48 protein-coding genes and 1 tRNA gene (2 of these 49 cut by a window edge) are annotated in these 45,758 nt (G+C 64.4%); 26 read left to right on the forward strand and 23 right to left on the reverse strand.

Annotated elements, in window-relative coordinates; all coding sequences use genetic code 11:
• A protein-coding gene (locus AC1RUK_RS32615) for a PAS domain S-box protein (protein ID WP_481839330.1) crosses the window boundary here: on the forward strand, window positions 1-1,326 show its 3' portion. The gene continues 666 nt to the left of window position 1, outside the view; only the last 1,326 of its 1,992 coding nucleotides appear in the window; its start codon lies off the left edge, out of view; it ends in the stop codon at window positions 1,324-1,326.
• 47 nt (window positions 1,327-1,373) lie between these two features.
• On the opposite strand, the gene AC1RUK_RS32620 is transcribed toward AC1RUK_RS32615, so the two are convergent.
• From AC1RUK_RS32620 to AC1RUK_RS32650, 7 genes are all read right to left on the reverse strand, one after another.
• Window positions 1,374-2,252, reverse strand: coding sequence for a 3-hydroxybutyryl-CoA dehydrogenase (locus tag AC1RUK_RS32620; protein WP_120016339.1), 879 nt, complete (start codon window positions 2,250-2,252; stop codon window positions 1,374-1,376).
• Window positions 2,253-2,372: 120 nt separating this feature from the next.
• On the reverse strand, window positions 2,373-3,302 hold the full coding sequence (locus AC1RUK_RS32625) for an electron transfer flavoprotein subunit alpha/FixB family protein (protein WP_481837342.1): 930 nt from the start codon (window positions 3,300-3,302) through the stop codon (window positions 2,373-2,375).
• Window positions 3,303-3,321: 19 nt separating this feature from the next.
• Window positions 3,322-4,071, reverse strand: a complete 750-nt coding sequence (locus AC1RUK_RS32630) for an electron transfer flavoprotein subunit beta/FixA family protein (RefSeq protein ID WP_436173812.1) — start codon at window positions 4,069-4,071, stop codon at window positions 3,322-3,324.
• A 172-nt stretch (window positions 4,072-4,243) separates the two neighbouring features.
• Window positions 4,244-5,044 (reverse strand): rhomboid family intramembrane serine protease, encoded by an 801-nt coding sequence (locus AC1RUK_RS32635; RefSeq protein WP_481837341.1) that lies wholly within the window; start codon window positions 5,042-5,044, stop codon window positions 4,244-4,246.
• Window positions 5,045-5,078: 34 nt separating this feature from the next.
• Complete coding sequence (locus AC1RUK_RS32640; protein WP_436173810.1) at window positions 5,079-5,660, reverse strand: cob(I)yrinic acid a,c-diamide adenosyltransferase; 582 nt, start codon at window positions 5,658-5,660, stop codon at window positions 5,079-5,081.
• Window positions 5,661-5,679: 19 nt separating this feature from the next.
• Window positions 5,680-5,871 carry a twin transmembrane helix small protein gene (locus AC1RUK_RS32645; RefSeq protein ID WP_436173809.1) on the reverse strand — a complete coding sequence of 64 codons (192 nt, stop codon included), beginning with the start codon at window positions 5,869-5,871 and terminating at the stop codon, window positions 5,680-5,682.
• Between the two features lie 22 nt (window positions 5,872-5,893).
• On the reverse strand, window positions 5,894-6,757 hold the full coding sequence (locus AC1RUK_RS32650) for an SDR family oxidoreductase (protein WP_481837340.1): 864 nt from the start codon (window positions 6,755-6,757) through the stop codon (window positions 5,894-5,896).
• Window positions 6,758-6,814: 57 nt separating this feature from the next.
• Between AC1RUK_RS32650 and AC1RUK_RS32655 the strand changes: the two genes are divergently transcribed.
• Window positions 6,815-7,666 (forward strand): YihY/virulence factor BrkB family protein, encoded by an 852-nt coding sequence (locus tag AC1RUK_RS32655; protein WP_481837339.1) that lies wholly within the window; start codon window positions 6,815-6,817, stop codon window positions 7,664-7,666.
• Here the strand turns inward: AC1RUK_RS32655 and AC1RUK_RS32660 are convergent.
• Entirely contained in the window at window positions 7,636-8,538 is a 903-nt protein-coding gene (locus AC1RUK_RS32660) for a DMT family transporter (protein WP_481837338.1), read from the reverse strand. The two genes, AC1RUK_RS32655 and AC1RUK_RS32660, sit on opposite strands and share 31 nt — an antisense overlap.
• Window positions 8,539-8,574: 36 nt before the next feature.
• Between AC1RUK_RS32660 and AC1RUK_RS32665 the strand changes: the two genes are divergently transcribed.
• Window positions 8,575-9,027, forward strand: coding sequence for a hypothetical protein (locus AC1RUK_RS32665; protein WP_436173805.1), 453 nt, complete (start codon window positions 8,575-8,577; stop codon window positions 9,025-9,027).
• Between the two features lie 178 nt (window positions 9,028-9,205).
• On the opposite strand, the gene gluQRS is transcribed toward AC1RUK_RS32665, so the two are convergent.
• Window positions 9,206-10,081 carry a tRNA glutamyl-Q(34) synthetase GluQRS gene (gene gluQRS, locus AC1RUK_RS32670; protein ID WP_481837337.1) on the reverse strand — a complete coding sequence of 292 codons (876 nt, stop codon included), beginning with the start codon at window positions 10,079-10,081 and terminating at the stop codon, window positions 9,206-9,208.
• 74 nt (window positions 10,082-10,155) lie between these two features.
• Here gluQRS and AC1RUK_RS32675 point away from each other — a divergent pair, with 74 nt between their 5' ends.
• On the forward strand, window positions 10,156-10,797 hold the full coding sequence (locus tag AC1RUK_RS32675) for a DNA-3-methyladenine glycosylase family protein (RefSeq protein ID WP_481837336.1): 642 nt from the start codon (window positions 10,156-10,158) through the stop codon (window positions 10,795-10,797).
• A 128-nt stretch (window positions 10,798-10,925) separates the two neighbouring features.
• Window positions 10,926-11,483: an HNH endonuclease gene (locus tag AC1RUK_RS32680; RefSeq protein WP_006199900.1), complete on the forward strand. Its 558-nt coding sequence runs from the start codon at window positions 10,926-10,928 to the stop codon at window positions 11,481-11,483.
• A 140-nt stretch (window positions 11,484-11,623) separates the two neighbouring features.
• On the opposite strand, the gene AC1RUK_RS32685 is transcribed toward AC1RUK_RS32680, so the two are convergent.
• Together AC1RUK_RS32685 and AC1RUK_RS32690 are read right to left on the reverse strand one after the other, a co-directional pair.
• Window positions 11,624-12,142: a disulfide bond formation protein B gene (locus AC1RUK_RS32685; protein ID WP_481837335.1), complete on the reverse strand. Its 519-nt coding sequence runs from the start codon at window positions 12,140-12,142 to the stop codon at window positions 11,624-11,626.
• A 27-nt stretch (window positions 12,143-12,169) separates the two neighbouring features.
• The gene (locus tag AC1RUK_RS32690; RefSeq protein WP_436173801.1) at window positions 12,170-12,757 is read right to left on the reverse strand and encodes a YqaA family protein; all 588 of its coding nucleotides are present in this window, start codon (window positions 12,755-12,757) and stop codon (window positions 12,170-12,172) included.
• A gap of 278 nt (window positions 12,758-13,035) precedes the next feature.
• Between AC1RUK_RS32690 and AC1RUK_RS32695 the strand changes: the two genes are divergently transcribed.
• Window positions 13,036-13,120 (forward strand) — tRNA-Leu (locus tag AC1RUK_RS32695).
• 167 nt (window positions 13,121-13,287) lie between these two features.
• Here the strand turns inward: AC1RUK_RS32695 and AC1RUK_RS32700 are convergent.
• The 5 genes from AC1RUK_RS32700 to AC1RUK_RS32720 form a co-directional block, all read right to left on the reverse strand.
• Entirely contained in the window at window positions 13,288-13,896 is a 609-nt protein-coding gene (locus tag AC1RUK_RS32700; RefSeq protein WP_481837334.1) for a hypothetical protein, read from the reverse strand.
• Between the two features lie 288 nt (window positions 13,897-14,184).
• A complete protein-coding gene (locus AC1RUK_RS32705) occupies window positions 14,185-15,465 on the reverse strand; it encodes a GNAT family N-acetyltransferase (protein WP_481837333.1) in 1,281 nt (426 codons plus the stop codon).
• On the reverse strand, window positions 15,465-16,865 hold the full coding sequence (locus AC1RUK_RS32710; RefSeq protein WP_481839329.1) for a lipopolysaccharide biosynthesis protein: 1,401 nt from the start codon (window positions 16,863-16,865) through the stop codon (window positions 15,465-15,467). The genes AC1RUK_RS32705 and AC1RUK_RS32710 overlap by 1 nt, the downstream gene beginning before the upstream one ends.
• 420 nt (window positions 16,866-17,285) lie before the next feature.
• Window positions 17,286-20,018 carry a preprotein translocase subunit SecA gene (gene secA / locus AC1RUK_RS32715; protein ID WP_481837332.1) on the reverse strand — a complete coding sequence of 911 codons (2,733 nt, stop codon included), beginning with the start codon at window positions 20,016-20,018 and terminating at the stop codon, window positions 17,286-17,288.
• A gap of 24 nt (window positions 20,019-20,042) precedes the next feature.
• A complete protein-coding gene (locus tag AC1RUK_RS32720) occupies window positions 20,043-20,255 on the reverse strand; it encodes a hypothetical protein (protein ID WP_481837331.1) in 213 nt (70 codons plus the stop codon).
• 26 nt (window positions 20,256-20,281) lie between these two features.
• Here AC1RUK_RS32720 and AC1RUK_RS32725 point away from each other — a divergent pair, with 26 nt between their 5' ends.
• A complete protein-coding gene (locus AC1RUK_RS32725) occupies window positions 20,282-21,199 on the forward strand; it encodes a peptidylprolyl isomerase (protein WP_481837330.1) in 918 nt (305 codons plus the stop codon).
• 162 nt (window positions 21,200-21,361) lie between these two features.
• On the opposite strand, the gene AC1RUK_RS32730 is transcribed toward AC1RUK_RS32725, so the two are convergent.
• Complete coding sequence (locus AC1RUK_RS32730) at window positions 21,362-21,979, reverse strand: TetR/AcrR family transcriptional regulator (protein ID WP_481837329.1); 618 nt, start codon at window positions 21,977-21,979, stop codon at window positions 21,362-21,364.
• A 353-nt stretch (window positions 21,980-22,332) separates the two neighbouring features.
• Here AC1RUK_RS32730 and argJ point away from each other — a divergent pair, with 353 nt between their 5' ends.
• From argJ to AC1RUK_RS32755, 5 genes are all read left to right on the forward strand, one after another.
• A complete protein-coding gene (argJ, locus tag AC1RUK_RS32735) occupies window positions 22,333-23,574 on the forward strand; it encodes a bifunctional glutamate N-acetyltransferase/amino-acid acetyltransferase ArgJ (protein ID WP_481837328.1) in 1,242 nt (413 codons plus the stop codon).
• Between the two features lie 5 nt (window positions 23,575-23,579).
• Window positions 23,580-24,353, forward strand: a complete 774-nt coding sequence (locus tag AC1RUK_RS32740) for a GNAT family N-acetyltransferase (protein ID WP_481837327.1) — start codon at window positions 23,580-23,582, stop codon at window positions 24,351-24,353.
• Window positions 24,350-24,772 (forward strand): 8-oxo-dGTP diphosphatase MutT, encoded by a 423-nt coding sequence (gene mutT / locus AC1RUK_RS32745; RefSeq protein ID WP_481837326.1) that lies wholly within the window; start codon window positions 24,350-24,352, stop codon window positions 24,770-24,772. Before AC1RUK_RS32740 ends, mutT begins: the two co-directional genes overlap by 4 nt.
• A gap of 95 nt (window positions 24,773-24,867) precedes the next feature.
• Entirely contained in the window at window positions 24,868-25,182 is a 315-nt protein-coding gene (locus tag AC1RUK_RS32750) for a hypothetical protein (protein WP_481837325.1), read from the forward strand.
• A 111-nt stretch (window positions 25,183-25,293) separates the two neighbouring features.
• Entirely contained in the window at window positions 25,294-25,476 is a 183-nt protein-coding gene (locus AC1RUK_RS32755; RefSeq protein WP_436173790.1) for a Flp family type IVb pilin, read from the forward strand.
• 16 nt (window positions 25,477-25,492) lie between these two features.
• Here AC1RUK_RS32755 and AC1RUK_RS32760 read toward each other — a convergent pair whose 3' ends face one another.
• Window positions 25,493-26,386 (reverse strand): methyltransferase domain-containing protein, encoded by an 894-nt coding sequence (locus tag AC1RUK_RS32760; protein ID WP_481837324.1) that lies wholly within the window; start codon window positions 26,384-26,386, stop codon window positions 25,493-25,495.
• A 63-nt stretch (window positions 26,387-26,449) separates the two neighbouring features.
• Between AC1RUK_RS32760 and AC1RUK_RS32765 the strand changes: the two genes are divergently transcribed.
• The 4 genes from AC1RUK_RS32765 to AC1RUK_RS32780 all read left to right on the forward strand — a co-directional run bounded on the left by AC1RUK_RS32765 (window position 26,450) and on the right by AC1RUK_RS32780 (window position 28,904).
• Complete coding sequence (locus tag AC1RUK_RS32765; protein WP_481837323.1) at window positions 26,450-27,250, forward strand: ComF family protein; 801 nt, start codon at window positions 26,450-26,452, stop codon at window positions 27,248-27,250.
• 85 nt (window positions 27,251-27,335) lie between these two features.
• Window positions 27,336-27,605 (forward strand): glutaredoxin 3, encoded by a 270-nt coding sequence (gene grxC / locus AC1RUK_RS32770; protein WP_481837322.1) that lies wholly within the window; start codon window positions 27,336-27,338, stop codon window positions 27,603-27,605.
• A 10-nt stretch (window positions 27,606-27,615) separates the two neighbouring features.
• Entirely contained in the window at window positions 27,616-28,482 is an 867-nt protein-coding gene (locus AC1RUK_RS32775; RefSeq protein WP_481837321.1) for a carbon-nitrogen hydrolase family protein, read from the forward strand.
• Entirely contained in the window at window positions 28,479-28,904 is a 426-nt protein-coding gene (locus tag AC1RUK_RS32780) for a DUF1178 family protein (RefSeq protein ID WP_481837320.1), read from the forward strand. The genes AC1RUK_RS32775 and AC1RUK_RS32780 overlap by 4 nt, the downstream gene beginning before the upstream one ends.
• A 4-nt stretch (window positions 28,905-28,908) precedes the next feature.
• Here AC1RUK_RS32780 and AC1RUK_RS32785 read toward each other — a convergent pair whose 3' ends face one another.
• Window positions 28,909-29,394: a MarR family winged helix-turn-helix transcriptional regulator gene (locus tag AC1RUK_RS32785; RefSeq protein WP_436173784.1), complete on the reverse strand. Its 486-nt coding sequence runs from the start codon at window positions 29,392-29,394 to the stop codon at window positions 28,909-28,911.
• Between the two features lie 102 nt (window positions 29,395-29,496).
• Here AC1RUK_RS32785 and AC1RUK_RS32790 point away from each other — a divergent pair, with 102 nt between their 5' ends.
• Complete coding sequence (locus tag AC1RUK_RS32790; RefSeq protein ID WP_481837319.1) at window positions 29,497-30,411, forward strand: DMT family transporter; 915 nt, start codon at window positions 29,497-29,499, stop codon at window positions 30,409-30,411.
• Window positions 30,412-30,417: 6 nt separating this feature from the next.
• Here AC1RUK_RS32790 and ubiG read toward each other — a convergent pair whose 3' ends face one another.
• The gene (gene ubiG / locus AC1RUK_RS32795; protein ID WP_481837318.1) at window positions 30,418-31,167 is read right to left on the reverse strand and encodes a bifunctional 2-polyprenyl-6-hydroxyphenol methylase/3-demethylubiquinol 3-O-methyltransferase UbiG; all 750 of its coding nucleotides are present in this window, start codon (window positions 31,165-31,167) and stop codon (window positions 30,418-30,420) included.
• A gap of 85 nt (window positions 31,168-31,252) precedes the next feature.
• Window positions 31,253-31,552, reverse strand: a complete 300-nt coding sequence (locus tag AC1RUK_RS32800) for an antibiotic biosynthesis monooxygenase family protein (protein ID WP_481837317.1) — start codon at window positions 31,550-31,552, stop codon at window positions 31,253-31,255.
• A gap of 224 nt (window positions 31,553-31,776) precedes the next feature.
• On the opposite strand from AC1RUK_RS32800, the gene AC1RUK_RS32805 reads away from it, so the two are divergent.
• The 8 genes from AC1RUK_RS32805 (at window position 31,777) to AC1RUK_RS32840 (ending at window position 43,590) form a co-directional block, all read left to right on the forward strand.
• A complete protein-coding gene (locus AC1RUK_RS32805) occupies window positions 31,777-33,030 on the forward strand; it encodes an aspartate kinase (protein ID WP_481837316.1) in 1,254 nt (417 codons plus the stop codon).
• An 81-nt stretch (window positions 33,031-33,111) separates the two neighbouring features.
• Window positions 33,112-35,382 carry a phosphoenolpyruvate--protein phosphotransferase gene (gene ptsP / locus AC1RUK_RS32810; protein ID WP_481837315.1) on the forward strand — a complete coding sequence of 757 codons (2,271 nt, stop codon included), beginning with the start codon at window positions 33,112-33,114 and terminating at the stop codon, window positions 35,380-35,382.
• 8 nt (window positions 35,383-35,390) lie between these two features.
• Window positions 35,391-36,470 (forward strand): peptide chain release factor 1, encoded by a 1,080-nt coding sequence (gene prfA / locus AC1RUK_RS32815; RefSeq protein ID WP_481837314.1) that lies wholly within the window; start codon window positions 35,391-35,393, stop codon window positions 36,468-36,470.
• Entirely contained in the window at window positions 36,463-37,341 is an 879-nt protein-coding gene (gene prmC / locus AC1RUK_RS32820) for a peptide chain release factor N(5)-glutamine methyltransferase (protein WP_481837313.1), read from the forward strand. Before prfA ends, prmC begins: the two co-directional genes overlap by 8 nt.
• A 328-nt stretch (window positions 37,342-37,669) precedes the next feature.
• The gene (locus AC1RUK_RS32825) at window positions 37,670-38,647 is read left to right on the forward strand and encodes a DUF4167 domain-containing protein (protein ID WP_481837312.1); all 978 of its coding nucleotides are present in this window, start codon (window positions 37,670-37,672) and stop codon (window positions 38,645-38,647) included.
• A gap of 233 nt (window positions 38,648-38,880) precedes the next feature.
• The gene (clpB, locus tag AC1RUK_RS32830; protein ID WP_481837311.1) at window positions 38,881-41,487 is read left to right on the forward strand and encodes an ATP-dependent chaperone ClpB; all 2,607 of its coding nucleotides are present in this window, start codon (window positions 38,881-38,883) and stop codon (window positions 41,485-41,487) included.
• 107 nt (window positions 41,488-41,594) lie between these two features.
• Window positions 41,595-41,951, forward strand: coding sequence for an MmcQ/YjbR family DNA-binding protein (locus AC1RUK_RS32835; RefSeq protein ID WP_436173775.1), 357 nt, complete (start codon window positions 41,595-41,597; stop codon window positions 41,949-41,951).
• 136 nt (window positions 41,952-42,087) lie between these two features.
• Complete coding sequence (locus AC1RUK_RS32840) at window positions 42,088-43,590, forward strand: L,D-transpeptidase family protein (RefSeq protein ID WP_481837310.1); 1,503 nt, start codon at window positions 42,088-42,090, stop codon at window positions 43,588-43,590.
• Here AC1RUK_RS32840 and AC1RUK_RS32845 read toward each other — a convergent pair.
• On the reverse strand, window positions 43,564-43,800 hold the full coding sequence (locus AC1RUK_RS32845; protein ID WP_481837309.1) for a hypothetical protein: 237 nt from the start codon (window positions 43,798-43,800) through the stop codon (window positions 43,564-43,566). The two genes, AC1RUK_RS32840 and AC1RUK_RS32845, sit on opposite strands and share 27 nt — an antisense overlap.
• Before the next feature lie 152 nt (window positions 43,801-43,952).
• Between AC1RUK_RS32845 and AC1RUK_RS32850 the strand changes: the two genes are divergently transcribed.
• On the forward strand, window positions 43,953-45,512 hold the full coding sequence (locus AC1RUK_RS32850; RefSeq protein WP_481837308.1) for an MFS transporter: 1,560 nt from the start codon (window positions 43,953-43,955) through the stop codon (window positions 45,510-45,512).
• 30 nt (window positions 45,513-45,542) lie between these two features.
• Here AC1RUK_RS32850 and AC1RUK_RS32855 read toward each other — a convergent pair whose 3' ends face one another.
• On the reverse strand, window positions 45,543-45,758 hold the end of the coding sequence (locus AC1RUK_RS32855; protein WP_481837307.1) for a M23 family metallopeptidase. Its footprint extends 1,752 nt past the window's final position; the window shows 216 of its 1,968 coding nt (coding positions 1,753-1,968); the start codon falls outside the window, past its right edge — the gene reads right to left on this strand; its stop codon occupies window positions 45,543-45,545.

A 45,758-nucleotide genomic window follows, 5' to 3' on the forward strand; every position in this document is an offset into this window, starting at 1 on the left:
GGCTATGCCGATGGCGAACTGGATGGCGACCCCGACCGCTGGCTGACGATGATCCATCCCGACGACCGCGAGCTAGTCGCCGAAGCCGATCGCGCCCATCTCTCCGGCGAGACGCCGTTTTTCGAAGCCGAGTTCAGGATGCGCCACAAGGACGGGCACTGGGTCTGGATCCTCGACCGCGGCAAGGCCATCGAGCGCGACGCCGTAGGGCGGCTGATCAGGGCCATCGGCAGCCTGACCGACATCACCCAGCGCAAGGAGGCCGAGGCGCGCCTCATCGTGTCGGCGGCGATGCTGGCCGACGAGAAGGAACGGCTGCGCGTCACGCTGCAGTCGATCGGCGATGCCGTGATCTGCACCGATGCCGCAAACCGCGTCACCTTCATGAATCCGGTGGCCGAAAAGCTGACTGGCGTCACCAGCGGCGAGGCACTCGGCAAGACGCTCGGTCATGTCTACTGGGCAGTCGACGAAGAAACCGGGCAGAGGATCGGCGTGGCGCGGGCTTCGACCGGCGGCGCAGGTCCCGCCGAGCAGAACAGCCGTGCCGTGCTGGTCCGCCGCGACGACACGCGCTGCAGCATCCGCCAGGTCGTGTCGCCGATCATGAACGAGCGAGCTGAGTTCTGCGGGCTGGTTATCGTCTTCCAGGATTTCACGGATGCGCGCGCCCTGCAGCGCCAGCTCGCCTATGCCGCCGCCCATGACGCGCTCACCGGTCTCGCCAACCGCTCCAGCTTCATCCGCACCATGGAGGAACTGGTCGATCGGAGCGGCAAGGCCGGCGCGGCCGACACGACAGGGCCGATCGACACGGCAGGGCCGGTCGCCGGCACGACGAACTCGGCAGGCGATACGACAGGGTCGATCGGGGAGCATCAGTTCATGTTTGTCGACCTCGACCATTTCAAGCTGGTCAACGACACCGGCGGCCATGCGGCGGGCGATGCCCTGCTGAGGCGGGTCGCCGAGGCGATCGGCGGCGTGCTTGGTCCTGAAGACATTGTCGCCCGCCTTGGAGGCGACGAGTTCGCCGTCGTCCTGAAGTCGGGCTCGGCCGCCAGCGGCATGATTGCGGCACGATCCATCATCAATGCAATCCGCGGCCTGAATTTCACCTGGGACGGACTGGCGCATTCGATCGGCGCCAGCATCGGCCTGGCCCCGATCCGAGCCGGCTGCGGCGAAGTCGACGAGATCATCGCGCGGGCCGACGCCGCCTGCTATGCGGCCAAGGCCGCTGGAAGGGGCTGCGTTTCGACGGTGGACGAGGACGTCAAGGCCGACGAGACGGCGCCGCCCAAGCCGCTTGCCGCGGCCTCTTGAAGGGCGCTTGCTGAGTTTGTGGACTTGCCGGCGCCGAAGGCTTCAGATTAGCGCGTCGGAACCGGATGCTCGCCGCGGTAATCGTAGAAGCCGCGCCCGGTCTTGCGGCCGAGCCAGCCGGCTTCGACATATTTCACCAGCAGCGGGCAGGGGCGGTATTTCGAATCCGACAGTCCGTCATGCAGCACCTGCATGATCGACAGGCAGGTGTCCAGGCCGATGAAATCGGCAAGCTGAAGCGGCCCCATCGGGTGGTTGGCGCCGAGCTTCATGGCGGTGTCGATGGCGTCGACCGAGCCGACGCCCTCGTAGAGCGTGTAGATCGCCTCGTTGATCATCGGCAGCAGGATGCGGTTGACGATGAAGGCCGGAAAGTCCTCCGACACCGTGATCGTCTTGTCGAGCTGCTTCACATAGGCCTTGGCCGCCTCGAAGGTCTGGTCCTCGGTGGCGATGCCGCGCACCAGCTCGACCAGCTTCATCACCGGCACCGGGTTCATGAAATGTATGCCGATGAAGCGCTCGGGACGGTCGGTCTGCGCGGCAAGCCGGGTGATTGAGATCGACGAGGTGTTGGTCGCCAGGATCGCCTCGGGATTGAGCTGCGGGCAGAGCTGGGCATAGATCTTGCGCTTGACCGTCTCGTCCTCGGTCGCCGCCTCGATCACCAGATCGGCACCGGCAAGATCGGCCATGACCGGTGCGGCGGAAATGCGCGCCATCGCTTCGTTGCGCAGCTTTTCCTCAAGCTTGCCCGAACCGACCTGGCGGGCCATGTTGCCGCTGACGGTGGCGATGCCCTTCTCGATGCGGTCGGGCGAGATGTCGTAGATCAGCACCTTGTAGCCGGAAAGCGCGGAGACATGGGCGATACCGCCGCCCATCTGGCCCGCGCCGATGATGCCGATCGTCTCGATCTTGCTCATTACACCGATCCCGTCGAAGAAAGGCCTTTGCGGCCTGCTTTTTGTGCGGTGCAAACTAAAAGGGCGGGGCAGCTTCGTCTACCCCACCCTTCACAATTTAATACGCTAAGGCAGATAGCGTCAAAGCGCCTTTTGCAGTTCCGGCAGAATGACGAAGAGATCGCCGACGAGGCCGTAGTCGGCGACCTGGAAGATCGGCGCCTCCTCGTCCTTGTTGATGGCGACGATGACCTTCGAATCCTTCATGCCGGCAAGGTGCTGGATGGCACCCGAGATGCCGACGGCAATGTAGAGATCGGGGGCCACGACCTTGCCGGTCTGGCCGACCTGCCAGTCGTTCGGCGCGTAGCCGGCGTCGACGGCGGCTCGGCTTGCGCCGACGGCGGCGCCCAGCTTGTCGGCGACGGGCAGAATGACTTCCTGGAACTTTTCCGAAGAGCCCAGCGCGCGGCCGCCCGAGATGATGATCTTGGCCGAGGTCAATTCCGGACGGTCGGTCTCGGACAGCTTGTTCTCGACAAAGGAGGAGAGGCCGGGATTGGCGGCCGCCTTTGCGGTCTCGACAGCGGCCGAGCCGCCTTCGGGCGCCGCCTGGAAGGAGGCGGTGCGCACGGTGATCACCTTCTTGGCGTCGGTCGATTGCACCGTCTGGATGGCGTTGCCGGCATAGATCGGTCGCTTGAAGGTGTCGGGCGATACGACTTCGATGATCTCGGACACCTGCGCGACATCGAGCAGGGCCGCCACGCGCGGCGCGACATTCTTGCCGGACGAAGTCGCCGGCGCGACGATCGTGTCATAGGAACCGGCCAGCGACACGATGAGTGCTGCGGTAGGTTCGGCGAGGCGCTCGGCCAGTTCATCGGCTTCGGCAAGCAGCACCTTGCTCACGCCCTTGAGCTTGGCGGCGGCGTCGGCTGCGCCCTTGGCGCCCTTGCCGGCGACCAGCACATGCACGTCCGAACCGATCTGCAATGCCGCCGACAGCGCCTTGGCCGTCTGGTCGGAAAGGGTTGCGTTGTCGTGTTCGGCGATGAGGAGAATGGTCATTTGTCTATTCCTTCCGATCTCAGAGCACGCCGGCTTCGTTCTTGAGCTTGTCGACCAGTTCCGCGACGCTCTTGACCTTGACGCCCGCCTTGCGGCCGCCCGGTTCCTCGGTCTTGAGCACCTTGAGGCGCGGCTTGACGTCGGCGCCGTAGTCGGCCGGGCTCTTCTCGTCGAGCGGCTTCTTCTTGGCCTTCATGATGTTGGGCAGCGAGGCATAGCGCGGCTGGTTGAGGCGAAGGTCGGCGGTGACGATCGCCGGCATCTTCAGCTCCACCGTCTGCAGGCCGCCGTCGACTTCGCGCGTCACCTTGGCCTTGTCGCCGTCGACAACGACCTTGGAAGCAAAAGTGCCCTGTGCCCAGCCGAGCAGTGCGGCCAGCATCTGGCCGGTCTGGTTGCTATCATCGTCGATCGCCTGCTTGCCGAGGATGACGAGGCCGGGCTGTTCCGCTTCGACCACGCCCTTCAGCACCTTGGCGACGCCGAGCGGCTCGGTCTGTTCGTCGGTCTTGACCAGGATGGCGCGGTCGGCGCCCATGGCGAGCGCGGTGCGCAGCGTTTCCTGCGCCTGCTGCGGCCCGATCGAGACGACGATGATCTCTTCGGCCTTGCCGGCTTCCTTCAGACGAATCGCCTCTTCGACCGCGATCTCGTCGAACGGGTTCATCGCCATCTTGACGTTGGCAAGCTCAACCGCCGAACCGTCAGCCTTGACGCGCACCTTGACGTTCGCATCCACAACCCGCTTCACGGGCACAAGGATCTTCATTTCCTGTCACCTCTTTCAAGAATATTTGGGCGCGCTATAGCAGCGTGTGCCTCTTCTGAGTTGTCGAAAGCCGACATTCCGGACGGAATTCTGCTCTTCAAACGCCTAACGGTCGCGCTTCCGTAGTTGCGACAACCCGGCGCGTCAATATCCGTTGCGCAGTCAAATCGGTTCAGTCCGAACCGGAAGCGCCGCCACGGCCCCATTGAGGCGCCGGCTGGGCCGGGGCCGGCTCGATGGCCGCGGGCTCGGTAGCCGGCGCCAGGACGGTATCCACCGCTGGCTCGCCGTCCGCGCCGGCAAGCAGCGGCACGCCGCGGCTGCGCAGGACGAGCACCAGCATGGCGCCGGCGATGATGCCGCCGATATGGCAGGCCCAGGAAACCTGGTCTTCGCCGCCGGCCGCGAACATCGCGATCTGGAAGACGATCCACAGGATCAGCGGGATAAAGGCCGGGATGCGCAGCGGGATGCGGGCGAAGGCGAGAACCCACACTTTCACCCGGGGATAGAGGATCAGATAGGCAGCGACGACGCCGGCGATGGCGCCGGATGCTCCGATCAGCGGCACCTGCGAATCCCACGCCACCAGGCCCTGGAAGAAGGCGCCGGCAATGGCGCAAAGCATGTAGAAGGTGAGATAGCGGATATGGCCGAGCGCGTCCTCGACATTGTCGCCGAACACCCACAGGAACAGCATGTTGCCGCCGAGGTGGAAGATGTCGGCATGCAGGAAGGAATAGGTCAGGTAGCTCAGGCTCTCGGGGATGACGACGAATTCGGGCGACAGCTCGACCCTGTCGTGGACGACGGAGGGGATGAAGCCGAGCCCGAGCACCGCGGCGTTGGAGAAGCTCTCGCCGCCAAGCGCGGTGGCGAAGTAGATGAGCGCGTTGACCGCGATCAGGCCGATCGTCACATATTGCAGCCGGATGTGCCGCAGCCTGTTGGTGTCGTAGAGCGGGATGAACATGAGGTTTGACTTGCCCCTTCCGCTTCGGCCGATTTCAGCGGTTCTTGCCGGGCACCCATAACACGTCGGCGTTTCCGTTGTCATTGACCGCGCGAGCGGCGACGAACAGAAAGTCCGAAACGCGATTGATGTACCTGATCGCCTCGCGGTTGACGTGCTCGCGCGGATCCTGCGCCAGCGCCACCATGATGCGCTCGGCCCGCCGCGCCACGGTGCGGGCGAGATGAAGGGCCGCCGCAGCCGGCGTGCCGCCGTTCAGCACAAAGGATTTGAGCGGCTGAAGGTCCTTGTTGAGAAGGTCGATATCCTTTTCGACGCGGTCGGTCTGCGAGGCGATGATACGCAGCGGCTCGTAGCCGAGCGGCTTGCCGTCGTCCGGCACGGAGAGATCGGCGCCGAGGTCGAAAAGGTCGTTCTGGATGCGGGACAGCATCGCGTCGATCGCCGGATGGCCGGCAGCGGTGTGGATGCGGGCCATGCCGATGCAGGCATTGGCTTCATCGACCGTGCCGTAGGCGTCGACGCGCAGGTCGGACTTCAGCCGCCGCTCGCCCGTGCCAAGGCCGGTGGTGCCGTCGTCGCCGGTGCGGGTGTAGATCTTGTTGAGCTTGACCACGCTCTGCCCCCCTGAATGCTCACTTGCGGGTGAAATACACCGCCAACAGGATCAGCACCAAGGCCACGAACTGCAACAGCACGCGCGCCTGCATCAGCTTGTTCGAGGTCATGCCGGAACCGCCACGCATCATGTTGATGAGGCCGCGGACCAGCACGATCACGACGGCGACCATGACGAGGACGGCGAGGACGTTGAAGACGGTTGCCATGTCTGTTCCAGTTCGTTTTCGTTCAGGCGCGCCTGGCAAGCAGGCGGTAGAGCACCGATGCGGGCAGAATGCGTTTGAGCGTCGCGCCGATCCTGGCCGGCACCGTTACCACATAGTGCGGTCGCGGGCGCCGCGACAGAAGCGCATGGCGCAAGGCCGTATGGACCACCTCCGGCCCGGGCTTCAGCTTGGAGATGCTGCCGCCGGCCCTGAGCCGTGCCAGTTGCGCCTGATAGTCGGCACGGTGGACCGAGTTCTCGTGGTCGATATTTTTGAGGAACCAATACAGCCCGTTGCTGGCGATCTTCGACGTCACCGGTCCAGGCTCGATCAGCGAGACATGGATGCCGCTGCCCGCGAGCTCCTGATGCAGGCACAGCATCAGACCTTCCAGCGCGTGCTTGGAGGCGGAATAGGCGCCGCGAAACCGCACCGGCGTCAGCCCGAGGATCGAGGAGCAGTGCACGATGCGGCCATGGCCCTGGCCGCGCATCACCGGCACGATGCGGCGCGTCAAATCATGCCAGCCGAAAAGATTGGCCTCGAACTGTTCTCTCAGCGCCGCGACCGGCAGATCCTCGACGGCGCCCGGCTGGGCATAGGCGCCGTTGTTGAACAGCGCGTCGAGCCGCCCGCCGGTGCGGTCCAGTACCGAGGCGACCAGCGACTCGATGGAGCCGGGCTCGCGATAGTCGAGATAGAAGGTCTCGATGCCGTCGGCCTCGAGCGCGGCGATGTCGGCGGGCTTGCGCGCCGTGGCGAACACCCGCCAGCCTTCCGCCTTGAGCGCCCGGGCGCAATAGGCGCCTATTCCGGAAGAGGCACCGGTGACGATGATGGTGCGCAATTCTCTCGCCGCGGGATCGGTTTGACCAAGGGTTGCCATTTGCCGCATTCCCTTCCCATATTCGCGGCGTCGAGACAATCGAAGGGAACGCGGGACTTGTTGCGGAAAATCGTCGTCCTGCGCCGCGTGCTGTATGACGCGATCGGTCACTTCAACACCGACGACGGCTGGGCGATGGCCAGCCATCTGGCGATCACCTCGCTGATGGCGCTGTTCCCGTTCCTGATCTTCGCTACGACGCTGGCGAGCTTTCTTGGCGCGCAGGCCTTTTCCGACACCGCCGTGCACCTCGTCTTCGACACCTGGCCGGAGCAGATCGCCAAGCCGATCGCGCGCGAGGTGCAGAACGTGCTCACCGTCCGGCGCACCGACCTCTTGACCTACGGTGTGCTGCTTGCCGCCTACTTTGCCTCTAACGGCATCGAGGCGCTGCGCACCTCGCTCAACCGCGCCTATCGTGTGTCGGAGACGCGTGGCATCATCTACCGCCGGGTGCAGAGCGTCATCTTCGTGCTGATCGCCACGGCGTGCTTCCTGGCGATCAGCCTGCTCCTGGTGTTCGCGCCGCTGCTGGCGCGGCTGGCCGAAGCGCAGTTCGAATGGATCAGGCCCTATATGGGCACTATCACCCTATGGCGCTACATCATCGCCTCGGCGGTCATTGTCTGCGGGCTGTTCGCGGTGCATTTCTGGCTGCCGGCGGGCAAGCGCCGTTTCGTCTCGATCGTACCGGGCATCATCTTCACGCTGACGGCATGGCTTGCCGGCTCGACCATCTTCGCCACCTATCTCGATCATTTCTCGTCCTATGTGACGACCTATGCCGGCCTCGCCTCGATCATGATCGCGGTCGTCTTTCTCTACATGCTCTCGGCGATCTTCATCCTCGGCGGTGAGCTCAATGCCGCGATCAGCCGCTATCTCGAGGCGCGCGCCCGCGTTGGCTGATTCCTGGTTGGCTGGGCGGTGGCTAGCCCGACACCCAGCGTGGCGATCGCCATGCCGATCATCTGCACAAGACTGAGCTGTTCGCCGAACAGCGCCCAGGCGATGACCGCGGTGACGGCCGGGACAAGGTAGAACAGCGAAGCGACCTTCGACATCTCGCCGTCGCGGATCATCACCATCAGCAGGAAGATGGCGCCGATCGACAGCACCAGCACCAGCCACGCCATGGCGAAGATCAGCTCGCCATTGATGGTGACGGTGCGCGTCTCGAAGGCGAGCGAGGCGAGCGCCACCAGCGCGGCGCCACCGAAATATTGCCACATCGTCGCCGCCACGAGGTCGCCACCGGAGGCGAAGCGCTTTTGCCAGATCGTGCCGGCGCTCATGCCGAGCACCGAGACAAGCGAGGCGGTCAGCGTCGCTGCCGTTACGCCGCCGCCGAGGGCACCGAGCTTCGGCCACAATACGATGACGACACCTAAAAGCCCGACGGCGAGGCCGGCCCAATGGCGCGGCAGGATCGCCTCGCCCAGGAACCGGCCGGCAAGCACTGCCGTGATCAGCGGCTGCAGGCCGACGATCAGCGCCGAAAATCCGGCCGGCATGCCCCTGTGGATCGCCCAGAACACGGCGCCGAGATAGACGCCGTGCATCAGGACGCCGGCACCCGCCGCGTGAAGCGCCTCCGTGCGGGTGGCTCCTTTGGAGCCGAGCACGACCGTCAAGCCGCCCAGCAGGATGGCGGCCAGAACGAAGCGCACGGCCAGGAAGGTGAACGGTTCGGCCCAGGGCATGGCATAGCGCGCACCGATGAAGCCGGTGGCCCACAGGACGACGAAGGAGGCGGGGATGAACCGCTTGACGCTGTGCATTTTTCGGGGGCCGTCCGTGAACCGGGTGGAGACGTGTTGGATGAAGAACTGACTACGGCGATTGCTCTAATGCCGTTCAATCCGGCAAGCAAAATGAAACGATTGATCCATAAGCTCATTCGAATTCAACAAACGGCGTCGGGACAATCGGCCAATCGATTGATCCCCAGGGGCATGGCGGCTCGGTCGCCATGGATAGTCATGCTTTTGCATCTCGACACAAGTTGGCTGCTGATGACGGTCGCGACGGTGGCCGTCTTCGGTTTCTTCTTCGGCACAGCGCTCGACGCCATCATGAAGGATGACGGCTTCGGTTCGACCGGCAACACGCTGCTGTTCACGCTCGGCTTTTTCGTCGCGGTGATGGTCGCCAACGAGCATGGCATCAGCCTGCGGGATCTCAAACTCGCGATCGCCTGGGGCCTGGGCGGCGCCTTCACCTTCCTCAGCACGATGGCGTTTATCAAGGCCGGGATGGCCCGCTGGTAGCTGGGAATGCTGATATTCAGGCCGGCCTGCAAACGGCGGTTCCCTGCGCTTCCGGTGCTCACGTACTTTGAGTGCGCTCCGCTCCGGTTCTCAGGAACCACCTAGTTTGGTCGCTTCGCGCCGTCTTCGACTCCGGCTCGGCCTGACCTGAATATCAGCATTCCCAGATCGAAAACTTCTAGAGACCGACCAGCCGCCCGACGTCGTTCGGGGAGGCGCCCGCCTGCCTGAGTTCCGCGAGACCAGTATCGCCAAAACTCTTCGACAGCTTGCGCCCGTCCGGGCCCGGGATCAGCCGGTGGTGGAAGTAACCCGGCTGCGGCAGGCCAAGCAGGTCCTGAAGCAGGCGCTGCACGCCGGTCGCGGAAAACAGGTCCTGGCCGCGCACGACATGGCTGATGCCCTGCAGCGCGTCGTCGACGACGACGGCCAGGTGATAGCTGGTCGGGATGTCGCGGCGCGCCAAGATCACGTCACCCCAGTCCTGTGGGCGTGCTTCGACCTGCCTGGTGCCGGAAAGCGTCTCGTCGGTGAATTCGGTCCATGACAGGTCGGCCGAGGCGCGCGCCATCGCCGCGTCGACATCCAGCCGCCAGGCAAAGGGCATGTTCCCGGCGATCCGCCGCTGGCGTTCCCTGACCGGCAATGCCTTGTCGGCGGCGGGATAGAGCGGCACGCCGTCCGGGTCGCGCGGCCAGTCGCGGCCGCGCTTTTCGCTGCCGGCGATGAAGGCGCGGATCTCATTTCTGCTCATGAAGGCCGGATAGACAAGCTCTTCGGCAATCAGCCGGTCGAGCACCGTCCGGTATTCGGCGAAATGCCCGGACTGGCGGCGCACCGGTTCCTCCCAGTCGAGCCCGAGCCATTTCAGGTCGTAAAGGACGCCGGCCTCGAATTCCGGCGTGCAGCGCGTTGTGTCGATGTCCTCGATGCGCAGCAGCAGGTGGCCGCCGGCCGCAGCCGCCAGTCTCTGGTTGAGCAGCGCCGAATAGGCGTGACCGAGATGCAACTGCCCGTTCGGACTCGGCGCAAAGCGGAATGTCAGGAGCGTCATCTCTCAGGCGGCTTGTCGGTTGTCAGGCGCTTTCGCCGATTGCTACCTTGCGCTCGCTCCAGGCGGAAGGGAACATGCAACGCATCGCCGATCTCAACGACATTGCGCAAGGGCTCGATGCGCTCTGCCTCATCGACCCGCGGCTTGAAAAGGTGCGCGGCATGGCCGGCGAGGTGCCGCTCAGGCTTTCGGAGCCGGGCTTCAGGAGCCTCGCCTCGATCATCGTCTCGCAGCAAGTGTCCCGCGCCAGCGCCGATGCGATTTTTGGGCGGCTGACGACGCTCCTCGATCCGCTGACGCCGCAGGCGATCCTTGCCGCCGGCGAAGACGTCTTTCGCGAGGCCGGCCTGTCGCGGCCGAAGCAGCGCGGCCTGATTGCCGTGGCAACAGCCGTGGCCGATGGGCTCGACCTCAACCATCTCTGCTCGCTCGACGCCCCTGAGGCGATCGCGGCGATGACGGCAGTGCCGGGCATCGGTCCGTGGACGGCGGAAGTCTATCTGCTGTTCGCCGCCGGCCATCCCGACATCTTCCCGGCGCGGGACGTTGCGCTGCAGAGCGCCGTCGGCCACGCGCTCGGCATCGACCCGCGTCCGCCGGAGAAAACACTGATCCGGCTCGCCGAATCATGGAGCCCGTGGCGAGGTGTCGCGTCGCGTCTTTTCTGGGCCTATTACCGTGAATTGAAGGGCAAGGAGGCGGCACCGCCCACCTGAATCCGCAAAAAAGCCTGAAAATCAGGCGTTTTTGACGTTTCTGGCGAGCGACAATCCGCTTCACATCCCTGTCATGTCGGGCTTACAGTATCCGCGCCGATCGGTTCGCGAGACAAGGAGGTCAACGCGTGACGATTGCCGTATCTCCGGATGGGCTTCCAGCGCTGGTGCTGAATGCGGATTACCGTCCGCTCAGCTATTACCCGCTGTCGCTCTGGTCATGGCAGGACGCCATCAAGGCGGTGTTCCTCGACAGGGTGAACATCGTCGCCGAGTACGAGCACGCCGTGTCCTCGCCGACCTTCTCGATGAAGCTGCCCAGCGTCGTCAGTCTGAAAGCCTATGTGAAGCCGTCAAGGCATCCGGCCTTCACCCGCTTCAACGTCTTCCTGCGCGATCGATTCCAGTGCCAGTATTGCGGCACGCCGGAGGATCTGACCTTCGATCACGTCATCCCGCGCCATCGCGGCGGGGCGACGACCTGGGAGAATGTCGTCGCCGCCTGTTCGCCCTGCAATCTCAGGAAGGGCGGCATGATGCCGGCGCACGCCAAGATGTGGCCGCTGCAGAAACCCTTTCAGCCGACGGTGCATGACCTGCACAACAATGGCCGCCTGTTTCCGCCCAACCATCTGCATGAAAGCTGGATGGATTATCTCTACTGGGATGTCGAACTCGAACCATAGAGTTCGGCACAAATCCGCCATGCTGGCCGCCTGACGCAGCTTTCTGCGCTTCCGGTGCTCACGTACTTAAGTACGCTCCGCTCCGGTTCTCGAAAGCCGCGCCATGCCGAATTTTTGCGCGAACTCTGCGTCGCGTTAATTCAGTCGCGGGCGAAGGCGCTGCGGAAGGCGACTGCGGCCAGGATGAAGCTGGCGATGGCGTTCCAGCCGGCCAGCGACAGGCCGAGGATGCGCAGCGCCGCCTTGTCGCAGGACGGCGGCACGAATTTGTCGAGCGCGTCGAGCACGCCCTTGCCGCCGGTGTCGACCGGGCCGGCACCGGCGGTGCAATCGGCCGGGCCCTGCCACCATGCCCATTCGACGCCGGAGTGATAGACGCCGAGATAGAGGCCGTAGAGCATCAGCAGGCCACCGATGGCGAGCAGGCCGCGCGTCACCCAGGCGGGCGCGCCCAGCATCGAGGAAAGCGCCGCCAGCAGCATCAGCGGCGCGCCGATGTAATAGGGCGTGCGCTGCTCCAGGCAGAGATGACAGGGGATGTAGCCGCCTATGTACTGGAAGGCGAGTGCCGAGCCGACCGTGGCCGCCATGACGACGGCAAGAAAAAGCGCGGCCCGCGTGCGCTGGCGTCCGGTATCGGCATTCATGGTCGCTGTCATCGGTGGTGGTCCGTCTGCTTCGTCGCCTCAGTGGGCGTATCTGACCGCGATATAGAGCAAAATCAGGGCAGCGGCGGCGGCGCTGGCGATCAGGCCGAGACGCTTCTCGATGAATTCGCGGATCGTTTCGCCGTAGCGGCGCAACAGCCAGGCCAGCAGCAGGAAGCGGGCGCCGCGCGCGACGATCGCCAGTGCGATGAACAACAGCAGATTGACGCCGATGACGCCGGAGAGAATCGTCACCACCTTGATCGGCGGCAGATGGGCGGCGCCCGAGGTGATCAGCATCAGGATGATGAAGCCGATACCGGACGAGGTGCGCAGCGCCTCGAACTCGTCGTACTTGCCGTAGAATTCGAGAATCGGCTTGGCCACCGCTTCATAGGCATAATGGCCGATGAACCAGCCGGCGATGCCGCCAAGGACCGAAGCGGCCGTGGCGATCAGCGCGTAGCGGTAGGCGCGGTCGGGCCGCGACAAGGCCATCGGCAGATAGAGCACGTCGGCCGGCACCAGGAACACCGAGCTTTCGACGAAAGCGATGAAGGCCAGCCACCATTCGGCGGATTTCCGTGCCGCCAGCGACAAGGTCCAGTCGTAAAGTCCGCGAAGCATAGGCTCTCCTGATGCATGTCGCCCAAAAGTGCGCAGCGGTTTTGGGAAAACGACATGCATGAAAACAAAGACCAGAAGCACGCCGCATCCATCTCCCGGACGCGAGGCGCTTCAACGCGCCGTCTGTCTAGAAAGATTTTCTGCGCTGCACAATGGCTGAAGCTTCACGAAACAGAAAGGTGAGGTTTGGTCGCGGCCGCGGGACAGTCGAGAATTGGCCAGTTGACGAACAGGCCTCCAACCGTATAGTCCGCGCCCATCCAGGCCGCCCGGCCTGAGCCCCTATGGCGGAATTGGTAGACGCGCTCGACTCAAAATCGAGTTCCGCAAGGAGTGCTGGTTCGATCCCGGCTAGGGGCACCAATTTTCACGCAAAAGCCGCGAAAGCGAAGGATGCACCTGTGCCCTCGGGATACAACTGGTCCCGGGGTTGAGTCGAGTTCGCAGAGCCTGAAAGACCCGCGCCAGGATAAACCCGCAGAGGCGGGGCTCACCCCGGCTCTGCGGTCAGTTCGACCGCCGGGGCTACATCACATCGGCCCGGGCACCATCTTGGTCGGCTTCTCCGGCATCGGGAATGCGTAGTTATCGCATTTCACCTCCGGGTTCGTCGGGCTGAACATTCCGTCTGGGTTGTCCTTGAACAGCCAGGCGTGGAGGTCGTAGTGGTGGAACTCCTTCGGAATGAGCGGATAGTGCCCTTCCATCGGGCCCATGAATTTCTGGCCGAAGAGTTCCGGCGGCGCCTTGGTGTCGGGCGTCAGGGGCACGAGCCATTCCACGCCGACCAGGCGCAACTCGTTACCGACCGGTTCGTAGATCAACACATTGGGGCGCATCGGATCGACTGTCGGGCCGATGCTGGGAACATTGACGAAATGAATGCCCATGGCGCCCTTCGGGTAGTCCATCGTTCCGGGGATCTTTTCTCCGGTGTAGGAGACGCACCCGACCGTCGACAGATAGAGGTCGCGAATGGCGGCCGTGTAGTCTTCATACTTGGCCAGCGACTGCTTCAGGGCGTCGATCTCGGCCTTGTTGGGTTCTGCGGCCTGAGCTGCTGCCGCGCCTAGGAATGCGCCAATGAGACCTACCGAAATGAGGATCCCGCGACGCCCAAGACTAGCTATTTTCGTCATGCACTCCTCCCAGATTTCTGATTCTGGCCGTGCAAGACCGAGGCGCAAATGATGCTAACCGCGCGGCCAACTCTACCGCCTCGTCCGCCTTGGAACTGTATCGATGCTAATCCTTCCCACTGCGTGGGAACAGCAACCCTTATGACCTAAGCCAAAAGGCTCCTTGGTCGGAGAAGGCACCCGACAAAGTCGGAAAGCCGCTACGCACTTTTCCTGGAATTGCTCCAAGTATCTGCTTTTTGCGCAATTCCGGACGGAAAACCGCTGCGCATTTTTCCTGGAATTGCTCTAGCGCCGGCCCAGCAGGCTCTTCATGCGGTTGCGCAGCAGGCGCGCCATATTGCGGGTCTCGCGGTAGAGATGCAGCTGCGACGCCGCCTGGCGCACCTGGCGGTCGGCGTCCGGCGAGAGCCCGATCACCAGCGTGCCCATCGGCTTGCGCTCGCTCCACAGCCGGCTCATCACCGGATGATCGGGCGCGGCGCAGGAATCGGTCATCACGATGTTGGGGTCGTCGAGATGCTGCCTGGTGACTTCGATCATCAGCAGCGTGCCCGGCGAATAGGCCGACAGCGTCTCGTCATAGGCGGTCTTCCAGGTATAGGCGACGCCGGCCTCGACGAAGACGATCAGGCAGGCGACGGTGCGGCCGTCGAGCGTCAGCGAGTGGATGCGGCAGAGATCCTGCTCGGCCAGCCGGTGCACGGCCTCGCGGGCGAAGGCGGCGCGGAAGCGGTCGATCGCCATGGCCGTGCGCTCGCGGCCCTTCCAGCCGGCCGCCTCCAGCGTCAGGAAGCTTTCGATGGCATGGCGGATCTCGTCGGGTCCGCGCGCCACGACGTGCTCGAGCTTGCCGAGGTCGGCAAGGCGCCGCTTCAGGCGGCGGAATTCGCGATGGTGGTGCGCGCGTAGCGAGGCCTTGAGATACTCCTCGCCTTCGGCCTCGCTTTCGAGCACCGGGCGCTCCGCCTTGCCCGTGGTGACCATGGTCAGGCCGCGCGTCTCGGCGACGGAGGCAAGCAGGCTCTCCACCGGGCCGTCGAGCCGGATGTCGGGCAGCACAAACACCTTCGGCAGCTTGAGATGCGGCCGCGAAAGCATCGAGAAGAAATCCTCGATGACGCCGACCGGATCGTCGCGATCGACCAGCGGCGTGCCGATCGGGCCGAACGGGCTCGACCAGGTGCGCATCACGGGGACGCCGAGCGGGATCGCCGGCCGCTCGACCGAGAACGGCACCAGGAGGCGCAGCCGGTTGCGGTATTCGTCGCCGTCGCGGATCACAGCGAGGCGCACTTCCCGGTCTTCAAGCCTTGGCATCGCCGGGGCGAGGAAGCGCGGGTTGAAGAAGACGTTGGGCTCGATCGTGCGGGTGCAGAGATAGTCCAGTTCCTCGACCAGGTCGAAGCCGGCAGAAGCCGGGTAGATGGCGAGCTTGCGCTCGGGCCGGTTGTTGGCGAGGATCTCGATATGGGCGGGATCGGCCTCGCGCGCCAGGCCGGCAAGGCCTGACACCATGGCGCCGGCAGGACCGCCGCTGGTTTCCTCGAGCAGCGGGACGGCGGCCATCAGGCGTCTCTCCTGGCCGGCACGAAGATGGCCATGACGATGCCGAGCTTGCGCCATACTGTGAAGGACAGCGCGCTGGCCTCGAAGATCATGGCGAAACTGGTGGCGATCGCCGCGCCCCACAGGCCGAAATGCGGGATCAGCAGCACATTGAGTCCGATGTTGAAGGCCAGCGTCATGGCATAGACGGCGGCGCAGATGTTCTGGTTGCCGCTCATGGTCAAAAGGCTCTCGCAGGGGCCGACCGCGGCCCGCGCCACGACGCCGAAGACCAGCAGGAACAGCAGCGGATAGCCGGCGGTGAATTCGGGGCCGAACAGCACCAGCATCGGCTGCCCCAGCGCCAGCACCAAAAGCGCCATCACCAGCGAGGGCCAGAAGGTCCACGACACCGTCTCGCGGGCGAAGGCGGCAAGCTTCTCCGGCTCGCCATGGGTGAACTGGGCATAGCGCTGGGCAACGCCGGCCTTGACGGCGAAATAGACGAAATGCACCAGCGCCAGCGTCTTGACGGTGGCGAAATAGACGGCGACGTCATTGGGGTCGAGATAGGCGCCAACCATCAGCACGTCGGCATTGGTGAGCAGGAAGAAGAAGCTCTCGACCAGGAAGATCGGAAGCGAGACGACGAACCACTGCCCAAAATGCACCTTCATCGGCCCGGTCGGGATAATCCGTTCCATGCGCGAGGTGACGCCGATCAGCTGGCCGAGCGTGGTGGCATAGGTTGCGGCGATCGAGGCGAAGATGGCGGTCCTGGCGTCGGGTGCGTAGCCCATCGCCAGCATCAGCGCCATGAACGCCAGGATCAGCACTGGCCGCACCAGATAGGTCGGCGAGAGCGCAAACAGCGCCCATGAGTTGGCGCGCGACAGCCCTTGCAGCAAGTCGCCCATCGCGATCATCGGCAGGCAGAAGACGCCGAGGATGAAGGGCACGACATAGTAGTTCTCCAGCCAGGCCGAGCCCAGCCAGACGCCGAAGGCGCCGAGCCCGGCGATCACCGTCGAAGCGATCAGCACGAACAGGCGGCTCGCCACGACGATGCCGCGCAATTCGGCCAGCATACCGCGCTCGCGATATTCGGGGATGAAGCGGATGACCGAGGTGTGGAAGCCAAGGCAGGCGAGGTTGCCGACGATGACCATCGTCACCCAGACAAGCACGAAGATGCCGTATTCGAACGAGCCCATCCAGCGCGCCATCAGCACTTGGCTGACGAAGGCGATGACGGCGCTGATGATGCGGATGGAAAAGGCGATGACCGACATGCGACCGGCCTCGCCGCGCTCGTCGGCGGTGAACAGCACGGCGTCGATCCGGTCAAGCAGCGGCACCATGCGCAGCGCCAAACGCTGCGGCAAAAACCGCTCGGCTGTCGTGGCCGCGGAAAAGCGCACCCCGATCACACTCCGTTTTCCGCCTCTTTTTCAGCGTTTGGGTCTATCCGAAACACCTTAAGAAACGGTTGGGTGAGGAGCGGTCCGCAGGGCGGACGAAAAGCCAACGATTTGGCTTTTCGAGCGACGAACGGTGAAGACCCGGTGCGCCTCCGGGCGGATCAGAAAGTCCAGTGGACGTTGTGAAGGGACTGAACGCCCCAAGGACAAGGAGCCATAGCGGAGGGCCGGGAGGAATTGCGTGCGGCGTCCCGTGAACTCGCTACGTGGCGGCGGCTTTTGTTGCCTGAAAGCGATTCCCGGGGGGCACCACCGGCATGATCCCCACAGGTTGCTGCTCAATCGCTAACACCTGTGCCGCCCCTCATCCGGCCCTGCGGGCCACCTTCCCCCGTGAACGGGGAGAAGGAAGAAGGGTCGTCAGGCGAATGCGCCGTGGCAGTGCTTGTATTTCTTACCGGAGCCGCAGGGGCAGGCTTCGTTGCGGCCGACCTTGCCCCAGCTCGCCTGGTTGTTCGGATCGCGGTCCTCGGGAGCGACGATGGCGTGGCTTTCCTGGCGGACCAGAAGTGCTGTCTCGCCGCCCTGGAAATCGTCCTCGCCGGTGGTGCCGTCGATATGGCTGCCGAACATGTCGGGCGCCTCCGGAGGTGGCGCTTCCGCCGCCTGGCGCACCAGCTCGACGCGCATCAGCTGCGCGGTGACCGCCTGGCGCAGATTGCCCAGCATCGCCTGGAACAGCTCGAAGGCTTCGCCCTTGTACTCCTGCAGCGGGTCGCGCTGGGCATAGCCGCGGAAGCCGACGACCGAGCGCAGATGGTCGAGATTGACGATGTGCTCGCGCCACAGATGGTCGAGCGTCTGCAGCACGACCGAACGCTCGACATAGCTCATCACGTCGGGGCCGAAACGCTCGGCGCGCTCCTTGGCGGCGGCGTCGGCGGCGGCGGTGATGCGCTCGCGGATGTCGTCCTCGGCGATGCCTTCTTCCTTGACCCATTCCTCGACCGGCAGGTCGAGGTTGAGGAATTCGGCCACCTCGGCCTTGAGGCCGGCGACGTTCCACTGCTCGGCATAGGCGTTTTCAGGAATGTTCTTGGCGACGACCTCCTCGATGACGCCTTCGCGCATCTCGACGATCGTTTCGGACAGGCCTTCGCCGTCCATCAGTTCGATACGCTGCTCGAACACCACCTTGCGCTGGTCGTTCGACACGTCGTCATATTTCAGGAGGTTCTTGCGGATGTCGAAGTTGCGAGCCTCGACCTTCTTCTGCGCCTTTTCCAGCGCCTTGTTGATCCAGGGATGGATGATCGCCTCGTCTTCCTTGAGGCCAAGCTTCTGCAGCATGCCGTCCATGCGCTCGGAACCGAAGATGCGCATCAGATCGTCCTGCAGCGACAGGAAGAATTTCGAGCGGCCGGGGTCGCCCTGGCGGCCGGAACGGCCACGCAGCTGGTTGTCGATGCGGCGCGATTCATGGCGTTCGGTGGCCAGCACGTAAAGGCCGCCGGCGGCGAGCGCCTTTTCCTTCAGCCTGGCGATATCGTCGCGGATTGCCTGTTCCTTCGCCTCGCGCTCGGGCCCTTCAGGCAGGTCGCCGAGTTCCTCGGCGATGCGCATGTCCGCATTGCCGCCGAGCTGGATGTCGGTGCCGCGGCCGGCCATGTTGGTGGCGATGGTGATGGCGCCCGGCTTGCCGGCCTGGGCGACGATGGCCGCTTCGCGCTCGTGGTGGCGGGCATTCAGCACCTCGAAGTTCTTGAAGCCTTCCTTGCGCAGGCGCTCGGCCAGCTGCTCGGATTTTTCAATCGAGGTGGTGCCGACCAGCGTCGGCTGGCCATTGGCGCTCGCCTCGCGGATCTCCTTGACGATCGCCTTGTACTTCTCTTCGACCGTCCGGTAGACCTCGTCGTCCTCGTCCCTGCGGATGACCGGCAAATTGGTCGGAATCTCGGTGACGTCGAGATTGTAGATGTTGCCGAATTCTTCGGCCTCGGTCAGCGCCGTGCCGGTCATGCCGGCAAGCTTCTTGTAGAGGCGGAAATAGTTCTGGAAGGTGACGGAGGCCAGCGTCTGGTTCTCCGGCTGGATCGTCACATGCTCCTTGGCCTCGAGCGCCTGGTGCAGGCCTTCCGAATAGCGGCGGCCCGGCATCATGCGGCCGGTGAACTCGTCGATGATGACGATCTCGTCGTTGCGTACGATATAGTCCTTGTCCTTCTGGAACAGCCGGTGCGCCTTCAGGGCATTGTTCACATGATGGACGATGGCGACGTTCTCGACGTCGTAGAGCGACTCGCCCTTGAGCAGGCCTGCATCGCGCAGCAGGTTCTCCAGCTTCTCGGTGCCGTCCTCGGTGAAGATCGAGGTCTTCTGCTTCTCGTCGATCTCATAGTCGGCCGGGCCGAGCTGCAGCATGAAAGCGTCGATGGTGTTGTACATTTCTGAACGGTCCTCGAGCGGACCGGAAATGATCAGCGGCGTGCGCGCCTCGTCGACCAGGATTGAATCGACCTCGTCGACAATCGCGTAGCTGTGGCCGCGCTGCACCATCTGGGCGCGCTCGTACTTCATGTTGTCGCGCAGATAGTCGAAGCCGAGTTCGTTGTTGGTGGCGTAGGTGACGTCGGCGGCGTAGGCGACGCGGCGCTCCTCGTCGGAGAGGCCATGGACGATGACGCCGACCGTCAGGCCTAGGAATTTGTAGACCCGGCCCATCCATTCGGAGTCGCGCGTGGCGAGATAGTCGTTGACGGTGACGACGTGGACGCCGTTGCCGGCGAGCGCATTGAGATAGACCGGCAGCGTGGCGACCAGCGTCTTGCCCTCGCCGGTGCGCATCTCGGCGATGCCGCCATTGTGCAGCACCATGCCGCCGATCAGCTGCACGTCGAACGGGCGCATGCCGAGCACGCGGCGCGCAGCTTCGCGCACCGTGGCGAAGGCAGGGATCAAGAGATCATCGAGCGAAGCGCCGTTGGCGATGTCCTGGCGGAATTTTTCCGTGCGGCCCCTGAGATCGGCATCGGAGAGCGCCCGCATCTCGTTTTCCATGGCGTTGATCGCCTCGACGCGCGGCCGGGTCGCCTTGACGCGGCGATCGTTGGAGGAGCCGAAAACCTTACGGGCGAGACCGCCGAGACTGACCATCCAATGGCCCTTTCGATAGCATTCTTAATCGTTGCGACGGGCGCCGGCCGGCCCCATCAATTCCGCGTGAAACGCGGACAAACGCAAAAAGCGCCCGGAAAACGGTTCTGGACGCAAAGTCGTTGGACAGATAAGAGGGGGCTCAACTGATGTCAACGCCGCGCTCGCCCTGCGGGCCGCGCCAAATTCCGCCACAATCTGGCTGATCTGCAAGCCATTTTGCTCAAGCAACCCCATCGGCAATCCCCATCGGAGTTAACTTAATGTCCTTATCGTTTAGCCGTGCGTCGCTCGCCAGCCTTGGCCTGGCTTTCGGGCTGTCGGCTCTGTCGCTGTCGCCCCTGATGGCGCAGGAAGCCGCCCCCGCCCAGCCGGCGGCACCGGCCCCGGCGGCCGCGCCGGTCGACCCCAACGCGGTGGTCGCCACTGTCAACGGCCAGACGCTGACCGAGGCAGACCTTGGGCTTGCCGAAGGCGAGCTGTCGCAGCAGTTCGCTCAGTTGCCACCCGAACAGCGCCGTGCGGCGGCCCTTTCGGCAGCCATCGAGATCCGCATCATGGCCGCCCAGGCGGTCACCACCGGCCTCGATAAGGATCCCGATTTCCAGCGCCGCATGGCCTTCTTGCAGCAGCGCGCGCTGCATGGCGAAATGGTCGAGAAGGGCGTCGTCGACAAGGTCACGGACGCCGAGGTGCGAGCCCGCTATGACCAGGAAATCGCCAACACGCCCCCGGTCAATGAGGTGCACGCCCGTCACATCCTCGTGAAGACGAAGGAAGAGGCCGTGGCGATCATCAAGCAGCTCGACGGCGGCGCCGACTTCCAGAAGCTCGCCAACGAGCACACCAGCGACCCGAGCGGCAAGTCCAATGGCGGCGATCTCGGCTGGTTCGGACCTGGCCAGATGGTGCCGGAATTCGACAAGGCAGCGTTCGCGCTCGAAGTCGGCAAATACACCAAGGAGCCGGTGCAGTCGCAGTTCGGCTGGCACGTCATCAAGCTCGAGGACAAGCGCACCAAGCAGCCGCCGGCCTTCGAAGAGGTCAAGGACCAGGCCAAGCAGGCGGTCATCCGCGACAAGTACTTTGCGCTGGTCAAGTCGCTGCGCGCCGCCGCCAAGGTCGAGATTCCCGACGCGAACCTGAAGAAGGCCGTCGACACGATGGAAAGCGCCAAGTAAGGCTGAAGGAACTTCGAAAAGGGGCGCGGCAACTGGGTTGTCGCGCCCCTTTTTCAATCGGCCGGCTCGGCCGCGATTTTACCTAGAGCGGTTCTCCGTTTCACGGAAACGGAGAACCGCTCTATCTCTTTGTTTTGTCGCAATTCCGGACGGAAAACCGTTTCACACTTTTCCTGGAATTGCTCTAACGGGCGCTGCTATGCCTTGCGTCAAATAACGGACCGCCTTGCGAATCGTCGCTTCAGACTCGTCGAGCCGGTTGGTCAGGAGATGCTTCCAGGCATAGGAGGCCACAATGTCGGCGACCAGCGCCGAATCGATATCGGCCGCGATCTCGCCCCTTGTCTTCGCGCGCTCGATGATCTGGCCGGTGTGGGCTCGGCGTCCACCGGCATACAAGGCAAGGGCTAGGGCCGCGGTTTCATCCGACTGCGCCTCGGCGATCAGCGATCTGAACACATTGCCCGAGGACGTCTCGCGCCAATGCGAGAACAGGTTGTTCAGGAAGCCGACAAGGTCTTCCTCAAGATTGCCGGTGTCGGGAACGGCGACGCGCTTGCCGCGCTGATAGACCTCGAGCAACAGGGCTGCTTTGCTCGGCCACCAGCGGTAGATCGTCGGCTTTCCGGCCCGCGCCCGCCGCGCCACCGCCTCGATCGAGAAGCCGGAATAGCCGGCCTCGGCCAGTACGGCCTCGGCGGCCGCGAGAATGGCATCGGCGCTGTCGGGATTGCGCCTGGCGCCAATCGATCTGCGCCCCGGATGCGCTTGCTCACTCATCTGCTTTTCCTTGCCGGCAATTTTCGCCGGGATCATAGCCGGGGATCATACAAGACTCGCGGCGAAACGAAACGGGCCGTTCTAACGGGTTGTTTCTCGACTGGGACAAGGGATAAACGCTACGGTCACTCCGCGGGACCGCATGGACGCCTATTTCATGGCTTCCGATGTTTCCGAATCGATGCGCCATTGACCGTCGCGCATATCAGCCGCGGCGACGCCAACGGATTTGAGGTGCAAGCTTGATCCGGAGTGCGTCCGCGCGGGCCGCACAGCGACGAAAACGCCCTTGCACCGGCGCCGCGTATCGGGCAAACCGGCGTTCCCTTGCGATTTTCCCGCCCGAGGTTCCCATGTCCGCAACGATTTCGCCGCTCGCGCCGAAGAAATATCCGAAAATGCCCGCGATCGAGGGCGTGCGCATCGCCACTGCCGAGGCCGGAATAAAGTACAAGAACCGTACCGATCTGCTGGCCATGGTCTTCGATGCCGAGACTGCGGTCGCCGGCGTGTTCACCAAGTCGAAATGCCCGTCGGCGCCGGTCGATTTCTGCCGGCAGAACCTTGGCGCCGGCAAGGCGCGCGTGCTGGTCGTCAACTCCGGCAATGCAAATGCCTTCACCGGCCAGAAGGGCCGGGCCTCTACCGCATTGACCGGCGAAGCGGCGGCCAAGGCGGCTGGATGCAGCTCCGGCGAGGTGTTCCTCGCCTCCACCGGCGTCATCGGCGAGCCTCTCGACACAACCAAGTTCAGCCATCTGCTCGCCGGTCTGGTCAAGGACGGCAAGCCGGATCTGTGGAGTGAGGCGGCCAAGGCCATCATGACCACGGATACCTATCCGAAAGTCGCAACGGCGATGGTGAAGCTCGGCGATGCCGATGTCACCATCAACGGCATCGCCAAGGGCGCCGGCATGATCGCACCCGATATGGCGACGATGCTGTCCTTCATCGCCACCGATGCGCCGATCGCGGCGCCCGTGCTGCAGGACCTGTTGTCGCGCGGCACGGCCAAGACCTTCAATGCGGTCACCGTCGACAGCGATACCTCGACCAGCGACACGCTGCTGATCTTCGCCACAGGTGCTGCCGCCAAGCGTGGTGCACCCACGATCAGCGACGCCAGGGATGCGCGCCTCGGCGCGTTCCGCCGGGCGCTTGGCAAGGTTCTGAAATCGCTGGCGCTGCAGGTGGTGCGCGACGGCGAGGGCGCGCGCAAGCAGGTCGAGGTCACCGTCACCGGCGCGAAATCGGCGCGCTCGGCCAAGCGCATCGCGCTGTCGATCGCCAATTCGCCGCTCGTCAAGACGGCGGTCGCCGGCGAGGACGCCAATTGGGGCCGCGTCGTCATGGCCGTCGGCAAGGCCGGCGAACCCGCCGACCGCGACCTCCTGTCGATCTGGTTCGGCGACAACAGGCTGGCGCATGAGGGCGAGCGCGATCCCGGCTATTCCGAGGAAGCGACCTCGGCCTACATGAAGCGCGACGACATCCGCATCCGCGCCGATATCGGCATCGGCCGTGGCAAGGCAACGGTGTGGACCTGCGACCTCACCAAGGAATATGTCGCCATAAACGGCGACTATAGGAGCTGACGGCCTTGGTTTCCAGACATCCGGCAAGCGTGCTCGCCATCGTGCGCCGCTACGAGGCTGCGGGCTTTCGCGCCTGGCCGGCGGCGGCCGTCCACTATGACGGCACCTGGGTGGTGCGGCTGACGGCCGGCCATCCGGCCAAGCGGCTGAACTCGGTCAATCCGCTCGACCCCGGCGACATCCAGCACATTGCCGATCGCATCGGCCGCGCCAGCCGTCGTTTCGACGCCTATGGCAGGCCGCTGACCTTCCGCATATCGCCGCTGTCGGGTCCGGACCTGTCCAAACACCTCGACAGCGAGGGCTGGAACAGCTTCGACGAATCGCTGGTGATGCGCCTGCCGCTGGCGGACGCGCAACTCGCCCCGGCGATGGACCAGATCCCGCTGAAGGACATCAGCCGCTTCATCGGCGCATCACTCAAGGTGAGCGGCTCGGACGTGTCGCTGCGGCCCGGCCTGTCGGAGATCATCGGCGCCATCCAGCCCGAGGCCGGGCTGTTCGCGCTCGAAGAGGGAAACGAGCCGCTGGCGACGCTGATCTGCGTCCATGACGGCGATCTCGCCGGTTTGTTCGAGATCGCCACGGACAAGGCGGCGCGCAACAAGGGCCACGGCCGCAACCTTATCCTGTCGGCGCTGAAATGGGCGCGGCTGCGTGGCGCGCGGGAGGCTTGGTTGCAGGTCGAAGCCGGCAATGCGCCGGCCGTGGCGCTCTACCGTTCGCTGGGCTTCGAGGAAGTCTACCGCTATCACTATCGCCGGCCGCCCGGCGCATGAGCGACGTCAAACCAGCCGGAAAGCCTCTGCTTCTCGTCGCGGCCTGCGCCCTGGTCGATACCGATGGGCGCGTGCTTCTGGCGCAGCGCCCCGAAGGCAAGCAGCTTGCCGGCTTGTGGGAGTTCCCGGGCGGCAAGGTCGAGCCCGGTGAGACGCCGGAGGAGTGCCTGATTCGCGAACTGCATGAGGAGATCGGCATCGAGACCGACATCCCATGCCTGGCGCCGCTTACCTTCGCCAGCCATTCCTATGATGATTTTCACCTCTTGATGCCGCTGTTCGTCTGCCGCCGCTTTCGCGGTATCGCGCAGCCGAAGGAAGGCCAGACGCTGAAATGGGTGCGGCCGCGGCAGATGCGCGACTATCCAATGCCGCCCGCCGATGCACCGCTGATCCATTTCCTCATCGATCTGTTGTGATCGCCATCGTTTAGTCAGCGTTAATAGAAGATTTATCCCGGTGTGAAAAATTGGGGCAAGGCCGGACTTCGGCCAACATGCTTGGGAGCGACAGCATGAGCCTCGAGAAAGACTGGGACTCGATCCGGCCCGATCGCGGCTTCCGCGCCGCCGATGCCGGCATGGGTATATTGCGCATCACGCTATTGTTCGGTTCGGCCGCGGTGGCGCTGGCCTTGATCGCTACACCATTTCTCGACAGCCAGGCCCGGTCGCAATCGGCCCGGGACAGTTTCGGCAGCCTCGACGCAATGAGCACGGGTTCGATCGGCCATCGCGACACCTATACGCTGCGCCGCAGCGTGCTGCAGCCAATGCCGAGTTCAGTCTGCGTGATCCGCAACGACGGCACGCGCAGCGGCGAATGCTGACTTGGTTAATACTTTTCGCCGAACCGGCCTGTTTCACCGCCTGTTAAGCCTTTGCCGTTAACCTTTCTTAACGGGTCGGCGCTAAGGTCCTGGCAAGAGGGATCGACGATCATGAAAAATCTGCTGCAACGGTTCATCAGAGACGAGACAGGCGCGACGGCCATCGAATACGGCCTGATCGTAGCTGTGCTGTCGCTCGCCATCGTCGGCGGCGTCGGCCAGGCAGCCAATGCAATCCAGTGGCTGTTCAGCGACACCAACAGCCAGCTTGCGAACGCCTTCGCCCAGCACTGATTGCATCGCCCGGCGATCAACGCCGGCCGGGATTTTCCAGTATCGTCTTCAACGAGACCTTGGCCGAGCCTGGCTTCAACGGCTTCTGTTGCGAGGCATCGGGCGCCCAGCCGGACATCCAGACAATCGAAAAACTCGCCCTGACGCGGCCGTCGGCATCGGAGAACCGTTCCGCGTAGATCTCGGCGGCACGGGCAAAGAGCCTTCGCGTGCCGGGCCGCCTGCTGCGATCTGCGAGCGCGCTGGTCTCGCCCATGGCCCTGAGATCGGCGACGAGGTCGAACAGGGTGTCGTAGCGCACCGTCACCGTCTCGACATCGGCGACCGGCAGCGCCAGGCCGGCGCGTTGCAGGAGCGCGCCGGCATCGCGGACATCGGTGAACGGAATGACCCGCGGGCTGGCACCGCCGTAGAGTTCGGTCTCGGCGGCAAGCAGGCTCTCGCGCAACTCGGAAAGCGTGCCGGCGCCAGCAAGGGCGCCGAGAAAGAGGCCGTCGGGCCGCAGCGAACGGCGGATCTGCACCAGCATGCCGGGAATGTCGTTCGTTGCCTGCAGCGACAGGAGAGACACGACGAGGTCGAGACTCTCCGGCTCGAACGGCACGGCATCCGGTGGCGCCACCAATCCCTGCCGGCCAGCGCGGAAGGCCGGTTCGGCTTCCAGGAAGGCCGGGTCGGCTTCCACCCGCACGATTTCCGTCACCTTTCCGCTTTCGGCGAGCACGTCCGCTGCCGCCGGCGTCTGGCAAAACAGCGCCGCCGCCTTGGCGAATTTGCGCTCGACGGCGTCGAGCCGGTCGGCAAGGTCCTCAGCCGCACGCCGCATCAGGAAATCGGCGCCGCCAACGGGGCGGGCCAAGGCGCGGCGCTTGTGCGCCAGCCACAAAGGCGTATCGATCAGGGGCTGCAACGGACGGGTTCCTGTTTTCCGCGCTCCGAAAGAGTGGTTCTATGGTGGCGGACAACCAACCACGTGGCCGATCCGATGCCGAAGATCAAGACCGTTGCGATCAAGAGCGCTGCGCTAAAGGCCTTGGCCTTGCCGGCGCGCATCTTGTTTCCGCCGGTCTGCGCTGGCTGCCGCCGCCATGTCTCGCAGCCCGGCGTGCTCTGCGGCACCTGCTGGCCCAAGCTCCGGCTGCTGGAACGACCGTGGTGCGCCGTCATGGGCACGCCGTTTACCCATGACATGGGCGAAGGGTTCCTTTCCGCCGAGGCGATCGCCGATCCGCCGCCTTTCGATCGTGCTCGGGCGGCGGTCGCCTATTCGGGTGTCGCCCGCCAGATGGTGCAGGGGCTGAAATACCAGGACCGCACCGACCTGGCGCCGTGGATGGCGCGCTGGATGCTGCGCGCCGGGGCCGAGCTGATCGCCGAGGCTGACGTGGTCGTGCCCGTGCCGTTGCACTGGCGGCGCTTCTTTCGGCGGCAATTCAACCAGTCGGCGGAACTGGCAAGGGCCGTAGCGCATCTCAGCGGCCTGCCGTTCTCACCCTCCGCGATCCGGCGCGTGAAACTCACCCGCCAGCAGGTCGGGCTGGAACGGCAGGAGCGCGAGGAGAATGTGCGTGCGGCCTTCCGCGTGCCCACCGAGGCGCAAATCGAGATCGCCGGTCGCCGGGTGCTGCTGATCGACGATGTCTATACCACCGGCGCTACGGTTCGCGCGGTAGCCAAGGCGCTGAAGCGGGGCGGTGCCGGAGCGGTCGACGTGCTGACCTTTGCGCGTGTGCTGCCGGGGGACTTTCGGACCGACGAGTCCGCGACTATATAGATTGAAATTGTTGTTTTTGTGCATGCCGTTGTCCCAGAAGCGTTGCGCGCTTCCAGGTGACATGCATAGGCAGGATTTCTGACCGATGGTCGATGTGACGATCTATACGCGCATGATGTGCGGCTATTGCACGGCGGCCAAGCGGCTGCTCGAGCGCAAGGGCGTCGTCTACAAGGAGCATGACGCCTCCTTCTCGCCGGAACTGCGCCAGGAAATGATTTCCCGGGCGCGGGGCCGATCGACCTTTCCGCAGATTTTCATCGGCGATACGCATGTCGGCGGTTCCGACGAACTCCACGAGCTGGAGGCCGAGGGCCGGCTGGACAGGCTGCTTGCCAACGGCTCGACCACGTAAGGACATGACCATGGGTGTTTTCAAGGCAGCGGCGATCCAGATGCGTTCAGGCGAGAGCCCGGAGCGCAACGCGGTCGATATGGAGCGGCTGGTGCGCGAGGCGGCAGGCCAGGGCGCGACCTACATCCAGACCCCGGAAATGACCGGTGCGCTGATCCGCGACAAAGATGCGCGCGCTGCGTCCTTCACCACCGAGGACAAGGACGTCGTCGTCTCGACCGCGCGCAGACTGGCGAGCGAACTCGGTGTTTTCCTGCATATCGGCTCGACCGCCATCCTGCGCGCCGACGGCAAGCTCGCCAACCGGGCGCTGCTGTTTGGGCCGGATGGCGCCACGCTTGCCACCTACGACAAGATCCACATGTTCGACGTCGACCTCGACAATGGCGAGAGCTGGCGCGAATCCGCCGCTTACGAGCCCGGCACCGAGGCCGTCGTGGCCGAGATCGACGGCACGAAGCTGGGCTTTGCCGTTTGCTATGATTTGCGCTTTCCGCAGCTGTTCCGCGCCGAGGCGTTGGCCGGCGCCGACCTGCTGTCGGTGCCCGCCGCCTTCACGCGGCAGACCGGTGAGGCGCACTGGCATGTCCTGCTCAGGGCCCGCGCCATTGAGAACGGCGCCTATGTGGTGGCCGCGGCCCAGGGCGGATTGCACGAGGACGGCCGCGAGACCTATGGCCATTCGCTGATCGTCGATCCGTGGGGCCGCATTGTTGCGGAAGCCGCGCATGACGAACCGGCGGTCATCGTCGCCGAGATCGATCCGGCGCAATCACTTGCGGCGCGCAGGAAGATCCCCAACCTGAAAAACGCGCGGGAGTTTGCCGTCAATGCCGGCTCGGCGGAAGCGCCGCGTCTGAGGGGTGCGGCTTCTTGATCCGATTTTCCCTTATCTGCGAGCATGAACACGAATTCGAGGCGTGGTTCCGCAGCAACGACGATTTCGATACGCAGAAGAAGCGTGGCTTCGTCGATTGCCCGAGTTGCGGTTCGCACAAGGTCGAGAAGGCGTTGATGGCGCCGGCCGTCTCGACCGGGCGCAAGCAGGAAAAGATCGCGCTGGCCATGGGCGAGGCGCAGAAGCAGGCGCTGGCGCAGCTGAAGGCCATGGCTGAGAAGGTGCGCGAGAATGCCGACTATGTCGGCGACAAGTTCGCCGAGGAAGCGCGCAAGATCCATTTCGGCGAAACCGATGCGCGCGGCATTTATGGCGAGGCGACGGTTGACGAAGCCAAGAGCCTGGCCGAGGACGGCGTAGAGTTCATGCCAATCCCGGTCTTTCCGGATGACCGGAACTGAACGCCTAGCTCAGGCTCCCAATCAATTTTCCGAGCAGGTGGGCGAGCGTCTCCCGCTCCGGCCCAGACAGGCCGGCAAGGATTTCGTGCTCATTGGCGACATGGGCTGCGACCGCTTCGTCGATCAGGGCGAGCCCCTTCTCCGTCAGTTGCACGACAATGCCGCGCCGATCGCTGGGGTGTGGGCCGCGCAGGGTCAATCCGGCCTTTTCCAGCCGATCGAGCCGATTGGTCATGGCGCCGGACGTGACCATCGTCGCCTCATAGAGCTCGGTCGGCGTCAGCGCGTAAGGCTGGCCGGATCGGCGCAGCGTCGCTAGCACGTCGAATTCGCCCGATTGCAGTCCGAAGCGGGCGAACAGCGGCGCGAGGCGCTCGCGCGCGATCAGCGAAGAGGCTTCGTTCAAGCGTCCGAGCACGGCCATCGGCGAGACGTCCAGATCCGGCCGCTCCCTCAGCCACTGCTCGATCGCCTTTGCGGCGCGGTCCATCTATCTCACCGTTAAATATCTTGACGTTAAGAATCTTTGTATTATCTTATCTCAAGATATGATGCCGGCCAAGCGCCGCGACTGGAACGACGGGATCATCCGATGAAAATTCTCTGGGATTCGGCGCTCGGCCTGCTGGTCGTCACCGGCGGCCTGCTCGGCCTGACGCTGCCGTTCGGCAAGCTGGCGACTGCGGCCGGCGTGCCGGCCATGGTCTGGGCCTTCGTCATTTCGCTCGGCGCGGGCGGCGTGCTCCTCCTGGCCTTGCTGCTGCGCGGGCAGGGGGTGAGGCTGACGCCGCACAGGTTGCGCTATTTCTTCATCACCGCGGCGGTGTCCTATGCCTTCCCCAATCTGTTGATGTTTTCGGCCATCCCGCATCTCGGCGCCGGCTACACCGGCATCATGTTCACGCTGTCGCCGGTCGTCACGCTGGTGTTTTCGATCCTGCTCGGTGTCAGGCGACCCAACATGCTTGGCGTCGCCGGCATTGCCGTCGGCTTCGTCGGCGCGGTGATGGTCGCCGTGACGCGCGGCGAGGCCGGCCAGCCGGCTGAATTTATCTGGGTGGCGGTCGGGCTGCTCATCCCAGTCAGCCTTGCCGCCGGCAACATCTACCGTACCGTCGACTGGCCCGAAGGCACCGGCCCGATTGAGCTCGCCGTCGGCAGCCATCTGGCGTCAGCCACGCTGCTGCTTGCTGGCATTCTCGCGCTGTTCGGCGTCAAAGCCTTTGCCCCGCTTGGCGGCGTGCCGCTTGTGGCCGTCGGGCAAATGGCGTCGGCCTCGGCGATGTTTGTCTTCTTCTTCCGGCTGCAGGCGGTCGGCGGCCCGGTCTATCTCAGCCAGATCGGCTATGTGGCGGCCGCTGTCGGCCTGTTTGCCGGCACGATCTTCCTTGGCGAGCACTACCAGCTGCTGACCTGGGCTGGTGCGGTCATCATCACTGCCGGTGTGTTCATCACCACCAAGGCGCAGAGCCAGACCAGCGCGAAGGCGCAGAGTCAGGCGGCGTGAGCAGGTTCAGACCGAGCCCTTTTCCGCCAGCACCATGTAGTTGACGTCCATATCCTTCGACCGCTGCCAGCGGTCGGCAAGTGGGTGGTAGACGACTCCGGTGCGGTCGATGATGCTCATGCCGGCGGCACCAAGTGCCTTTTCCAGCTCTTCCGGGCGCACCAGCTTGCCGAACTGGTGGGTGCCGCGCGGCAGCCAGCGCAGCACGTATTCGGCGCCTATGATGGCAAGGCCGAGCGCCTTCAGCGTGCGGTTGATGGTGGCCACGAACATGATGCCGCCCGGCTTGACCATCTCCGCGCATTTGGCCACGAACAGGTCGATGTCGGCGACGTGCTCGACTACTTCCATGTTGAGGATGACGTCGAATGTCTCGCCGGCGTCGGCCAGGTCCTCGGCGGTCGTGGCGCGGTAGTCGACATTCACGCCAACTTCGGCCGCATGCAATTTGGCGACTTCGATGTTGGTGGCGGAAGCATCGGCGCCGACCACTTCGGCGCCGAGCCGGGCCATCGGCTCGCAAAGAAGTCCGCCGCCGCAGCCTATGTCGAGGAAGCGCAGGCCTTCGAACGGCCTCGCCGCACGCGGATCGCGGCCGAAGCGCGCCGCCACCTGGTCGCGGATATAGGCAAGCCGGACCGGGTTGAACTTGTGCAGCGGACGGAACTTGCCGTTCGGATTCCACCATTCGGCGGCAAGTGCCGAGAAGCGTTCCACTTCTCCGGCATCGATCGTCGATCGTCGGGGCTCTGGCATAGGGCGGGTCTCCTCGGACGCTAGGAAGTCGGGTGCCGGGCAGAGAAAGTCAAGGCAGCATTTTTCGCCTGCTGCCAACATGACCTCACGAGGTCGAGAGCACGACCGCGGCATGGCCCATGTCGACGCTCGCGGGGTCGATCGCCTGCATGGCTTCGCAATCGCCGATCTCTGCCATGATCCGTTGGGCCGCCGCACGGGCCTGTTCCAGGCTCTGCCAGCGCACGACATCGACCCAGCTCTGATCCTCGCGCTCGGCCAGGTGGCGGCTGAGAAAGCCCGGCTGTTGCGCAAGCCACTCCGTGACCACGCCGTTGCCGGCGACAAAGCCGGCCCTGGTCCCTGGCTTGAGGCGGAAGCTGACGATTTCCAGGGTCTCGGTCATCAAATCCTCCGCGGTTCGAGGTTCCTGTTTGTCTTATCGCATGGCAGGCGGATGAAAAGCTGTCAGGAGGACTGCGATTGCGGCCAAGCCGTTCTTTCCCGCCGTCGCTTGCGCAGCTTTGCTGTTTTGGCTAAGGAGGCCGCGCATTCAGCGGCCGGCACCAGCCGGGCGCTTCGTTCCGCATTCGGCAACGAGCCGGCTTCAGTCAAAGGCATTTCGCTTCCATGGCGCGCATCGTGATGAAATTCGGCGGAACCTCCGTCGCCGACATCGCCCGCATCCGCAATGTGGCGCGTCACGTCAAACGCGAGGTCGACGCCGGCCATGAGGTTGCGGTGGTGGTTTCGGCGATGGCCGGCAAGACCAATGAGCTGGTCGGCTGGACGCGTGAAGCCTCGCCGATGCATGACGCACGCGAATATGACGCCGTCGTCGCTTCCGGCGAACAGGTGACCGCCGGCCTTCTGGCGATCACCCTGCAGAACATGGGCGTGCATGCCCGCTCCTGGCAGGGTTGGCAGATACCGATCAAGACCGACAATGCGCACGGCGCGGCGCGTATTTTGGATATCGACGGCGCGTTCCTGGTCAAGCGCTTCGGCGAGGGCCAGGTGGCGGTCATCGCCGGTTTCCAGGGTATCGGACCCGACAACCGCATCGCCACGCTCGGCCGCGGCGGCTCCGATACCAGCGCCGTCGCCATAGCGGCGGCGGTGAAGGCCGACCGCTGCGACATCTACACCGATGTCGACGGTGTCTACACCACCGATCCGCGCATCGAGCCGAAGGCGCGCCGGCTGGCCAAGATTTCTTTCGAGGAAATGCTCGAAATGGCCTCGCTCGGCGCCAAGGTGCTGCAGGTGCGCTCGGTCGAGCTTGCCATGGTGCACAGGGTGCGTACTTTCGTGCGGTCGTCCTTCGACGATCCCGACGCGCCCGGAATGGGGGATTTGCTCAATCCGCCCGGAACGCTTATTTGCGACGAGGAAGAGATCGTGGAACAGCAGGTCGTCACCGGAATTGCCTACGCCAAGGACGAGGCGCAGATTTCGCTGCGCCGCGTCGGCGACCGCCCCGGCGTTGCCGCCGGCATCTTCGGGCCGCTGGCCGAGGCCAACATCAATGTCGACATGATCGTCCAGAACATCTCCGAGGACGGCAAGTTCACCGACATGACGTTCACCGTGCCGTCCGGCGACGTCGACAAGGCGCTTGCGGTGCTGGAGCGCCTGAAGGCGACGATCGGCTACGACGTCGTGCAGTCGGAAGCCGGCATGTCGAAGGTCTCGGTCATCGGCATCGGCATGCGAAGCCATGCCGGTGTCGCTGCCACCGCCTTCAAGGCGCTGGCCGACAAGGCGATCAATATCCGGGCGATCACCACCTCCGAGATCAAGATTTCGATACTGATCGACGGTCCGTATACCGAACTTGCGGTTCGCACTTTGCATTCCGTCTACGGTCTGGATAAGCAATAGCAAGACTGAATCAGTTGTTGCGTGAGTGCCGGGCACAGCTGAAACTGCGCCGGCAAGGACTCTATTGGAGAAGAAGCCGCGATGCGTGATACGGCCAGTGGCCCGCGCGTTCTGCTGAAACGGCTCCGCGAGCTCATGCAAGAGCCGCTGGAGCCGCAGGAGCGGCTCGACCGGATCGTGCGCGACATCGCTTCCAACATGGTCGCCGAAGTGTGCTCGCTCTATGTGCTGCGCGCCGATTCGGTGCTCGAACTCTACGCCACGGAGGGTCTGAACCCGAACGCCGTCCACCTGGCGCAATTGCGGCTTGGGCAAGGCCTGGTCGGCACGATTGCGGCGAGTGCCCGGCCGCTCAACCTTTCGAATGCGCAGGAGCATCCGGCCTTCGCCTACCTGCCGGAGACCGGGGAAGAGATCTATAATTCCTTCCTCGGCGTGCCAGTGCTGCGGGCAGGGCGCACGCTCGGCGTTCTCGTGGTGCAGAACAAGACCATGCGTCACTACCGCGACGACGAGGTCGAGGCGCTGGAAACGACGGCGATGGTGATCGCCGAGATGATCGCCACCGGCGACCTCGCCCGGCTGACCCGGCCAGGCCTGGAACTCGACCTGCGCCGCCCGGTCAGCTTCACCGGCCTGTCCTTCAACGAAGGTGTTGGGCTCGGCCACGTCGTGCTGCACGAGCCGCGCATCGTCGTCACCAATCTGTTCAACGAGGATAGCGAGGAGGAGGTCCGCAGGCTGCAGGCCTCGCTCGGCTCGCTCAGGCTTTCCATCGACGACATGCTGGAGCGCCGCGAGGTCGCCTTCGAAGGCGAGCATCGTGAGGTGCTCGAAGCCTATCGCATGTTCGCCAACGACAGCGGCTGGGTACGCCGGCTGGAAGAGGCTATCCGCAACGGCCTGACGGCGGAAGCGGCGGTCGAAAAGGTGCAGAGCGACATGCGCGCCCGCATGCTGCACATGACCGACCCCTATCTGCGCGAGCGGATGAGCGATTTCGACGACCTCGCCAACCGGCTGCTGCGCCAGCTGATGGGGCGCGGACCGGAAGACGTCGCGGCCTCGCTGCCGAAGGACGCCATCATCGTCGCCCGCTCGATGGGGGCGGCCGAGCTGCTCGACTATCCCCGCGACAAGCTGCGCGGCGTGGTGCTGGAAGATGGTGCCGCGACCAGCCACGTCGTCATCGTGGCGCGCGCCATGGGCATCCCGGTCGCAGGGCAGATGAAGGGCGCCGTTTCCATGGCGGAAAACGGCGACGCCATCATCGTCGACGGCGAGGAAGGCATTATCCACCTGCGGCCACAGCCAGACCTCGAAGCCGCCTATGCCGAAAAGGTCCGCTTCCGGGCGCGGCGGCAGGAAGTCTACCGCGAGCTGCGCAAGAAGCCGTCGGTGACCAAGGACGGCGTCCAGGTCGATCTGTTGATGAATGCCGGCCTGGCGGTCGACTTGCCGCAGCTCGCCGAGGCGGGAGCGGCCGGCATCGGCCTGTTCCGCACCGAATTGCAGTTCATGGTCGCCTCGACCTTCCCGCGCGCCGAGGCGCAGGAGCGGCTTTATCGCGACGTGCTCGACGCGGCGCGCGGCAAGCCGGTGACCTTCCGCACCATCGATATTGGCGGCGACAAGGTGCTGCCCTACTTCAAGGGCGCGATCCAGGAAGAGAACCCGGCGCTCGGCTGGCGGGCGATTCGGCTGACGCTCGACCGTCCGGGTCTGCTCCGGACCCAGATCCGCGCTCTGCTGAAGGCGTGCGGCGGGCGCGAACTGAAGCTGATGCTGCCGATGGTGACGGAACTTGGCGAGATCGCGCAGGCGCGCGAGATCATCGACCGCGAGGTGCGGCATCTGTCGCGCTTCGCTCATCATCTGCCGACCAGCCTCAAGCTCGGCGCCATGCTGGAAGTGCCGTCGCTGCTTTTCCAGCTCGACGAGCTGATGAAGGCGGTCGACTTCGTCTCCGTCGGCTCCAACGATCTGTTCCAGTTCGTCATGGCGGTCGATCGCGGCAACACGCAATTGTCCGACCGCTTCGACACGCTGTCGACGCCGTTCCTGCGGGTGCTGAAGCAGATTGCCGATGCCGGGGCGCGCAACCACACGCCGGTGACGCTCTGCGGCGAACTCGCGGGAAAGCCGATCTCGGCGATGGCGCTGATCGGTTTGGGTTACCGCTCGATCTCGATGTCGCCGGCCTCGATCGGCCCGGTGAAGGCGATGCTGACGGAATTGCCGCTGGACGAATTGCAGGCTTTCTTCGACGACAATCTGATGGCGCCTGCCCACGGCCTGCCGATGCGGGCGCTGCTGCAGGCCTTTGCCGACGACCGCTCTATCCCGCTATAGCAGCCGCCATGATCAACCTGCCCCGCGACCGTATGGATCAAGTCGTCAAGCGTTTCGACATGCTCGAAGCGCAGATGTCGGCCGGGCCGGCTGCGGACGCCTATGTCCGCATGGCGTCGGAATATGCTGACATCCAGGAGATGGTGGCCAAGATCAGGGCGCTGCGCGCGGCCGAGCACGAACAGGCCGACCTGGAGGCGATGCTGGCCGACAGGGGCACCGACGCCGAGATGCGGGCGCTCGCCGAGGCCGACCTGCCCGAGGTCAAGGAGCGCATCGAGGCGCTGCAGAAGGACATCCAGATCCTGCTTTTGCCCAAGGACGCTGCCGACGAGAAGAATGCCATCCTCGAAATCCGCGCCGGCACCGGCGGCGACGAGGCAGCACTCTTCGCCGGCGACCTGTTTCGCATGTATGAGCGCTACGCGGCGTCGCGCGGCTGGCGTTTCGAGGTGGCCTCGGCCAGCGACGGCGAAGTCGGCGGCTACAAGGAAATCATCGCCACCGTGTCGGGCAAGGGCGTGTTCGCGCATCTGAAATTCGAGTCCGGCGTACACCGCGTGCAGCGCGTACCGGCGACCGAGGCCGGCGGGCGCATCCACACCTCGGCGGCGACCGTTGCCGTGCTGCCGGAAGCGGAAGAGGTCGACATCGAGATCCGGGCAGAAGACATCCGCATCGACACGATGCGCGCCTCGGGCTCCGGCGGCCAGCACGTCAACACCACCGATTCGGCGGTGCGCATCACCCATCTGCCGACCGGCATCATGGTGGTGCAGGCGGAAAAATCGCAGCACCAGAACCGGGCGCGCGCCATGCAGATCCTGCGGGCCAGGCTTTATGACCTCGAACGCGGCAAGGCGGATGAGGAGCGTTCGGAATCGCGCAAATCGCAGGTCGGTTCAGGCGACCGTTCGGAGCGCATCCGCACCTACAATTTCCCGCAGGGACGCCTCACCGACCATCGCATCAACCTGACGCTCTACAAGCTCGACCGGGTGATGATGGGTGAACTCGACGAGGTCATCGACGCGCTGATCGCCGACCACCAGTCGAAGCTGCTCGCCGATATGGGCGTCGATGGCTGACAAATTGCCGGAGGTGCTGGGGCTGCTGCTTCGGGCAGCGCGCGAACGCCTTGCGGCCGCCGGCGTGGCCGATCCGGCCCTGGACGCCAGGTTGATCGTCGAGCATTTTTCCGGCACGACCCGCACCCAGGCCATTGCTGAGCCCCAACAAGCCGTCGAGGCGGGCGCGATTGCCGCGATCGATGCGGCGCTGGGCCGGCGTATCGCCGGTGAGCCGGTGCATCGCACCCTCGGCTACCGCGAGTTCTACGGCCTGCGCTTCGAGCTTTCGCCGGAAACGCTGGAGCCGCGGCCGGACACCGAAACGCTGGTCGAGGCGGTTCTACCCTTCGTCTCGGCGGCGGTGGAGCGGCAAGGCGAATGCCGCATCCTAGATCTCGGCACCGGCACCGGCGCCATTGCGCTGGCGCTGCTCAGCGCCGTTCCGGGCGCCGTCGCCACCGGCGTCGACCTCTCGGAGGGTGCCTTGGCAACCGCCGGACGCAATGCCCAGCAGTTGGGCCTTGCCGCCCGGTTCGAGACGCTTCGATCCGACTGGTTCGCAAAAGTTTCGGGCCGGTACCATGTAATTGCCGCAAACCCTCCCTATATACCAAGCCAAGACATCGGAAATCTGCAGGACGAAGTCCGCGATTTCGATCCGCTTTTGGCCCTGGATGGTGGCGCGGACGGTCTTGGCCCCTACAGGATCATCGCCGCGGAGGCGGCAAGGTTTCTGGAAGTTCAAGGCAGGGTTGCGGTCGAGATCGGCCACACGCAGCGCAACGAGGTCACTGCGATATTCGCGACAGCCGGCTACAGTCTGGCCGGGGCGTTTCGCGACCTTGGCGGAAACGACAGGGTTCTGATGTTTGAACGGACAAAGCCCTGATGCAGTGCAAAAAGGGCTTGGCAATGCCGGGGAATGCGGCTAGGGTCACCTTAACCGGATGAGACGAAGCAGGCAGTGCTCTTAGCGATTCGGTTTTCCTTGGAAATAGCTGCCTTCTTGCGCAAACGACGCCCAAGCTTCGTGCGGGAATCGTCCGGCAAGTGATGTAACCGGAACAGGATGGCACGTGGCGCCAACGCAATTGATGCGGGCGAACGCCGGTGAAGAAACGAAACGGCTGGCTGCATGAGCGCCTCCGTTCGTGAAGAGTTTTCGAAAATTTCACACTGAAGAGAGTCGAATGAGGCCACAACAGCAGAACAGGCGCATGCGCGGTCGCAACAACAATGGCGGCGGCGGTGGCAACAACAATAACAACAACAACCGCAAGGGTCCCAATCCCCTGACGCGCAACTACGAGAGCAACGGCCCGGATGTGAAGATCCGCGGATCGGCTCAGCAGATTGCCGAGAAATACGCCACTCTCGCCCGTGACGCGCAAAGCTCTGGCGACAGGGTGATGGCGGAGAACTATCTCCAGCACGCTGAACACTACAATCGCATCATTGCCGCTGCCCAGGCGCAGATGCCGATCCAGAACACCCAGCAGAACCGCGACGACTTCGACGATGACGGCGACGAAGACCGTGACGAGTTCGACAATGCCGGCAGCAGCGGCAACAATGTCAGCGACAACCAGACGGTCAGTCACGGCGCCGGCCCACAGCCGGTGATCGAGGGCACGCCGGCCGAAGTGGCTTTCAACCAGGAAAGCGGCCGCGACAATCGCAACAACCGCGACAACAACGGTCGCGACAATGGCGGACGCCATCGCGATCGCCGCCCCAATGGCGGCTACGGCCAGAATGGCCAGCGCGGCGACCATAATTCGCGCGGCGAGCAGGGCGGCCAACGCTTCGACCAGAACCGGTCCAGCGAGACGCCGGTGCAGGCGGAAGCCGTGTCCCAGGCCGAAACGAGCTTCGCGCCCCAGGCCGAAACTGGTTTCGTGCCCCAGGCCGAGCCCACTTTCACCGCGCCGACAGAACCGGCTTTTTCGGCCGAGCCCGCGCCGCTGTTCGACAATTTTTCGCCGGCCGGTCTTGCCGCCCAGGCGGAGCGCAACGAAGCCGCCGCCGACAGTGGCGCACGTCGTCCGCGGCGCCCGCGCCGGCCGCGCACCACTGCCGACCAGGCAGACAATCAGGCCGATGGCGGCAGCGACAATGCCGGTGGCAATGAGGTGAGTGCGGCGTCGGCCGAAGGTAACGCAAACGACCCGGTCATCGTCGACGTCGACAACTGATCGAATCCAGCTCGAACAGGGCTTTCAGGCCCATTGAACGGCGGAGAGAAATCTCCGCCGTTTTCGTTTACGCTCCAGTGGATTAATATGCGTTCCCAGTCATCTGGACGTCTTGAGTGCCCATTGCCCCTGCACCATATCTCGCCTGAACAGGATCCGGCTCGAAGGAGCGGGTTCGTCACCGTAATCTGATCCGGTGCCGCAAAGCGGGCCGGTGATGGAAGGAGACAGATATGAACCTTGAGAAATACTCAGAGCGCGTGCGCGGTTTCATCCAGTCGGCGCAGACCATGGCGCTCTCGCGCAATCACCAGCAATTCACCCCCGAACATATGCTCAAAGTGCTCGTCGATGACGAGGAGGGCTTGGCCGCGTCGCTGATCGAGCGCGCCGGCGGCAATGTCCGCGACGTCAAGCTCGGCGTCGAATCGGCGCTCGATGCCATGCCCAAGGTGGAAGGCGGCAATGGCCAGCTCTATCTGGCGCAGCCTTTGGCCAAGGTGTTCTCGACCGCCGAGGAGCTGGCCAAGAAGGCCGGCGACAGTTTCGTCACCGTCGAACGGCTGCTGCAGGCGCTGGCCATGGAGAAATCGGCCAAGAGCGCCGATATCCTTTCCAAGGCCGGCGTGACCGCGCAGGCGCTGAACCAGGTCATCAACGAGGTCCGCAAGGGCCGCACCGCCGATTCGGCGAGTGCCGAGCAAGGCTACGACGCGCTGAAGAAGTATGCGCGCGACCTGACGGCGGACGCCCGCGCCGGCAAGCTCGATCCGGTCATCGGCCGCGACGACGAGATTCGCCGCACCATCCAGGTGCTGTCGCGCCGCACCAAGAACAATCCGGTGCTGATCGGCGAGCCCGGCGTCGGCAAGACGGCGATCGCCGAAGGCCTGGCGCTGCGCATCGTCAATGGCGACGTGCCGGAATCGCTGAAGGACAAGCAGCTGATGGCGCTCGACATGGGCGCGCTGATTGCCGGTGCCAAATACCGCGGCGAGTTCGAGGAGCGGCTGAAGGCGGTGCTCAACGAGGTGACCGCTGCAGCCGGCGGCATCATCCTGTTCATCGACGAGATGCACACGCTGGTCGGCGCCGGCAAGGCCGATGGTGCGATGGATGCGTCGAACCTTCTCAAACCGGCGCTGGCGCGCGGCGAACTGCACTGCGTCGGTGCGACCACGCTCGATGAGTACCGCAAGCATGTCGAGAAGGACGCGGCGCTTGCCCGCCGCTTCCAGCCGGTGTTCGTCAACGAGCCGACGGTGGAGGACACCGTCTCGATCCTGCGCGGCCTGAAGGAGAAATACGAGCAGCACCACAAGGTGCGCATTTCCGATTCGGCGCTGGTCGCCGCGGCGACGCTGTCCAACCGCTACATCGCCGACCGCTTCCTGCCGGACAAGGCGATTGATCTTGTCGACGAGGCCGCCTCGCGGCTCAGGATGCAGGTCGATTCCAAGCCCGAGGCACTGGACGAGATCGACCGCCGCATCATGCAGCTCAAGATCGAGCGCGAGGCGCTCAAGGTCGAGAAGGACGAGGCGTCAAAGGACCGGCTCGCTCGTCTCGAGAAGGAGCTCGCGGACCTGGAAGAGGAATCGACCGGGCTGACCTCGAAGTGGCAGGCCGAGAAACAAAAACTCGGGCTGGCCGCCGATCTCAAGAAGCAGCTCGACGAGGCGCGCAACGAACTGGCCATTGCCCAGCGCAAGGGCGAGTTCCAGCGCGCCGGCGAGCTTGCCTATGGCCGCATCCCCGAGCTGGAAAAGAAGCTGAAGGAAGCCGAGGCCCAGGACGGCAAGGTCGGCATGGTCGAAGAGGTGGTCACGCCCGACCACGTCGCCCATATCGTGTCGCGCTGGACCGGCATTCCGGTCGACAAGATGCTGGAAGGCGAGCGCGACAAGCTGTTGCGCATGGAAGACGAGATCGGCAAGCGCGTCGTCGGCCAGGGCGAGGCGGTGCAGGCCGTGTCGAAGGCAGTGCGCCGTGCCCGTGCCGGCTTGCAGGACCCGAACCGGCCGATCGGCTCGTTCATGTTCCTCGGACCGACCGGCGTCGGCAAGACCGAGCTGACCAAGGCGCTGGCCAACTTCCTGTTCGACGACGAGAGCGCCATGGTGCGCATCGACATGTCAGAGTTCATGGAGAAGCACTCGGTCGCCCGCTTGATCGGCGCACCTCCCGGCTATGTCGGCTATGAGGAAGGCGGCGCGCTGACCGAAGCAGTGCGGCGCCGGCCCTATCAGGTCGTGCTGTTCGACGAGATCGAGAAGGCGCATCCGGACGTGTTCAACGTGCTGTTGCAGGTGCTCGACGACGGGCGGCTCACCGACGGGCAGGGCCGCACGGTCGATTTCCGCAACACGCTGATCATCATGACGTCGAACCTCGGCGCCGAATATCTGGTCAGCCTCGGCGAGGACCAGGACGTCGATGCCGTGCGCGACGAGGTGATGAGCGTCGTCAGGGCATCGTTCCGGCCGGAGTTCCTCAACCGCGTCGACGAGGTGATCCTGTTCCACCGGCTGCGCCGGCAGGATATGGGCCGCATCGTCGAAATCCAGCTCAAGCGGCTGGAGAACCTCCTTGTCGATCGCAAGATCACGCTGGCGCTGGATCAGGAGGCGGTCGATTGGCTGGCAGCCAAGGGCTACGACCCGGCCTATGGCGCGCGGCCGCTGAAGCGGGTGATGCAGAAGGAGCTGCAGGATCCGCTGGCGGAGAAGATCTTGCTTGGCGAGATACTCGACGGTTCGACCGTCAAGGTCACCGCCGGTTCGGACCGGTTGAACTTCCGTTCGAAGCCGACGGTGGTGGCGACCGAAGCGGCGGCCTGATCTCAGGCCGCCTTACCTGAACAGAGCGGCGAAGCCTGAATTGGGATAGCCTTCGCCGCTTTCTTCTTGTCTGAAATACCTTCTTTGTTTGAGATCGCGGGGGGCGGATGACGCTGGACGATTACAACGGCTTCTGCGCCTCGCTGCCGCAGACGACCCATGTCGTCCAGTGGGGCGGCGCCCATGTCTGGAAGGTCGGCGGCAAGGTCTTTGCGATCGGCGGCTGGAACGATGGCGGGCAGCTTTTCGTCACCTTCAAATGCTCTGAAATCGCCTATGATGTGCTGAAGGAGCAGCCGGGCTGCCGGCCAGCACCCTATCTCGCCTCGCGCGGCATGAAATGGATCCAGCGTCAGACAAGCCAGAGCATGGATGATGCCGCACTGAAGGACTATCTCGGCGAGAGCCATCGCCTCGTCGTCCTCAAGCTGACGAAACAGACACGCAAGGAATTGAACCTCTAAACACCAGCAATCCGCCATCTTCATGCCCGGTTCATATTGGAACCTTAAGCTTGGTAAATGGTTTGCTGGCGAAGGGGTTCGCCGTAAAGGGACTGTGCCGGGCGGCGGCAATTACGGACCGGAGAGTTTGGCTACAATGTTGCGCACCATCTTCTGCCTTTCGGCACTCGCCGCCGGACTGGTGTCTACCGGCGTGTTCGCCGCGCCGGGTGAGGAAGGAGCACGAACCCGTACCGCCAATTCCGGCGTGATCCTTCTTGCCCAGGACGGCAATCTCGACATCTACTACGACGCTAGGGGAAACCGCGTCATCGTCGATGCCGACACCGGCAAGGTCATCGCCATCCAGCCGCCACAGACCAGGCTCGACCGCCGTGCGCTGCGCCGTCAGTTGCGCATGCAGCAACTCGGGCGCGCGCCGGTCGAGGGCGAGGACCGCTACTATCTCGACGATCCCGAGGACATGGCCCGCTTCCGCCGCAAGCAGCTGGAAGAGGAAGGCACCGTCATCCCACCGCCGATCAATGAAAGCGATCCCTATGGCAACAATTCGGATCAGGTTTTTCCGGATGCGCCCCGGGACGAGGGGATCTATGGCAACACTTATCCGGACGAGCCCCAGCCTGGCGAACCGGACGGCATCAAGCGCCAACCGCTCGACGAGGCTTCGATAGATCCGGTCCAGCCGGCGGCGCCGGGCGACGAGGCAGCCCTACCGCCGAAGGTTGACGGCAAGACGGTCGTCGATCCGTCGCTTTCGCTCGGCACACGTCAGGATGTGGCGGCATTGCAGGTGCTGCTCGATCGTGCCGGCGCTTCGCCCGGCGTCATCGACGGGCGCTTCGGCTCCAATGTCGACAAGGCTGTGGCCGCCTACAACGAGATCACCGGCAGCAATCTCAAGTCGACCGATGCGGTCGGCATCCAGGCAGCGCTGGCGCAATCCGGCGGCGATGCCTTCGCCAACTACACGATCACGGCCGAGGACGCGGCCGGTCCCTATGTCGCGTCGATACCGGAAGACTACAGCCAGAAGGCGCAGCTCGACCGCATGGGCTACACGTCGGTGACCGAGGCGCTGGCGGAGCGCTTCCACATGGACGAGAACTATCTCAAGGCGCTCAATCCGGAGGCCAACTTCAATCGCCCCGGCACGATCATCAAGGTCGCCAATTTCGGCAGGCTGGTGTCGACGCCGGTTGCCCGCATCGTTGCCGACAAGGGCAAGAAAGAAGTGTTTGCCTATGACGCTGGAGGCAAGCTGGTCGCGGCGTATCCGGCCACGATCGGTTCTTCAGATACGCCGTCGCCGACAGGCATCCATGCGGTGTCGCGGGTCGCGCTCGATCCCAACTATACCTACAATCCGAGCATCAATTTCAGGCAGGGCCAGAACGACAAGATCCTGACCATCCCGCCAGGCCCGAACGGCCCGGTCGGCTCAGTGTGGATCGCGCTGGACAAGCCGACCTACGGCATCCACGGCACGCCCGACCCGTCCAAGATCGGCAAGACCGAAAGCCATGGCTGCGTGCGCCTGACCAACTGGGACGCGCGCGAACTGGCCAAGCTCGTCTCGCCAGGGGTGACGGTCGAGTTCGTCGGCGGATCTTCAGCCGATGACCTTGCGCAGCAGTGAGCCGCGCAGCGCGGTAGCGTAGATCAGCTGCACCACCAGGATGAAGCCGACGCTGAGCAAGGGGCTCATCAAACTAAGTGCCGCACCGATCGCCCACAACATCTGCGCCTTGACGATGCGCTGGTAGACGGTGCGGGACGTTTCCGCATCGACGTCCTCCGCGAGGAGGCTCGCATAGCGCCAGCTGGCGAAGAGCGTCGCGCCGAGCATCAGCAGGTTCAGCCAATAGACATAACAAGACCTCCGGCCATTGCACGCCGATCGGAGCGAGTCTGCCCATGCGGGCGGGCCACGGCTGGTTTCAACGAGAACGGCCCGCTGGCCGGTTGTTGCGGCCGGACCGGAGGTCTAAGCAAGCCCTTATGAAGTCGCCAAGCGAAGCTGCCGCCATCCCCCTGACGGGCGCCATTGCAAACGGAACGTTTTGTCCGCAATCGCGGCGCAGGTTCGTGCTGATCGCGGCGATCCTGGCATCGGCGCTCGGCTTCATCGACGGTTCGATCCTAGCCATCGCCACGCCGGCGATACGCGTCGATCTCGGTGCGAGCCTCGCCGAGGCACAATGGATTTCCAACGCCTACGCGCTGACGCTTTCGGCGCTGATCCTTGCCGGCGGTGCGGCGGGCGATCGGTTCGGCCTCCGGCTCGCCTTCGTCGTCGGCATCGCCCTGTTCATTGCCGCGTCTCTCGCTTGCGCGGTCGCGCCCAATGCCGGCGTGCTGATTGCGTTTCGCGCCCTGCAAGGCATCGGCGCCGCGATCATGGTGCCGGGCAGTCTCGCCATCATCGCCAAGGCCTATCCGAAAAAGGAGCGGGGCAGGGCGATCGGCATCTGGGCGGCGGCCTCGGCACTGACGACGGCGCTTGGCCCGGTGCTGGGCGGACTGGTGCTGTCGACCTTCGGCAACGGCATCTGGCGGGCGATCTTCGCCATCAACCTGCCGCTCGGACTGCTCTCGATCTATCTTCTCCTTGCCAAGATTCCAGCTGACGCGCCAACGGAGAAGCGTAGCCTCGATCTCGGCGGCGCATCATTGGCAACGCTTGCCTTCGGATCGCTGGCCTATGGGCTGACCTCGATGAGCGCCGAAGGCGGCGGACACCTGTCAGGTCCAAGCATTGCCGCCGGCGTCGTGCTGCTCGTCGTCTTCATCGCCTTCGAACTGCGGCAGCGCGAGCCGATGATCGATCTCAAGCTGTTTCGCATCGGCGCCTTTGCCGGCGCCAATGTCGCGACCTTCTTCCTCTATTTCGCCCTGTCGGCCAATCTGTTCTATCTGCCGATGCTGCTGATTGCCGGCTGGGGGCTGAGCACGGCCGAGGTCGGCTTCATCTTCCTGCCGCTGTCGGCGTCGATCGCGCTGTTGTCCGGGCCGGTCGGCCAGTGGTCCGACCGCATCGGCCCGCGCTTTCCGATCGCCAGCGGCAGCCTGGTCGTCGCGTTTGCCTTTACCGGGCTTGCGCTGCTCGCCCATGCCGGCATCCACAATTTCTGGACGGGGGTATTTCCGCTGATGGCGCTGATGGGGCTCGGCATGGCGCTGATCGTGTCGCCGCTGTCGACCGCGATCATGACGGCGGTCGAGGACAAGGACACCGGTGCTGCCTCGGGGATCAACAATGCCGTCTCGCGCATCGGCGGCCTGATCGCGGTGGCGGCGATGGGATCGCTCGCGGCCTGGGTCTATTCGACGATGCTGGACACAAGCGTCAGGCCCGGCATTCCGGGTTTCGGCGAGCCGGCATCGGCAGGGCTAGCGCCCGAACTCGATGCAACGCGGCTCGCCGCCAGCGATGCGGCCTTCGCGGCCATCGCCTGGGTCACCGCGCTGCTTTGCCTGCTTTCGGCGGTCATTGCCTGGATGACCGTTTCGGGACGGGCACTGCCCTGGTCGCGCGGCACGGATGATTCGCCGGACTGATTCGGCACCGAATCGATTCGAGGCTAAGGGCTATCCCTCGACCTTGGCGCTGGCGACCTTCAGCGGATTGTTGTCTTCCTGCTTGAGCAGGTCGTCGATGCGCTCGCGTTCACGCTTGAAGGCAACGAGGTCGTCGCCCTTCAGCACCTTGCCGACCGGCAGGCGGACGCGCATCGGGTCGACCTTGGTGCCGTTGACGATCAGCTCGTAATGAAGGTGCGGGCCGGTCGATAGGCCGGTCTGGCC

It is taken from the genome of Mesorhizobium monacense, assembly GCF_056781675.1.

Bases quoted from the DNA above. Each gene is read 5' to 3' on its own strand.
- AC1RUK_RS32620 (WP_120016339.1), bottom strand. From the start codon at position 2,252: ATGAGCAAGATCGAGACGATCGGCATCATCGGCGCGGGCCAGATGGGC.
- AC1RUK_RS32625 (WP_481837342.1), bottom strand. From the start codon at position 3,302: ATGACCATTCTCCTCATCGCCGAACACGACAACGCAACCCTTTCCGAC.
- AC1RUK_RS32630 (WP_436173812.1), bottom strand. From the start codon at position 4,071: ATGAAGATCCTTGTGCCCGTGAAGCGGGTTGTGGATGCGAACGTCAAG.
- AC1RUK_RS32635 (WP_481837341.1), bottom strand. From the start codon at position 5,044: ATGTTCATCCCGCTCTACGACACCAACAGGCTGCGGCACATCCGGCTG.
- AC1RUK_RS32645 (WP_436173809.1), bottom strand. From the start codon at position 5,871: ATGGCAACCGTCTTCAACGTCCTCGCCGTCCTCGTCATGGTCGCCGTC.
- AC1RUK_RS32650 (WP_481837340.1), bottom strand. From the start codon at position 6,757: ATGGCAACCCTTGGTCAAACCGATCCCGCGGCGAGAGAATTGCGCACC.
- AC1RUK_RS32660 (WP_481837338.1), bottom strand. From the start codon at position 8,538: ATGCACAGCGTCAAGCGGTTCATCCCCGCCTCCTTCGTCGTCCTGTGG.
- gluQRS (WP_481837337.1), bottom strand. From the start codon at position 10,081: ATGACGCTCCTGACATTCCGCTTTGCGCCGAGTCCGAACGGGCAGTTG.
- AC1RUK_RS32675 (WP_481837336.1), top strand. From the start codon at position 10,156: ATGCAACGCATCGCCGATCTCAACGACATTGCGCAAGGGCTCGATGCG.
- AC1RUK_RS32685 (WP_481837335.1), bottom strand. From the start codon at position 12,142: ATGACAGCGACCATGAATGCCGATACCGGACGCCAGCGCACGCGGGCC.
- AC1RUK_RS32690 (WP_436173801.1), bottom strand. From the start codon at position 12,757: ATGCTTCGCGGACTTTACGACTGGACCTTGTCGCTGGCGGCACGGAAA.
- AC1RUK_RS32700 (WP_481837334.1), bottom strand. From the start codon at position 13,896: ATGACGAAAATAGCTAGTCTTGGGCGTCGCGGGATCCTCATTTCGGTA.
- AC1RUK_RS32705 (WP_481837333.1), bottom strand. From the start codon at position 15,465: ATGGCCGCCGTCCCGCTGCTCGAGGAAACCAGCGGCGGTCCTGCCGGC.
- secA (WP_481837332.1), bottom strand. From the start codon at position 20,018: ATGGTCAGTCTCGGCGGTCTCGCCCGTAAGGTTTTCGGCTCCTCCAAC.
- AC1RUK_RS32720 (WP_481837331.1), bottom strand. From the start codon at position 20,255: ATGGGGTTGCTTGAGCAAAATGGCTTGCAGATCAGCCAGATTGTGGCG.
- AC1RUK_RS32725 (WP_481837330.1), top strand. From the start codon at position 20,282: ATGTCCTTATCGTTTAGCCGTGCGTCGCTCGCCAGCCTTGGCCTGGCT.
- AC1RUK_RS32730 (WP_481837329.1), bottom strand. From the start codon at position 21,979: ATGAGTGAGCAAGCGCATCCGGGGCGCAGATCGATTGGCGCCAGGCGC.
- argJ (WP_481837328.1), top strand. From the start codon at position 22,333: ATGTCCGCAACGATTTCGCCGCTCGCGCCGAAGAAATATCCGAAAATG.
- mutT (WP_481837326.1), top strand. From the start codon at position 24,350: ATGAGCGACGTCAAACCAGCCGGAAAGCCTCTGCTTCTCGTCGCGGCC.
- AC1RUK_RS32750 (WP_481837325.1), top strand. From the start codon at position 24,868: ATGAGCCTCGAGAAAGACTGGGACTCGATCCGGCCCGATCGCGGCTTC.
- AC1RUK_RS32755 (WP_436173790.1), top strand. From the start codon at position 25,294: ATGAAAAATCTGCTGCAACGGTTCATCAGAGACGAGACAGGCGCGACG.
- grxC (WP_481837322.1), top strand. From the start codon at position 27,336: ATGGTCGATGTGACGATCTATACGCGCATGATGTGCGGCTATTGCACG.
- AC1RUK_RS32775 (WP_481837321.1), top strand. From the start codon at position 27,616: ATGGGTGTTTTCAAGGCAGCGGCGATCCAGATGCGTTCAGGCGAGAGC.
- AC1RUK_RS32785 (WP_436173784.1), bottom strand. From the start codon at position 29,394: ATGGACCGCGCCGCAAAGGCGATCGAGCAGTGGCTGAGGGAGCGGCCG.
- AC1RUK_RS32790 (WP_481837319.1), top strand. From the start codon at position 29,497: ATGAAAATTCTCTGGGATTCGGCGCTCGGCCTGCTGGTCGTCACCGGC.
- ubiG (WP_481837318.1), bottom strand. From the start codon at position 31,167: ATGCCAGAGCCCCGACGATCGACGATCGATGCCGGAGAAGTGGAACGC.
- AC1RUK_RS32800 (WP_481837317.1), bottom strand. From the start codon at position 31,552: ATGACCGAGACCCTGGAAATCGTCAGCTTCCGCCTCAAGCCAGGGACC.
- AC1RUK_RS32805 (WP_481837316.1), top strand. From the start codon at position 31,777: ATGGCGCGCATCGTGATGAAATTCGGCGGAACCTCCGTCGCCGACATC.
- ptsP (WP_481837315.1), top strand. From the start codon at position 33,112: ATGCGTGATACGGCCAGTGGCCCGCGCGTTCTGCTGAAACGGCTCCGC.
- prfA (WP_481837314.1), top strand. From the start codon at position 35,391: ATGATCAACCTGCCCCGCGACCGTATGGATCAAGTCGTCAAGCGTTTC.
- prmC (WP_481837313.1), top strand. From the start codon at position 36,463: ATGGCTGACAAATTGCCGGAGGTGCTGGGGCTGCTGCTTCGGGCAGCG.
- AC1RUK_RS32825 (WP_481837312.1), top strand. From the start codon at position 37,670: ATGCGCGGTCGCAACAACAATGGCGGCGGCGGTGGCAACAACAATAAC.
- clpB (WP_481837311.1), top strand. From the start codon at position 38,881: ATGAACCTTGAGAAATACTCAGAGCGCGTGCGCGGTTTCATCCAGTCG.
- AC1RUK_RS32835 (WP_436173775.1), top strand. From the start codon at position 41,595: ATGACGCTGGACGATTACAACGGCTTCTGCGCCTCGCTGCCGCAGACG.
- AC1RUK_RS32840 (WP_481837310.1), top strand. From the start codon at position 42,088: ATGTTGCGCACCATCTTCTGCCTTTCGGCACTCGCCGCCGGACTGGTG.
- AC1RUK_RS32845 (WP_481837309.1), bottom strand. From the start codon at position 43,800: ATGCTCGGCGCGACGCTCTTCGCCAGCTGGCGCTATGCGAGCCTCCTC.
- AC1RUK_RS32850 (WP_481837308.1), top strand. From the start codon at position 43,953: ATGAAGTCGCCAAGCGAAGCTGCCGCCATCCCCCTGACGGGCGCCATT.